Genomic DNA, 54,372 nt, shown 5'->3' on the forward strand with positions numbered 1-54,372 from the left:
ACCCGCTCGACATCCAGCGCACGATCGAGGCGCGCGACCGGGAGCTGGCCAACAGCTTCACCAAGGACATGCAGATCGCCGCCATCCGTAACTTCCGAAACTACCGGGGCGACCGGCTCATGCGGACGGCGGCGCCGCACCGACTCCTCGACCCGAAGGCCGGGCCGCTGATCGCCGTACGTCTGCATGTGCTCACCCGCAAGACCCTGGGCGGCCTGCACACCGACCTCGATGGTCGGGTGCTGGACGGTGCCGGTCAGCCGGTACCCGGGCTCTACGCCGCCGGCGAGGCCAGTGGGTTTGGCGGCGGCGGCATGCACGGCTACCGCGCGCTGGAAGGCACCTTCCTGGGCGGCTGTCTCTTCTCCGGCCGCCAGGCCGGCCGCGCCGTGGCCGCCACCGTCGGATGACCGGCTCGTACCCCCGAAATGAGGAAACCGTGACCGCCGACCGCGTACGCATTCTCGTGCCCTCGGGCATGCTCGGCTCGGGTTTCCCGCCCGAGATCGTTGACCGTGGGCTGGAACTCGGTGCCGACGTCATCGCCGTGGACGGAGGGTCCACCGACTCCGGCCCGTACTATCTGGGCACCGGCACGGCCAAGACCACCGCGGCGGCCGTGGCCCGCGACCTGCGCCTGCTGCTCCGGGCGGCGGCGAAAGCGCGTATCCCGCTGATCGTCGGCTCGTGCGGTACCAGCGGCACCGACTCCGGCGTGGACTGGGTCGCCGGGATCGCCCGCGGCATCCTGGCCGAGGAAGGGCTGGACCTGCGGGTCGCCACCATCTACAGCGAGCAGCGGGCCACCGACCTCAAGGACCATCTCGACCGGGGCCGGATCCACCCGCTCCCGCCGGCCGGCGACCTCGATCCGGCGACGTTGGACAGCTGCCAGCACATCGTGGCGATGATGGGCCATGAGCCGATCGCTGAGGCGCTGGCGGGCGGGGCCGACGTGGTACTGGCCGGGCGCGCCACCGACACCGCCGTGGCCGCCGCCTTCCCGCTGATGGCCGGCATGCCGGCCGGCCCGACCTGGCACGCCGCCAAGATCATCGAGTGTGGCGCGCAGTGCACCACGAACCCGCGCTCCAGCGGGGTCTTCGCCACCATCGACGCCACCGGCTTCATCATCGAGCCGCTGGACCCGGCCGTCGCCTGCACGCCCACCTCGGTCGCCGCGCACATGCTCTACGAGACCGCCGACCCGTTCTCGATGCGGGAACCGGCCGGCACGCTGATGGTCGCCGACGCCACCTACCGGGCCCTGGACGAGCGGCGGGTACGGGTGGAGGGCTCCCGGTTCGAGCCGGCCCCGTACACGAACAAGCTTGAGGGGGCCCGGATCACCGGCTACGAGACGATGTCGTTCACCGCCATCCGCGACCCGCACATCCTCGGCCAGATCACCACCTGGGCGCAGCTGCTGCGGCGGGTCACCACGGATCGGGTCGCCCAGACGCTCGGTCTCAGCGCCGACGACTACGCCTTCGACATCCGCCTGTACGGCTACGACGCCGTGCTGGAGGCGAAGGACCCGGACACCCGGACACCCCGCGAGGTCGGCGTGATGCTCCTGGTCCGCGCCGCGGATCAGCAGACGGCCACCGCCGTCGCGAAGATCGCCAATCCGCTCATGCTGCACCTGCCCACGCCCGACATGGACTACCTGCCCAGCCTCGCGTTCCCCTACTCCCCCGCCGAGACCGAGCGCGGGGTGGCGTACGAGTTCGTCCTCCACCACGTCGTCGACGTGGACTCGCCCACCAGCCTCTTCCGCATCCACCTCCCGGAGGACAGTGTTGTCCGATAACGCCCACCCCCGCACCGTCGCCGACCTCGCGCTGGAGGTCCGGTCGAAGAACGCCGGCCCGTTCTGGGTGACGATGGAACTGTTCATGCGCGACACTGCCGGGTACGCCCTGGTAGCCGACCCGGGCTTCCTGGACGCGCCGCTGGTCGCCCGCCTCTACGGCGTACCGGCCGACACCATCCGCATCTTCCGGATACCGGCGCTGAACGTCGTCAAGATTTCGTTCCCGCGCCCGGTGGCGCAGGGCAGCCTGCGCGACCGGGACATCCACGCCGGGCAGCACCACGTGCCCCTGGCCATGCTCCCGCTGCCCGACTCCCCCGCCACCGACGACACCTCGGCTGACCAGGCTGGGGCTCACCTGTTCGCGACCTGATAGGAGCCGGAGCGTACGTCCTCCGGGAGGGCGGGACCGCTGGTGCTCCAGCCGAACGTGGTGCGCGCTCTGTCGGAGGTGATGCGCGCCGAGGATCGGAGCAACGCGGCCATCGGCCCCATGGCGCTCTCCGCCTGTTCGGCGGTGATCGAGGTCGCGGTGGCTCCGGTCAGATCCGCGATCGCCTCGGCAAGTTCGCGGAAGCTGAACTGTTGCGGTCCGGCCGCGTTGTAGATGCCCGCTACCGGGCGCTCCAGGGCCGTCAGGTACAGGCGGGCGAGATCGTCCACGTGCACCGGGGTCCACTCGTTGTCGCCGGCGTCGATGTAGGTGGCCGCGCCCGAGCGGGTCGCGGCGTCGATCAGACTGGTCAACAGCAGGGAGCCGCCCCGACCGTAGACCAGACCCGCGCGGATGATGAGGCCGGTCAGGCCCGCCGCCTCGCGCACCAGTCGCTCGCCGACGAGCTTGAAGGGCTGCGGGCCCGGCTCCGGCAGTTCCGCGTCCTCGTCGCGGGAATGGTCGGGGTCGAGCCCGTAGACCAGGTTCGTGCTGGTGTAGAGGAACGGCTTGCCGGTGCCTGCCCTGCCCGCCCCACGGGTCAGCGCCGCCACGGCAGCGGCCTCTGCCCTGATCGCGTCCTCGCCACCGAAGTAGTCGACTGCGGTGTGCACCACCGCATCGGCTTCCGCGGAAGCCTGCTCAAGGAGCGCGGTGTCGGTCAGGTTGCCGAGCAGAGGAAACGCACCCGCCGCTGCCGCCTTGGCCGCTGATTCCGGGGACCGGGTCAGCGCTACCACGTCGTGGCCTGCCGCGACGAAGTGTTCGACGAGCACCGAGCCCAGGTAGCCGGTGCCGCCGGTGATGAGGATCCGCATGTTCTCTCCAGAGCCGAGCGATCGGTGAAACGGATGGACCATCCGTTTGCCAACCGTAGCACGAACCGGATGGGCCATCCGTTTCGCCGGCCTGAGCCTCCCATTGGGGGCCACGGCTCCAGGTGGGGGCAAGTGGAGCTGTTATCCGCTTATGCTGGAGGAGTGACCGCCTCGCCGCCCCGTAAGGACGCAGTACGCAACCGCCAGCGGATCATCGAGATTGGCCGGAAACTGGTCGCGGACGGCACCCCGATTCAGCTGAACGAGGTGGCCCGCGCGGCCGGCGTTGGCGTCGCCACGGTATACCGGCACTTCCCGACGCCTCAGGCACTGATCGAGGCGGTGTCGGTGGACGGACTTGAGACGTTGATCCAGGCCGCCGAACGGGCCGCGCAGCAGGACGACCCCTGGACGGCCTTCCGTGATCTCCTGGTCAGGGTCGTGGACGCGCAACTACTCGACGCCGCCCTGTCCTCGGTCCTGTCCACGCCCACGACCACCCTGCCGGGCACCGCGGACCTGCTCGATCAGTTGTCCTCGCTGTTCAACACGCTGTTCGTACGGGTCAGGGCCGCAGGGCTGCTGGCGCCCGGCATCACGCTCGCCGACATGACGCCACTGATGTGTGGAGTCGCCTTCTCGGCCAGGATGCACCCAGCCACCGACACGCAACAGCAAGCCGCCGCCGGCCGCCACTACCTCGATGTTGTGCTGAACGGGATACGGGCCCGCTGAGCGCCGCAGGGACCACAACGCAAACCCGGTCGCGGCTACTCCGGCGGCCCCTGGTCGACGGAGAGACCGAGATGCGTCCCACCGGAGGCGTCGATCACCTGGCCGGTCACCAATCGCGCGGCTGGAGAAGCAAGGAAGGCGACCACGTCCGCGATATCCGCCGGCTCTCCGACCCGACGCAGGGCCGAGAGCCCGGTGACGACCTCGCGTAGCGCCGGTTGGGCGGCGAACCAGGCCACGTTGTTCTCGGTGGCGGTGGTCCCGGGCATCACCGCGTTCACCGTGATACCCCGAGGGCCCAGTTCCTGTGCCAGCGTGACGCTGAGCGTGTTGATCGCGCCCTTCGTCATGGCATACGCGAGAGTGCCGGGTATCGCGACCCGGGTGGCGACGGACGAGACATTGACGATCCGACCACCGTCGCGGAGCAGGTTCAGGCCCCGCTGGATCACGAAGAACGGCGCTTTCACGTTGATCGCGAACAACTCGTCGAAGTCACCCGGCCGTGCGGTGGAAAGCGTCGGCGTGGCCCCGCCGATCGCCGCGTTGTTCACCAGCACATCGATGCCGCGCGGCGCGCCGCGTTCGGCCAACCCGGCCTCCACGCCAGCCCAGAGCCGATCGGCATCACCCGCCACGCCGAGCTGCGCGCCGACCGCGAACGCGGCGCCACCCGCCTCGGTGATCTGCGCGACGGTCTCTTGCGCGGCCGACTCGCTCGTGCCGTAGTGCACCACCACCAGTGACCCAGCCGCGGCGAGCCGCTTGGCAATCGCGCGGCCGATGCCCCGGCTCGCGCCGGTGACGAGGCTTGTCGTGCCCTCCATCGTTTCCATGATCTCCCCTTCGTGTCGCGTATCGAAGCAGCTACCACGGTCCGACCCTCGTCGTAGGCTCGGCAACGGACTGAGGTATCGCGGCGTACGGTTGTTGCACTTCTTCATGCGGAGAAACGTCCACGCGTACGCTCGTTTGATGCGCTGGGACGCCGAGGAGAAGCGACGCCGAATCCTGGCCGCGGCACGGCGCGCCTTCGCCGAGAAGGGCGAGGACGTCACGGTGGCTCGGATCGCTCGCAGCGCCGGTGTGTCCGTCGCCACCGTCTACCGGCGCTTTCCCACCCGGGACCGCCTCATCACCGACGCTTACGGCGATCAGTGGAACGATTGCGCGGCCATGCACGCCGAAGCCCTCAGCGACCCGGACCCGGCGCGTGCGCTGCGGGAACTGATTCGCACGCTTTGCGCGTACCAGTTACAGGACAGAGGCTTCACCAGGGCCTACGTCGAGGCGGTGGTCACCGGACGCGGGCTCGACCACGAGCGGCAGGAGACCGAACGGGTCATCGCCCGGCTGCTGCGGCAGGCACAGGCGATGGGCACCGTCCGCGCCGACCTGACCGTCGCCGATTTCCGGCTGCTGATCGCGGCCCACCACGGCGACGTCCTGGCCGCTGGGCCCGACGCCGTGACGGCTTCCCAGCGCTATCTCGCACTGATGCTGCGCACGCTCCAACCCTGAAATTTCGCCGCCCGAAGCTCGAGGTCGACCAGGTCTTTCGTCGGCTGCGGCGGAAGCGGTCCCGAGGCCGCCGCAGCGCACGAACCGGGCGCAGGCGTCCTTTCCGCCTACGCCCGGGAAGCGCTGATCGTCAAGCCTGTTCGATGTCCGAGAACAGGCCCTTGAACGGGACCTGCGTCCCCGCGAGGGTGCCGAAGACATCAGCGGCAACGGTTGTCGCGACCGCCGCGGAGGCGTCGTCGTAGCTGTCGAAGTAGAGGTCGAGCGTCCGGTACGCGGGGGTAGCGGTGCCATCCTCCTTCGGCCACACCTTCGCAGACTCGAGTCGCCGCAGCTTCGGGAACTTCGCTGCGGCAGCCTTCACGTCCGCGTAGGCCCGCTCGAAGTCGTCGGGGCTCGCCGGGTTGTCGATGATGATTGTGATCTTGGTCGGCACGGGGCTCTCCTCAAAGTGGAAAGAATGATTGTTCTATTTCGGACACAACTAACGCCGCAGACCCGAATTCAGCGGCCGTAGGTCTCCAACAGCCGCAGCCACACCTCACTGACGGTCGGGTAGGCCGGAACCGCGTGCCACAGTCGGTCCAACGGGACCTCGCCGACGATGGCGATGGTCGCGGCGTGGATCAGTTCCGCGACGTCCGGGCCGGCGAGGGTGAGGCCGACGATCACCTTGCGGTCCTCGTCGACGACCATCCGGGCGTGTCCCCGGTAGCCATCGGCGTGCAGGGAAGCTCCGGCGACGGCCCCAAGGTCGTAGTCCACGACCCGGATCCGCAGCCCAGCTGCCTCGGCCGCAGCCGCGGTCAAGCCCACCGACGCGATCTCCGGATCGGTGAAGACCACCTGCGGCACCGCCCGCTCGTCAGCCGTCGCCACGTGCCGGCCCCACCGGCCGTCCTCGACCTTCGCACCCTTCGCCCGGGCCACGATCACGTCGCCCACCGCCCGCGCCTGGTACTTGCCCTGATGGGTCAGCAGCACCCGCCGGTTCACATCGCCCGCCGCATAGAGCCACTCGCCGCCGCCGACGACACGCAGGGTGTCGTCGACCGCCAGCCAGGCGCCCGGCGCCAGCCCGACCCGGTCGAGGCCGATGTCCTGGGTGTTCGGCGTACGACCGACCGCCACCAGCACCTCGTCAGCTTCGATCCGCTCGCCGGACGCGGTCTTGAGGTGGACGACTCCACTGTCGTCGCGGTTGACGGCGACGGCCTCCGCGCCGAGGTGTACGGACACGCCGGCCTCGCGCAACGACTCGGTGACCAGTTCACCGGCGAACGGCTCCGCCGACGGCAACACACCGTCGCGGGCCAGCACCGTCACTGCGGACCCCAGGGCGGCGAACGCGGTCGCCATTTCGGCGGCCACGACGCCACCACCGATGATGGCGAGCCGACGGGGAACCGAACTGGCCGAAGCGGCCTCGCGGCTGGACCACGGCGTCGCCTCGCGCAGCCCCGGGATATCCGGCAACAGGGCGCTGCTGCCCGTCGCGACGACCACGGCGTGCCGCGCGGTCAGCGTCGTCGTGACACCGTCGACGCCGGTCACCTCGACAACGCGGGCGGCACTGATCCGCCCCTGACCGCGGTGCAGCGCGATGCCCGCCGACGCCAGCCAGGACACCTGACCGTCGTCCTGCCAATGCGACGCGAAGGAGTCCCGCCGGCCCAGCACCGCAGCCGCGTCCAGGTCTCCCGTCACCGCCTCCCGCGCCCCCGGCAGTTGGCGAGCCGCGCGCAAGGCGGACGCGCTGCGCAGCAACGCCTTGGTCGGCATGCAGGCCCAGTACGAGCACTCACCCCCGACCAACTCCCGCTCGACGATCGCGGCAGTCAGCCCGCCCCGGACGACCCGATCGGCCACGTTCTCCCCGACCGGACCGGCGCCGATCACAATGACGTCGTACTCGATGGTGGTCATGTCAGTTGCCCTTCGCGGCGCGGCCGAGGCGGATGGCCGCGATGAGGAAGAAGATGGCGCCGGGGATGGCGTAGCCGGCGGCGTTGGTCAGCGCCGGGTTGTCCGCGGCGGCGCCGGCGATGAAGGACCCACCAGCCAGGACCGAGATGCCGCCGCTGATGATCATCGGCCACTGGCCGCCCATCTTGCGACGGGTGACACCGACGATCAACTGGACCAGACCGGCGACGATCGCCCAGGCGCCCCACACCCGCAGAATGGCGGGGATACCGGACGCGCCAGCGACACCCAGACCGACGGCCGTGATCAGGCTTACCGCGATGTTCACGTACAGCAGGGTCGGCGAGCCGGTGGTCCGCGACGAACGGAGGTCGTAGATGGCGGCGCCCACGTCGAACAGCGGGTAGATCACGAAAAGCGTCACCGCGAGCGGACCGATCTCCTTGGCGGTGGCGATCGTCACGAGGGCCCACACGATGGCGAACGCGAAGCGGACGAAGTAGAGCCGCCGCAGCGCGGAGGCCGTCTGGGAAATACCGGGCGAAGCAGCAATGGTGGTCACGGGTGACCCTTTCAGCGGAGGGGCTAGGGAGACCGATCGTTCTGTCTTGTCGAGCATGACACGCTCCACCCACATCGTCAAGACCGAACGTTCTATCCACTCCACCGACCCTGCGCTACCCACCGCTGGCTAGGGCTGTCGAGACCCTTAGACCGAACGTTCTATCCGCTACCATGGCGACATGACGCCCACCGCATCCGGTGCCCGGCCCTCCCAGGCGCGCCAACGGCTCCTTGCCACGGCAACCAGGATCTTCTACTCGGAGGGCATCCATTCCGTCGGCGTAGATCGGATCATCGCCGAGGCGAAGGTGACCCGGGCCACCTTCTACCGGCACTTCCCCAGCAAGGACGATCTCATCCTCGCCTACCTGCGTGAGATCCATGAGATGGATCGCGGCGGGGTCGACACGGTCATCACCGCCGACGCACGACCGGTCGCCCCACTCCTGGCCATCGCCAACTCGATCGCCGAGAGCATCCAGTCCCCGGGGTTCCGTGGATGCGCGTTTCTGAACGCCGCGGCGGAGTATCCAGACACGGAACATCCCGTACGTCAGGAGATCATCGCCCACCGGCAATGGTTCCTGGACACGCTCACCACGCTGATGGCGCAGGTCCAGGAGGAGACGGCAGAGTCCGCCGCGCGTCACTTCGTCATGCTCCGCGACGGTGCCATGGCAGCCGGATGCCTCTTCGACCCCGCGTTGGTGTCCGAGACCTTCCTCCGCGGCATCGAAGGACTCCTCCGGATCACCGCCGAGCGCCAGTCGACCGAATCCGCCGGCTAGGGCCTGTTTCATAAGGGCGATCGAGCCGAGGCGGAGTCCGGGCGGCGATCCGGCAAGGCGCGGTTTCGTCCGGATACCGGTGTTGTATCCGGACGAAACCGCAACGCCGCCGGTCGTCGTCCGGGCCCGCCGCAGGCCGGCCAGTTCTTATGAAACAGGCTCTAGTCCGCCAGCACGGCGGCTGCTCTGGCTCGTAGCGACCGGCGCTGCAGGGCGGGGGGCGGCCAGACCAGCCAGTGTCGTCGCCCAACTCGGCGAATCGCTGCGAGGGCTCATCCTCGTGTGCGCCCACGATCCCGGAACCGCTCCTGGCACTCCCCGTTGCGCTGACGCGCAGACGACCAGGCGGAACGGTGCGTCAGTCGCAACCTCACGACCGATTTGCCTACAGGTATTAGGTAGAAGCATAATAGCTGTAGGCAGACAGGGGAGCGTGATGGATAGACCAGGACTGACGCCGGAGCGTCTGACCCGAGCGGGGGCGGAACTGGCCGACGAGGTCGGCTTCGACCAGGTCACCGTCTCGGCGCTCGCTCGACGGTTCGACGTCAAGGTCCCGAGCCTGTACTCGCACCTGAAGAACTCACAGGACCTCAGGATCCGCATCGCGCTGTTCGCGCTCAAGGAACTCGCTGACCGCGTCGCCGATGCCGTCGCCGGTCGAGCCGGCAGGGACGCGCTAGCCGCGTTCGCTGACGCCTACCGCGACTACGCCAGGGAACACCCGGGCCGCTATGCCGCCACCCGGCTCCGGCTCGATCGGGAAACGGCGGCCGCCAGTGCCGGTGTCCAGCACGCGCAGATGGCTCGGGCGATCTTGCGGGGTTACGGGTTGGACGAGCCGGACGCGACCCACGCGGTCCGCATGTTGGGCAGCGTGTTCCACGGCTACGTCAGCTTGGAGCTGGCCGGCGGTTTCGAACACAGCGCTCCCGACGCGCTGGAATCCTGGGAATGGATCGTGGATTCGCTCGACGCGGTGTTACGCACCCGCAGCACTCGCTGACCCGACGACGGCCGCACCACCGCCAGCGCTTCGCAGCGCGGCGCGCCGATGAACATCGAGATCTCGATCGAGAGGCTTGAGGCAATGCCCACCGAACACCAGTGGATCACCACCCCGGTCACCGCGGGCCTGGTGCGCGGGTTTGTCGATCTGGAGGCGACCGCGCGCGGTCTACTGCCGCACCGACTGACCGCCCGGGCCCGCCAGCAGATCCCCGACGACCAACTGGCCATGGCCGAGGCCCAGCCGTCCGGCGTACGGCTGGCCTTCCGTACCCGGGCCACCACCATCGAACTGGACACCCTGCCCACCAAGCGGGTCTACCAAGGCTTCCCGGCCCCACCGGACGGCGTCTACGACCTGCTGATCAACGGGCGCCTGGCCGCGCAGGCGTCGGTGCCCGAAGGCAACGTCCGGACGGTTACCAACATGTTCACCCAGACTTCCGTGCTGACCGAAGGGCCGTCCGGCACCGCCCGCTTCGCGGGTCTGCCGGAGGGTGAGAAAGACATCGAGATCTGGCTTCCACACACGGAGATCACCGAGTTGATCGCGCTGCGCACCGACGCGCCCGTTGAGCGGACCCCGCCCACCGGAAGCAGGACGTGGCTGCACCACGGCAGTTCCATCAGCCACGGCTCGAACGCCACTCATCCCACCGCCATCTGGCCAGCCCTGGCCGCGGCCGAGGGCGGCGTGGAGTTGGTCAACCTGGGATTCGGCGGGAGCGCGCTGCTCGACCCGTTCACCGCCCGCGCCATGCGGGACATCCCCGCTGACCTGATCAGTGTCAAGATCGGCATCAACATCGTCAACAGCGACGTGATGCGTCTGCGCGCCTTCACCCCTGCGGTCCACGGCTTCCTCGACACGGTCCGCGAGGGGCACCCGACCACACCACTGCTGGTCGTGTCCGCCATCCTGTGCCCGGTGCAGGAGGACACGCCCGGTCCCCTCGTGCCGGACTTCGAGGGCGGGACGCTGCGCTTCAAGGCCACCGGCGATCCGGCCGAACGCAGCGCTGGGCGGCTGACCCTCAACGTCATCCGTGACGAACTCGCCCGGATCGTCGAACAGCGCTCGGCCGAAGACCCGAACCTGCACTACCTCGACGGACGTGACCTCTACGGCGAGGCGGACTACGCCGAACTCCCACTCCCCGACGAGGTGCACCCCGATTCCGCCGGACACCGCCGTATCGCCGAGAACTTCGCGCGGCTCGCGTTCGGCGACGGCGGCCCCTTCGCCACCAAGACCGGCTGACCGCCTGTCGTGCGCCGAGCAGCGGCGGACGAGGTGGCGGCGTACCCGCGGGCGCTCCCCCACGAGGCCAACTCGGGCGACGTCTGTGCCCGTGCCCAGCCCGCCGGACCCTGACCCCGCCAGAACCTCGTCCGCCCCGGTCACCCACTACCAGGCGCGCAAGACCCACTGCTGGGCAGTGGTGCTGTTACAGGGCCACTGCCACACGGCGTTGCCCGCGACGGGGTCGCCCCAGGGAACATCGACGCACTGCCCGGTCTGGAGGTTCCGTAGCGCGTACCCATTCGCTCCCGGTACCTGCGTAACGGACCAGAGCTGCCGCGCGACGCCCAGGCAGTCCCACAGTAGCGTCTGGCCCGCTGCCGGGTTGCCCCAGGGCACGTCGAGACACTTGGGGCCCTCTGCCGACCAGAGCGAGCTGACAAGCTGGTAGTAGACGACGCCGTTCCACCTTCCCTCGTAGACCATCGTCCACTTCTGGGCCGGGCCGTCGTAGCAGGGCCACTGCTTGATCGCCGTGCCGTTGGCAGTACTGGAGTACGACACGTCGATGCACAGGCTGCCGAAGGGGTACTCGCTGGTAGCCGAGCTCTGGGATCTGAATGAGTATTCGGCGGCGGCGCTCGCAGGTGAGACGGCCACCAGGTTGGCGGCTACGAGTCCGACGCACACCGCGAGCACCGTGGACGTCCGGTTGAGGATGTTCATGAGCATTCCTCTCGGCTGGAGGGGGACGACATCGATGAAGGGGCGGCCGGTCGGCATCAGATACGTCCGCTACAGCGCGGGCGAGGACCGGCCTCAGGTGGGGAAGGGGTGCCGATCGGCAGGGTTACAGGCGCCCACTGGTGTAGAGGTAGTCCAGCAACCGTCCGTCGACCCGGTCCTGGAAGGTGTCGGCCACCGCCGCTTCCGGTTGTTCGTACTCGTAACCGCAGCGCACCCAGCGTTCCGGGACGCTGGCCACGTCCAGGTACCCCTCGTCGATGCTGCCCACCTCGAAGCCGGGCTTCCCGGCCGACTGCCAGCAGCTGAAGAGTTGACCGTCGGCGTTGACCACGGCGCCGTGCCGGCCTCCGGGCACCGAGCAGATGTGGCAGGTGGTTCTCATGCTGGGTCGGACCACCCGGAAACCCGCCTCCAACGCGGCGATACTCCAACCCGCGAACGCGTCGCTCACGGTGTCGATGTGCCGCATGGTGTTGTGGTATCCGAAGCCCGCGTCGCCCACCCAGGCGAACGTCACCGTGCACCGGTCGGGGCTCAGGCCGGCGGCCAGTTCCCCGACGAGGTCGGCGATCCGGTCGAAATTGTGGTGCGACACGTTCACCCGCAGGTTCCAGTTCAGCCCGGTGACCTCTGTCGCACGAGCGACGTTGCGAACGATGGTGTCGAAGGTGGGCGCGCCGGACCGCTTGACCCGGATCTGGTCATGATCCGCCCGGCTGCCGTCGAACGTCACCTGCACGCCGTTGAGACCCGCCGCGTACAGCTCACGGGCCAACCTCGGGGTCAGCAGAACGCCGTTCGTGGTCATCGCGCACTGGTCGAGCCCGATCGCGCGCGCTCGGTCCAGCAGGGTGCGGCAGCCCCGGGGATTGAGCAGCGGCTCACCCCCGAACAGCAGCAGGTACAGGCGATCCAGCTCGCACTGACGCATCCGGTCCCGGGCGAAGGTGATGATGCGATCGACGGTGTCAGTGTCCAGCCAGGCCCGCCGGATCCGCGGCGGCCGTGCGCCGCCCGTGTCGTCCACCCCGGTGTTCTGGAAGCAGTAGGCGCAGCCGAGGTTGCAGGTGGTCGTGGTGAGCACGGTCAGCGAAAACGAGACCGGCACGCGCGGCTCGAACGCCCCCGTGCGGCGGAGGAAGCCCGTGGTGGCAGCGTCCACCGTGCCGTCCGACCCCACACACTCGGGGCGCAGCAGGGTCCAGGTCTGGTTGCCGATGAACCACCAGCCGTGTTCGCTGCGGATCAGCCGCGGTGCGTCGATGTCATCCAGGCGGGTACCGATCATGGCTCTTCCTTCCAGCGTTGGTCCTGATCGTCGGGTCAGCGGGGCCTGTCGGTCGTTCACAGTCGCCGACAGGCCCCGCGGTGCTGCCCCCGGCTAGGCGTTCGGGCCGGCGTCGCGCTGCAACGTGACGTTCTCCGGCGCGCCGATCTGGATCCCGCAGGAGGCGTCCGCGATCTGCGCCGCGCTGCGGTTGGCGAGAACCCGGCTCACCTCCGGCGCCCCGATCTGGACGCCGCAGGCGGCGGCCTCCTCAACGGAGACGTCCGGCCCCCGGTTGACGAGAATGCCCTCCAGCTCCTCGGCACCGATCTGAATACCGCACATCTGGCCTGCTCCCTTCTCCGGCCGGAACGGCTTCCCGCCGGTCTTGGTGAATACGTGGCGGCAGGGCCGGTAGCAGATACCGATCCGTCGGACTCTCTCCCGACCGAGTGCCGCCGGTCAGCGACGGTGTCCGCGATGGAGGTCTGCGGATCTGCGGCGCAGGCGTCCCCGCCGGCCCCCGTGGGACCGCGCACGGGGCCGCCTCAGTTGTCCGGGCACAATCCGGTAGCCCGGACCGGCTGAGCGCTGTCCAGATAGGCCGCAGCTATCCAGCCGGTGTCGCCGAGGACGGTCGTCCGGGCCCACGCGCTGTCGCCCTTGACGGCTTCCCCGGTGCGGTAGCAGGTCACCCGGCCCAGCGTGCCGTCGGGCACCTTGCGCAGCACCCGGTCACCCGTGGACGGGCCGGCGCGCAGCGACGCGTCGGGGCGGGCCTTCACCGCGACGAGCCGCCCCTCGCCGGGAACCAGGCCGTCCTGGAGCCCCCGGCAGGTGAGCGCCGACGAGCCGATCCACATGATGGTGTAGTCCTCGCCGGCACGTCGCTGGTGGCTGGTGTCGAAGCAGTACGCAGGGCTGTCCTGATCCGGTCCGATGCCCTGGGTGGCCAGATTCAGGAGCGGAATCTGTTTGATCAGGAAGCAGGCGGCCGTGTCGGCGACCGCGCCGAGGCGGCCACGGACGACCGCCACCACGCCGACCGCCCAGGAGTCGCGCCGGCTCTGGTAGATCCGCACCGCCAGCCGGTCGGTCTGGTAGGCGCATTGGACGGCGTCGTTGACCTGCCCGAGCCGGTCGGCGAAGCGGCCGAGGTTGTCGAGGAACTGGTCGACCCGGGGCCGCTGCCCCGGCACGATCCGTTGGGTCACCTCACTGACCAGGTCGACGTACGGCAGGCAGGGGTTTTCGACCGAGGCGTAGCTTGCCTCGTCCAGCTGCGGAAGCAATCCGCCGCTGCGGGTGCCGGCCGGCGGGCAGCCGCCGCCTCCGGCGATCTTCGCGAGGCCGTCGGCCGTACCCGGGCGGTTCTCGGCACCGCTGCTCGCCGCGCCGCCGTTCGTGCGGCATGCCGTCAGGAGACCGGCCGCCAGGGCGAGCACGGCGAGGCCGGCGGCGAGACCCGCCCGGCGATGGCGCTTCTTCACAGTGTGGTCAGTCATGCCTGGATGGGGGGCCGGACGGCATCCTGGATACCTGCCGTCGGTGCGACTCTGGCGCGGTCGGCTCAGCCGGCACCGAAACAGACGAAGCTCGAGGGCTGATTGCCGCGTACGGCCTCAGCCAGTGCTGCCGCCGGCAATCGGCCCGCGACGACCGCCCGATGATATGCCGCCATGATCTCCATGGCCGCCTCGTCGGCGACCCGGCTGACGCTCGCGACGACCGTGGCGGTGCCTGCGGCGAGCAGGGCGGTCGGCATGCCGAGCGCCTCGTCGCCGTGCCGCACGTCGGTCAGGCCCAGGTCGCAGCAGGACAGGACCACGGTACGCGGCGCGTTCCGCAGTTCCTGCACGTCGTATCCCAGCAACGGGCCGCCGGCCAGCTCCAGCGTGGAGAACAGCGGGTTCTCGGTCTGGTGCTGCCCATGCGCCGCCACATGGGCGAGGCCGGCGCCGGCCATCGCCGCGAGGGTCGCCGCCGGGGTCGCCTCCGCCCCGGCGAGCAGAACGGCGCCCGGGTGCAGCGACGCCACGACCCGCGCCTCCGCCTGCCCCCGGGGGATTCCCGGTCCCGCCACCACCGTCACCGCCGCCGACCCGGCCGTGGGCCCGCCGGCCTTCAGGCGACGCCGGGCGGCCAGCCAGACCCCGACCGACGGCGTCACCGTGACCGGCCGGGACACGCACGCTGGCAGGGCATGCCACGGCGTGGTCAGCAACAGCCCGGTCGGGACCAGCACCAGGTCCCGGTCGCCGACCAGCGCAAGCACCGGGTCGAGCAGCATCGACTCCACGTGGTCGGCGTCCTGCCGCGTAGCGGCGCGGACCACCGCCGCCAGCCGGGCGGGCATGGACCGGCCCGCCTGCGCGTCCAGGTCGGCGCGTAGTCGTCGTACCGCCTCCTCGGCCAGGCCGCGGTCGCCAAGTACCACCACCGAGGTCGCCCGGTCAGTGACCACCAGCGCGCGCAGGATGTCCCCGGCGGCCACGTACACCACGAGCGCCGCGCCAGCCAGCTCCGCCGTCACGGCGCTCAGCGGCGCCGGCGTCGTCGGCGCCGCGTCCCGGGGGCCCGGCGTCGCCCAGGCGCGCTCCCGGATCATCCGCTGGAGCGCCTCCAACCGACTGTGGAAGGCCAAGGTCGGGCGCCCCGCGAGTTCTGCCTGCCGGACGCGGTGCTGTAGCTGGCGCAGCTCTTCCAGCGCCTCGGCGGCGACCGGGTCGTCGGGCGGCCGCACCGGCGGCAGCAGCAGCGCCTGGGCCCGCGCCCGCTCGGACCACCGGTAGACGGCGATGGCGGAGCCCTCTGCCAACGCTGCGGCGAGCCCCGCCCGGGCCAGGTCGCGGCCGTGCACCGCGGCCCCGGTCTGCAGGTCGGCGCAGCCGAACCGGGCGCGGTGCCGGTGCAGAGCAGCCATTCCGGCCAACAGACTCCGCCGCGCCTCGGCCGACCGGCCGGCCGAGGCCGCCACCTCCGCACGGGCCATGTGCCAGAGCAGGCGCGTGTCGAGCCGATCGGTCCGTCGCGGTCCGGACTGTCGCCCGATCAGCTCCGCCGCCCGGCGGGGTCGGCCCGCGGCCACCAGCGCCCGGGCCTTGACCAGACCGGCGACCCGAGCATCCTCAGGCAGCCCGAGCCGGGCCAACCGGCCGGCCAGCACCCCGGCGCGCCGGGCCACCGTCGCCTGGTCGACCTCGCTGACCGCCTGGTCGGCGCGGAGCTCGAACAGGGCAGCCAGGGCCGCACGGCGGACGTTCGTACGGCCGAGGAAAGCGACCCGGGCACGTCGGGCCCACCGCGCGGCAGCGACCGGTTCGCCGGCAAGCAGGGCCGCCTCCGCACGAACCTGAAGGGCATCGGCGTACGTGTGTCCGAGCTGCTGCTGCGCCGCCCGCTCCACCGCGCTGGCGAGTTGCCGTTCGGCCTCGCGGTACAGCCCGGCCGCGACCAGCGCGCGAGCCCGTTCCACGGCCAGGTTGGCGAGCCGGCCCGGCGCGAGCACCTGGTAGTCGGCGTCGGACTGGGCGAAGGCACGCAGCGCGGCGGGCAGGTCACCGGCGATCACGTCCAGACAACCCAGGTTCGTCCGCGCCATGGCCACGTGCAGACCGAGCCCGTACCGGGCGGCGACCTCCGCGCAGCGCCGCAGGTCGGCGCGGGCGAGCCGGACGTTGCCCGCCTCCACGTGCACGAGGCCGCGATTGTTGAGCGCCTTGACCAGATCAAGCGGGTAGGTGAGGTCGCTCAACAGGTCGATGGACTCGTCGTACTGACTAAGCGCCTCCGCGTTACGGCCGCTGCGCTTGAGGAGCAGGGCCCGCTGGCCGAGCAGGATCGGCCGCTGCGGCGCAGCCGCGAGTGCCTCGGCCTCGTCCAGCAGCCGAAAGCCCAGCTCCACCCGGCTTCGCTCGGACTCCGCCCAGGCGAGGCTGATCAGCAGGCGGACGTGGATGTCACGCAGGGCCGGGTGGCGCTTGGCCAGCCGTAGGCCCGCCCGCAGTTCGCGGGCAGCCCGCCCCGGCTGACCGGCGTCGCTCGACGCCAGGCCCGCCGCGTGCCAGCGGATGGCCCGCCGGGCGAGGGTGGCCGGGCGCATGTCACAGGGTGAGGGCCGGCGTGACCACCTGCGGCGCGTGCTCACCCCGCGCCGGGTGCACCACCACCTGCGCCAGACCGTGCGGCACGCCGTCCAGCACAAACCGGCCCGACGCGTCGGACTCCACCGTCCGGGGCGGGTCGGGCGCGGGGTACCGCAGCTCGACCCGTACGGCGGCGCCCGGCGCGAGCCAGCCGTCGATCCGGACCATGCCGTCGGACCGGTCCACGATCGTGATCATCACGGTCCGGCTCTGCGCGTCGAACGTCAGGGTGCGGGTCCGTTCCGTGCCCCGCACCGCGCCGACCAGTTGCTCTTCGCGCAGCCGAGCAACCTCCCGGTCGACGTCGTCGAGGGCCAGCACAAGGCGTACCCGGTCGTCGAGGTCGGACGGCGGCGGGTCGAGCCGGGTGAGCACCGCGGCGAGCTGGTCCAGAATCGCCTGGTCCAGGTCGTCGAACGGCTGGTCGGCGGGGTCCGGGGCGGTCATGTCGGGCTCCACGTCGAGTCGGCGGTCAGCATCTCCCGCAGCTTCGCCAGGCACCGCCCGCGGGTCGGCCCGATGCTGCCGCGCGGCATGCCCAACGCCTCGGCCACCACTGTGTAGTCCGGGCGCTCGACGTGCGCGACGATCCGCAGCAGCGCCCGGCACCGCTGTGGCAGCCGCGCGACGTGCCGCCACAGCGCCCGGTCACGTTCGTCGGACAGCAGCAGGTCGGCCGGGCCGGGATCCGGGTCGGGCGAGGACTCCAGCCTCGCCGCATCGTGCGGCGTCTGCCGCTGGGCGAGCCCACGCACCCGCCAGGACTCCCGGCGGGTGGTGGTCACCAGCCACGCGGTGAGCGCGTTCGAAGACCGTATGGTGTGCAGTCCGCGTACCAACTCCAGCCAGGTCGTCTGGACGACGTCGGCGGCCTCGTCGGCGTCGAGGCCCTGTGCCCTGGCGACGTGCCACAGCAGCGGGTTGAGGTCCCGAACCACCTCGTCGAGGGCGTTCCGGTCGCCCGCCCTGGCTCGGTCGAGGCGCTCGCCGAGGCGTGCCGCGCGGTCGGTCGACGCGCCCGCGCGCTCCACCGGGGTCTTTGGCAGATTGGACATGGCGTCAGTCCGGCAGCCGCACGGGAGCCGGCGCCAGCCTCTGGGCGAGCTGACCCGCGTACCGGGCCGCCGCGAACGACGTACCGCTCCAGTAGGCGTACGCGCCCAGCGCGGTGACCGGCGCCGTGGACAAGGGCATGAGGCTCACCGTGTTGGTGCCCTCGCGCCACTGGCGCACCCACACCCCGTGGTTGCTGTATCGCGCCCGGGTGGTCGGCGAGGCCTGGGCCCCGACGCTGATCACCGTAAGAGTCGGGTCGGCCGCGAAGGCAGCCGGATAGACCGGGCTGTCCGTACCGTCGTTACCGGCCGAGGCGACCACCGGAACGCCCCGGTCCGCCAACCGTTTGAGCGCCTGGCGGACGGGCTCCAACTCTTCGTCCTCACCGGCACCCGGACGGCCGAACGCGGTCAGCACGACGTCGACCCGCTGACCGTCGTCGACCCGGTCCGCCAGCCAGTTCATCGCGTGCGCCGCGTTCAGGTCGCTGACCCGACCGGCGTCGCTCATTACCCGCAACGAGAGGATCCGCGCGTCGGGCGCCTCAAGGCGGACCAGTCCGGCGAGGAAGGTCCCGTGCCCCCAATGACTACCGAAGTCCGGCTGCTCTGTCTCCTCGCTGCGGCTCTCCTGCCCGGCAACCGCCGGAATGGCGCGCGGCGGCGTCCATCCCTGCGCCTCCTCCCAGTACGGCTCGCCGCCGGCCTCGGCCAGCCAGTCGTGCTCGCGTACCCCGGTGTCGAGCAGCGCCACCACGGGTCGCCCGGCCGGAAACTGGCTGGCCGGGCGCCGGGCGGGCTTCGGCGGCATCACGTGCTCGGGCGCCGCGAGCCAGGCGATGGTCCCGTGCCCGCTCTTGCAGCCGCTGGCCCCGAAGTACGGGTAGAGATTCGCCTCCACCCGGGCGTCGTCCTCCACGGTGGCGGCCGTGCACTCGTAGTCGGGCAGACACTCCGGCACGTCGGCGTCGGCGTCGGATCGGCCGGCCAGTCGGCGGCTGGCCCGGGCCACGGCCAACGGGTCACCCTGAACGGGCAGTTCGACCAGGTCGACAGCGGGCGGTGTGGGGGCGGCCGGCGGGGACAACGGCCGGCCCAAACCGGCCTCGGCCAGCAGCCCGTTGAGTCGCTCGACCGTCTCCGGGCGCTCCACCACCCACGCCGGCACGAGCACGACGTCAGGACGGTAAGGGGGGCGCGACACCTGTCCTCCCGGTACTACAGCCGACTCGCTCAGGGCCGCCCCGCGCGCGGCGCGGGTCGGTGGTCACCAGCCCAGTTGAGCACGTTCCGCTGCCGCAGCCAATGGCCCGGCCGGCGCATCGACGATAGCCATCCGACGTGTATCTCGGGGATCAACCCGCTCCCTTATCACGGATGGGCCTGCGCCTGCGGCGTCGGCGCGGGACGCCCCCGCCGGGCTGAAGTCCGACCTTGAGGTGCCCCACACCTGCCAACCGAATACGGCAGAAGCCGGATCCCCGCTAGGTGTTCTGTCCATGGACGTTGGTGACAGGGGTGGGGACCCCGGTCCGAACCGCCTCGATGAAGGCATCAGGTGGCAGGTAGCGATGCTCTTCGACGTAGTGGCCGATCAGGGCCGGTGCGGCGAAGTTCGTCCCGTCCACGGCGGTGAGCCAGATCTCGCCGTTTCCGCGCGCGACATCGGGAGCTTCGGGAAGGCGGATGTCGGCCCGAATCAGGCGCAGAGGCTCGGCCGCTCCCGGGCAGAACTGGCAGTAGTGGTACCCCCGCATGAGCCGCACTGGTTCAGCGCCGAGCCGCGCCAGGCGATCTCGAACGTCTCGCGGGCACGCTCCTTCGGTGAAGGGCATGCTCGAATCCAGCCAACCGACGGCAATGGCGTCCGGGGCGCCCGGGTAGTAGTCATAGGGCGCCAGGTCCGGAATGTACGTCACGCGTCGATCATCGCAGTCGGGCACCGGCCGTGCGAACAACCGAACGACGGTGCGAGCCGCCTGAAGGCGGCCCGCACCATCGACCGAACGCTGGGCGCGTTACGCCCGTGCCGGGATGCTGGTGGGTGGAAGTCCCCGGCCTAGAGGCGGGCCTTCGTCACGCGGGAGGATTCGTACGTCGTGGAGGCCCGGGGTAGGCCCGGCACGGTGGATACGTCCTTGACCAGCATGCCGGTCGTGGCGTCAACGGTCAGCACCTCGCTGCCCTCGCCGCCGAACACCTCGGGGCCGGCGGTGATCGTCAACGTGGCCCTGCCCTGGGTGGTGGAGTTCTCGACGCTGACCGCGGGGATGGTGGACAGCAAACGTAGCACACCGGCCCGGACCTGGGTGTTGCCGTCGCCAGCGGACAGCGCTTGGGTGCTGTACGTCCACAGGGCGTTGTCGAAGTGCCGCTGAACGGCCTGCGGGCTGTACGGCTTCGGCTTGGCGTGGCCGCCCTTCTGCTTGATGATCACCTGGGCGTCCGCCTGCTGCTTGTCCCACGCCGCCTGCTGCGCTGCGGGGTCGAGGCCCACCAGCGGATCCTTGGCTGCCTTGAGCATCTGGGTCCGGCCGTCGGCCGGGCTGCTGTCCGCTGCGGCGACGGCTGCCTTGAGCAGCGGTGCGTAGCCGCCGTCCGTCATCTGGTCCTGGTGACGGGCGATCGCACGCTTGATGTCCTTCACGCTGCTGCCGGTATAGATCTCGTGACGGTCGGTGTACAGCGTGTAGACGACCTGCATGGTCTTGGTGCCGTTGACCTGCGTCGCCTTCACCAGCCACGCGTCGCCGGCCGGCGGGGTGACCGTCTTGATGGAACCGGCCAGGGTCATCAGTGGCGCGCGCTCAGCGGACCCGTCGGCGGTGGTCGAGCCCGAGGTGGCGGCCGACGAAGCCTGGCTGGCCTCGGTGCCTCCGGTCGCCGAGGAGTTGAGCACCACAGCGACGACCGCCGCCGCGGCGGCAACCCCCACCCCGGCGCCGATACCCCATCGGCCCGCGATACCGATCCGGCGGCGGCGCTGAAGCGCCGGGCTGGATGCGTCGTCCCGCGTGGTTGTCGTCGTTCGCATGGTTGAAGGTGCCTCCACAGTCGTGTCCTCCGCTGATATCGCGCCCAGCCGCACGGTTGCGGGGTCGGCCATGGCCGCCCGCAGCACCGCCCGCGCCCGCTGATACGCCTCCGGGCGTAGTGGTTCCGCGCTGCCCAACGCACCGACCAGATCGAGCTCGTCGGTCATCGGTGTCTCTCCTTCGCGCTGTTGCGGTCCTTCAGAAGCGCGGACACCCCGGGCGCGTCGCGCAATGCCGTCCTGGCCTGGCTCAGCAGCCGCCGCGCGGTGCCGGCCGGTATGCCGAGTGCCCGCGCGGCGTCGGCTGCCGTCAGGTCCTCCCAGGCGACGAGCCTCAGGACCTCCCGCTCTTCTGGTTTGAGCCGCGTCAGGGCGGACCGGAGCACCGCCCGGGCGTCCACCCCGAGGTCCACCGCCGACCACGGATCCCACCCGGTAGCCGTGTCCGGCACGTCCGCTACCAGGTCCTCGGCGGGCCGGGACCGCCAGTAGCGCCGCAAGCGGTTCAACGCCACCCCGTACAGCCACGGCCGCGCATCGTTGTACGACCGGTCGTACGATCGCCGCGACTCGAACGCCGCAACCCACACCTCGCCCAGGAGATCCTCAGCCGCATCCCGCCCCGCCCGGCGAACGAGGTACGAACCGACGGCGGCCTCATGACGCTCGACCACCTCGACGAAGGCGTCGACATCGCCATCCAGCGACCGGCCTATCAAATCCGCATCCGAAGCCATGGCCCTCCTCGGCACAGTCCGCGCTTCACACTGATATTGCCGATCCGGCGAAAAAGTGTTCAGGCGCCAAGATCCTCACACCTTCGGGGATGTTGTTGCCTCAGCCGCGGCGGAAGCAGCAGCATCCCCGAAGTTGCGCGGATCTTGATGACGGTGCCCGGGGGCGCGGCTGCCAGCCCACATCGGCAGCCTCCCGGCGGGCGGCCCGGACAGAGGTGGCGGACGGCGAGCCACAGCCACGACCATGACGCAGCCCGAGGGTCGCAGAGCGTTACGGCCTCGGCATGGATCGGAAACAGTGCCGGGCAAGCATCGGACGGGTGAGCGCATCGTCCATGATCGATACGCACTGCCCCTACTGCGCCATGCAGTGCGGGGTATCGCTGACGATCGGCGACGGTCCGCCTCAGCTGGCGCCCACCGAATTCCCGGTCAACAGGGGCGGGCTGTGCGCCAAGGGATGGACGGCCGCCGAGCTTCTCGACCACGGCGACCGGCTGCTGAGCCCGCTCGTCCGCAAGGATCCCGGCGATCGCACCAGCCCGTTGCGACCGGCAGACTGGGACGAGGCCCTCGACCGTATCGTCGACGCCATCCGCGCCGGCCAGCACCGGTACGGCCCGGACAGCGTCGGGGCCTTCGGTGGCGGCGGGCTGACCAACGAGAAGGCGTACGCGCTGGGCAAGTTCGTCCGGGTGGCGCTGCGGTCGGCGTCGATCGACTACAACGGCCGGTTCTGCATGTCGTCCGCGGCGACCGCTTCGAACCGATCCCTCGGGATCGACCGTGGCCTGCCGTTCCCGCTGGCCGACATCGCCCAGGCGCAGGCTGTGCTGTTGGTCGGTGCCAATCCGGCCGACGCGCTGCCGCCGTCGATGCAGTACTTCGACGCCGGACGGGCCGCCGGCGCCCGGCACATCGTCGTCGACCCCCGCCGTACGACCACCGCGGGCGGCGCTCATCTCCACCTGCAGCCACTGCCGGGCACGGACCTCGCACTGGCGAATGGGCTGCTGCACGTCGCGATTCGCGAGGGCCTGGTCGACGAGACGTACGTACGCGACCGCACGAGCGGCTTCGACGCGGTCCGGGCCACCGTCGCGGCGTACTGGCCGGACCGGGTGGAGCGGATGACCGGGGTACCGGAACGGGACCTGCGGGAGACGGTACGGCTGCTGGCGGCCGCCACGTCGGCGATGGTGCTCACCGCCCGTGGCGCCGAGCAGCACAGCAACGGCACCGACACGGCGCAGGCGTACCTCAATCTGGCCCTCGCCCTGGGACTGCCCGGACGGCCTTTTTCCGGCTACGGCACGATCACCGGGCAGGGCAACGGGCAGGGTGGGCGTGAGCATGGCCAGAAGGCCGACCAACTGCCCGGCTACCGGCGCCTGGACGACCCTGCGGCGCGCGCACACGTCGCGGCCGTCTGGGGCATCGACCCGGACGAGCTGCCCCGGCCGGGCCGGTCGGCCTGGGAGATGCTCGACCGGCTCGGGACCGACGACGGAGTACGTGTGCTGCTCGTGTTCGCCAGCAACATCGCCGTGTCGGCGCCGCACGCCAACCGGGTGATGGACCGGCTGCGGGCGCTGGACCTGCTCGTCGTCTCCGACATCTTCCTCTCCGAGACCGCAGCCGTGGCCGACGTGGTGCTGCCCACGACCCAGTGGGCGGAGGAGGACGGCACGATGACGAATCTCGAGGGGCGCGTCATCCGCCGTAAGCGGGTCATGTCACCGCCGCCGCAGGTCCGCACTGATCTGCGGATGCTCGCCGACCTCGCCGGCCGGCTCGGCCGCGGCCGCTACTTCGACGACGATCCGCGCCGCGTCTTCGACGAATTGCGCCGAGCCAGCGCCGGCGGGACAGCCGACTACGCCGGAATCACCTACGAACGCATCGAGGCTGAGCAGGGGGTCTTCTGGCCATGCCCGAGCGAGGACCACCCGGGTACGCCGCGGCTGTTCACCGACCGGTTCCCGACCGCCGATGGGCGGGCGAAGTTCTTCCGGGTGGAGCACCGCGATCCGGCGGAACTGCCCGACGCCGACTACCCGTATGTGCTGACCACCGGCCGCAACATGCAGCAGTACCAGAGCGGCAACCAGACCCGCCGGGTCGGTGCTCTGACCATGGCGCTGCCCGACGCCCGGGCGGAGCTGCACCCGGACCTCGCCCGCCGGCACGGCATCGCCGACAACGACGTGGTGGAACTGCGCAGCCGGCGCGGGCGGGCCTTCTTCCGGGCGCGCCTCACCAACGGCATCCGCCGCGACACCATTTTCGCACCGTTCCACTGGGGCGGCAGCTCCGCCGTGAACGCGCTGACCGACCCGGCGCTGGACCGCCATTCGCGGATGCCGGCCTTCAAGGCCTGCGCGGTGTCGATCGTGCGCGCGGGCGGCCCGGACGACACCGACCTGCTGACCACCCGACCGCCCAACCCAGCGTCTCAATGATCAAGGGAGCATTGCTGTGCACACCACTCCCCGTTTCCTGCAAGGCGTCTACAGCTTTGAGGGCAAGGGTCTCGACCGGCCCGGCCTCGTCGACGGCACGCTCAGCTACGTGGTGCCGGGCGGCGTCGTGGCCCAGCCGGTCTACTTCCGCGGCGGCAATGCCAGTGCTGAGCTGATCTGTGTCCTGCTCATGCGCGACGGCCAGCCGATGCGGTACTTCCCGATCGGCGCCAAGTCCGACGTCCACGTGCCCCTGCGGGTGGTCGAGGACCTCGACTCCGGCACCAGTATCGAGGTACACGTGGCGGCGCCCGCCGGGGTGTCCGGCACCGTGATCGTCGACCTGGGTCTGGTCGAGGTCTGATGGACGTCGTCGACCAGCGCCGACGCCTCGTCGTGGTGGGCAACGGGATGGCCGGCGCCCGCACGGTCGAGGAGATCCTCGAACGCGGCGGGGGCGACCAGTTCGCCATCACGATGTTCGGCGAGGAGCCGTACGGCAACTACAACCGCATCATGCTCTCCAACGTGCTCGCCGGGGCCGACGACGAGGCGGGGATCTTCCTCAACGACTTCTCCTGGTACGCCGAGAACGGCATCACCCTGCACGCCGGCACCCGGGTCACCCGCATCGACCGCTTCGCCCGACGGATCTACGCGGACGACGGCACCGAGACGCCGTACGACAAGCTGATCATCGCCACCGGCAGCCGGGCGTTCGTCCCGCCGATTCCCGGCATCCACCGCCCTGGACGCGGCTACCACCAGGGCGTGTTCGCGTTCCGCACCATCGACGACACCCGCAACATGATCCGGTACGCCCGCGAGCACGAGCGCGCGGTGGTGATCGGCGGCGGTCTGCTCGGTCTGGAGGCCGCGCGCGGCCTGCAGAACCACCTGCCCCACGTGACCCTGGTGCACGCCGGCGACCATCTGATGAACGCCCAGTTGGACGCCCAGGCGGGCGCGATCCTGCGGCGCAGCATCGAGCGACTCGGCATCGAGGTCGTCCTCGGCGCGCACACCACCGAGGTGCTCGGCAAGCACGCCGTGACCGGGGTCAAACTCAAGGATGGCCGGACCATCGCCTGCGACGTCGTCGTCGTGGCCGCCGGCATCCGGGCGAACGCCGAGGTGGCCGCGACCAGCGGGCTGCCGGTGGAGCGGGGCATCGTGGTGGACGACCAGATGCGCGTACAGGACGAGGTCGACATCTACTCGGTCGGCGAGTGCGCCCAGCACCGCGGCGAGACGTACGGCCTGGTGGCTCCGCTGTGGGAGCAGGCTCGGGTGCTCGCCGACCACATCACCGGAGCGAACCCGCACGCGGCGTACCACGGCTCTCGACTGGCCACGAAGCTCAAGGTGGCGGGGGTGGACGTCGCGTCGATGGGCCTGAAGGAGGCGGAACGGGACGACGACGAGACGGTCGTCTTCGCCGAGCCGCGCAAGGGCGTCTACAAGAGCATCATCATCCGCGACGACCGGCTTGTCGGCGCGACTCTCCTCGGCGACGTGCGGAAGGTCGCGTTCCTCGTGCAGGCCTTCGACCGTGGGCTCGCCCTGCCGAAGGAGCGGGTCGAGATGTTGTTCGACCTCGGCGCACCATCGGCGGACGTGAGTGCCGCGGAGCTCGGCGACGACGTGCAGGTGTGCAACTGCAACGGCGTCACCAAGCGGGCGCTGGTCGACACCGTGCAGGGCGGCGTGAAGACGCTCACCGGTGTCATGGACGCCACCCGTGCCGGCAAGGGCTGCGGGTCGTGCAAGGGCCTGGTCGCCCAGATCGTCGAGTGGGCCGCTGACGGCAAGGTCGAGGACGACCCGGCCGCGAGCTGGTATGTCCCCGGTGTGCCGATGCCCAAGGCGGAGCTGATGGCGGTGATCCGCGAACACGGCCTGAAATCCGTCTCCGCGGTGTTCGCCACCCTCGTGCCCGGCGGCGCGGAGGACGCGAAGAGCAAGATGGGCCTGGCCTCGCTGTTGAAGATGATGTGGGGCGACGAGTACGTCGACGAACGCGACGCCCGCTTCATCAACGACCGGGTGCACGCCAACATCCAGCGAGACGGGACCTTCTCGGTCGTCCCCCAGATCAAGGGCGGCGTGACCACCCCGGCGCAGCTCAAGCGGATCGCCGAGGTGGCCGAGAAGTACTCCGTACCCCTGGTCAAGATCACCGGCGGCCAGCGCCTCGACCTGCTCGGCATCCGCAAGGAGGACCTGCCGGGGGTGTGGGCGGACCTCGACATGCCGTCCGGGTACGCCTACGGCAAGAGCTTCCGGACGGTGAAGACCTGCGTCGGCTCGGACTTCTGCCGCTTCGGCGTCGGCGACTCCACCGCTCTCGGCATCGCGATCGAGGACCGGTTCAAGGGCATCGAGGGCCCCGGCAAGATGAAGCTCGCCGTCACCGGCTGCCCCCGTAACTGCGCCGAGGCGTACGTCAAAGATCTTGGTGTTGTCGCCATCGACGGCGGCCGGTGGGAGATCTACGTCGGCGGGGCCGCCGGCGCCCACGTACGCAAGGGTGACCTGCTCGCCGTCGTCGACTCGCCCGCCGAGGTCATCACGCTGACCGGCCGGTTCCTGCAGTACTACCGGGAGAGCGCGAACTGGTTGGAGCGCACGTACGCGTGGGTTCCCCGGCTCGGCATCGACCACATCCGGGCCGTGGTCGTCGACGACAGCGACGGCATCGCGGCGCGGCTCGACGCGACCATGGACGCCTCCGTGGCCGCCTACCGCGACCCGTGGCTGGAGCGGCGCGACCCGGTCACTCCCGGGCAGTTCCGTACCTCCCTGCCATTGGCGGTCCTGCCCCAGGTGCCGGTCAACGGCGCCGGTCCGGCATCCGCGAGGCCGGCGTGATGGCCAAGCTCGTCGCCGTGGAACACCGGCTCGGGCCGGTGGACGAGATCCCCCACGGGGAGGGGCGCGCCTACGCCGTGGGGGCCGACATGATCGCCGTCTTCCGGCTGCGTGACGGCAGCCTCCGCGCGGTGTCGGCGGTCTGCCCGCACGCCGGCGGACCGCTCGCGGACGGCCTGGTGGATACGAAGGTCGTCGTCTGCCCTCTGCATCAGAACAGCTTCGACCTGGCGACCGGCTGTTCAACCACCGGGCAGTCTCCACTCACCGTGTACCCGGTCCGTGCCGACCCCGACGGACGCCTGGTGGTGGGCCTGCCGCCCACCTGAGCGACCGATCGACCAGGGTGTCGAGCCGACCGACGACCTTCACCGGGAGGAACCATGACCACGACCGTTCCCGGCAGCATCGAGCAGGACCGGCGCAGCCTGACCCTTCGCGGACACTGGATCGACGACTGGCGGCCCGAGGATCCCGTCTTCTGGGAGCGCCGGGGATCCCGCATCGCCCGACGCAACCTGATCTTCTCGATCTACTCGGAACACATCGGCTTCTCCATCTGGACCATGTGGTCGGTGCTGGTGCTCTTCCTTGGGCCGCAGTACGGCATCGACCCGGCCGGGAAATTCCTGCTCACCGCCGTGCCCGCGCTGGTCGGGTCGGTGCTGCGGATCCCGTACACCCTTGCCGTGGCCCGGTTCGGCGGCCGCAACTGGACGATCATCAGCGCGTCGCTGCTGCTGATCCCGAGCCTGCTCGGCGCTCTCCTGATCCAGCCCGGCGTCTCGTACTCGACGCTGCTGCTCATCGCCGCGCTGGCCGGCGTCGGCGGCGGGAACTTCGCCAGCTCGATGGCGAACATCAACGCGTTCTACCCGGACCGGCTCAAGGGCTGGGCGCTCGGCGTCAACGCCGGCGGCGGCAACCTCGGCGTCGCCGCGGTCCAACTCGTCGGCCTGTTCGTGCTGGCGGTTCTGGGGGCGGGCAGTCCCGGCATCGTCGCCGGCATCTACCTTCCGGCGATCGTGCTGGCCGCACTCGGATCCGCGATGTTCATGGACAACCTCAGCCATGCCCGCAACGAGAAACGGGCCATGCGCGACGTCACCCGCGAACCGCACACCTGGATCATGTCCCTGCTCTACATCGGCACGTTCGGGTCGTTCATCGGCTTCGGGTTCGCCTTCGGCCAGGTGCTTCAGGTGCAGTTCGCCGACACCTTCGACACCCCGGTGAAGGCCGCGTACCTGACGTTCCTCGGACCGCTGCTCGGCTCGCTCATCCGTCCCGTGGGCGGTGTCCTGGCCGACCGGCTCGGCGGGGCCCGGGTCACCTTCGTGAACTTCGTGGCGATGGCGGTCGGCGCGTCGATCGTCCTGCTCGCCTCCCAGCGACACTCGCTGCCGTTGTACCTGGTCGGCTTCATCGCGCTCTTCGTGTTCAGCGGCGTCGGCAACGGCTCGACGTACAAGATGATCCCGGCGATCTTCCGGGCCAGGTGCGGTGTGCAGTTGACCGCCGCCGGCGCGGCCGACCCGCACGACCGGGCGGCCGAGCACGAGGCGCGGCGCCTCTCCGGCGCGCTCATCGGCGTCGCCGGTGCCATCGGCGCGTTCGGCGGAGTCCTCGTCAATCTTGCCTTCCGGCAGTCGTTCCTGACCTACCAGACCGCGGATGCGGCCTACATCGCCTTCATCGCCTTCTACGCGATCTGCTTCGTCATCACCTGGTTCGTGTACCTGCGCCCGTCGTCCGCTCGGCTCCAGGGCGTCTGACGGCGACGACCCGGGCGGTCGTCGCCCTGACCGGAGCTGTCGGTCGGTTCACCGACCCGCTCGGGTGCGTACCGCCCGGACGGCCAGCACCAGCGTCGCCACGATCGGCGCGTAGACCAGCAGGGCCGTCACCAGACCCCACCACAGCCTCGCGCTGCCCACCCCGGCGGCGAACCCGTCGGCCGCCCAGGTGGCGACGTAGCGCAGCAGCGGCAGGTAGAACAGCACGAAGTAGCCGGCGGCGAGCAGGCACCCGGCGAGCCAGACCCAGCGGAACCAGGTGCCCACCCGCACGTCGTGCGGGTCGGCCCGGTCCAGCTCGGCGCGCTGCCGCTCGTCGAGCCGGCCGAAGGCCCGCCGCAGCAGCAGGGACTTGACCCGCCACAGGTCACGGCAGCCGATCGCGGTGACCAGGACGGCGTACAGGTCGGTGCGCAGGAAGATCATGCACTGCCAGAGCGTGCTGGCCACCAGGACGAAGACCAGCGCCGGGAGCGGGCGTACCGGCCCGAGGACGAGCTGCCCGACCAGTAACGCCGCGAGCAGGACCATGTCGACGGCCAGCCCGGCGAGCTGTGGGCCGTAGCGTTGGCGGCGCGGCACGCTCCACAGTTGCGACAGGTCGGTCTCGAAGACCAGGAAGAACAACCGCCGGTCGATGCCGAAGCGGGTCCGCAGGTCCAGGGCGCGCGCGGCCAGCCAGTGCCACGCCTCGTGCACGGCGACCAGGGCGTACGTGACCGGCAGCATGATCAGCAGGCTGGTGCCGACGTCACCGGTGAGCAGGAGATCGGCCGGTCGGGGCCAGAGGTCCGGGCGTACCAGGAGGCACGCCACCACCCCGATCGCGGCGGCGGCGTAGACCACCCACGCCACCCGGGAGAACAGCGGCCGAACCAGTGCCGCCGGAGGGCCGCCGGTCCAGGAGCGTTGCTGCACGGCGGCGGTCGGCACCGGCACGGGCGCCTGGTCGCTGTCCACGAACCCCAGCTCGGTCAGGACGGCGACGAAGTCGTCCACGTCCACCGGCTCGCCCGCGAACGCCTCGCCCCGTTCGGCGGCCTCGGCGAGCGTGGCCCCCTCCAGCAACGCCCGGATGACGACGCCACCCACCGCGGGCATCGCGACGTAGGTGCCCCGCTCCGGGTCGCCGACGAGGACGTCAGTGCCCTCCTCGACGACCGTCAGCGGGCGCAGCCGTACCGTGCTCGTGGTGTCGGTCATGACGCGGTGGCGGCGGTGCGGGCGCCGGCCGTCGCGCACATCGCGCAGTCCGCGTCGCGTGGCCACGGCTCGCGGCTGGGTCGGCAGCCCGCCGAGAGGTCCACCAGCACCTCGGCGCCCGCCGCGTACGGCGGTTCGTAGCCGGTCAGGTAGCGCAGCGCCTCGAACGCCACGAGGGACCCGACCAGCGCGGCCGACGGCCCGTTGGCCCGGTTGAGGCGGGAGATGCGGGCGCTGAGCCGTTGCGCGGTCATGGCGGCCGGCTCCAGCACCGACGCCGGGACGTCCCGGCCATCGCCGTAGGCGCGGACCCGGCATTCGTAGCAGGCACTGCGGCCCGGGTCGACGGAGAAGTAGATGAGCTGGGAGCCGACCATGCCGCCCCGGATCCAGGGCACCCCGGCGCGCAGGCACGCCTCGTTGACCCAGTTGTCGATCCGTTCGCCCTGGTCGACGCCGGACACCACCAGGTCGACGCCGGGCAGCAGGTCCGCGATGTCGTCGGGGCCGCCGATCCAGCGGCGTACCGCCTCGACGGTGATGCCGGAGTGGAAGGCGCGCACCCAGTCGGCGGCGCGGTCGACCTTGGTGGCGCCGAGGTCCGCCTCCCGGTACAGGAACTGCCGGGCGAGGTTGCGCGGCTCCACCTCGTCGGCGTCGACCAGGGTGAGCCGGCCGACGCCGAGGCCGGCCAGGTTCTGCAGCACGTTGGAGCCGAGCCCGCCGGTGCCCAGTTGCAGGACGTGGGCGTCGCGCACCCGCCGCTGCAGGTCGGCCTCGCTGGTCTCCAGGGTCGCGTACAGCTCGAAGAAGGCGAGGTTGCTGAAGTCCCGGCCGACCCGGGCGCGGTCGACGTGCCGGTCGAGGTCCCGCAGCAACCGAAGGCCGTCGAGCGCCGCCAGGGCGCCACTGAGGTCGTCGGTGCTCACCTCGACCCCGTCGGCGGCGAGGGCGGCACGTAGCTCGGCGACCGTTCCGGGCTGATTGGACAGTACGGTGAGCAGCCGTTCCACCTGGCCGTCCGGGTCGTCGAGCTGCACCGAGCGGCTCGGGTCGCAGACGACGACCAGACCGTCGCCGACACGCTCCCACTCGCAGGGCTTGAGGCCGACGCGCATGACAAACCTCCGGGTCCGAGGATGGTTTCACCGGGGTGGGCGGCCGCCGGCGAGCGACGGCCGACCACCCGGCTTGATCAGGAATCGGGGTACTGCGTGGTCTTCACCGACTCCACGGCGCGAACGACGATCTTCATGGCTGCCTCCCTCCCCTCTCGGCTCGACCGACCACCTCCGGACCCCCGGGGGTGCCGTTGCGGTCGGGCACGAAGAGAATGGCAACCGACGATGGGCCGGTACGTTGTGGAATCGTTGCGATGCCGAAGGTGGCTGATGCTGTGCGGGTCTCGTGGTGAACGTGCGCGCCAAACCGGTCGGATACCGTCTGCTCGGCCCGGTGCAGGTCCTCGCCGGGGCACGACCGGTCGACCCGGGGCCACCGCGACAGCGGGCGGTGTTGGCGGCGTTGCTGGTCGACGCGGGCCGGGTCGTCGAACAGGCCGCGCTGGTCGACCGGGTGTGGGGCGAGCACGCCCCCGCCGACGCACGGGGCAGCCTGCGGGCGCACGTCACCCGGATCCGGCAGGTGTTGCGCGAGGCGGCCGGTGACGCCGACCCGCCGCCGCTCGTACACCGCTCCGGCGGGTACCTGCTGGAGATCGACGAGGAACTGGTCGACCTGCACCGGTTCCGTCGGTTGCTGCTGCGCGCCGGGGACATCGCTGACGACCGGGAACGGCTGGCCACCCTGCGCGCGGCGATCGGGCTGCGGCAGGGCGTACCGCTGGCCGGCATCGCCGGGGACTGGGCCGCCCGGATGCGGGAGAGCTGGACCCGGGAGCACCTGGACGCCGTGGTGGCGTGGGCGGACGCCGAGCTGGGTGCGCACAACCCGGCCGTCACCATCGGGCCGCTGGCCGAGCTGACGGCGGAACACCCGCTCGTGGAGTCGCTCACCGCCGCGCTGATGCGGGCCCAGCACGCGCTCGGGCGCACCGCCGACGCGTTGCGGGAGTACGCCGCACTGCGGACCCGGCTGGCCGAAGCGCTCGGAGTCGACCCGGAACCGAACCTCCAGATGCTCCACCAGGCGCTGTTGCAGGGCGCACCCCCGCAACCCCGGGCCGCGCCGGCCGCCGGTACGCCGGCCCCGGTGCCGGCGGAGCTGCCCACCGACGTCCGCGGCTTCGTGGGGCGCACCGACGCCCTGGCCGGCCTCGACAAGCTGCTGGCCGAGCCCACCGGGGTGGCGACCGGCGGCGTGATCGCGGTGGTCTCCGGCACCGCCGGGGTCGGCAAGACCACCCTGGCCGTGCACTGGGCGCACCAGGTGGCCCACCGGTTTCCCGACGGCCAGCTCTACGCCGACCTGCGCGGCTTCGACCCCGGCGGGGTGCCGGTCCGGCCGGCCACCGCGCTGCGCGGCCTGCTCGAATCCCTCGGCCTACCGCCCGAGCGGATTCCCGCCGACCCGGACGTGCAGGCGGCGCGCTACCGCAGCCTGCTGGCCGGCAAGCGGATCCTCGTCGTGCTCGACAACGCCCGCGACGCCGACCAGGTCCGGCTCCTGCTGCCCGGCGCACCCACGTCGGCCACCGTGGTCACCAGCCGCGACCGGCTCGCTCCCCTGGTGACCGCGCACGGCGCCCACCCGCTCGCCGTCGGCGTCCTCGATCCCGACGAGGCCCGGCTCCTGCTGGCCCGCCGCCTGGGCGTCGACCGGGTGGTCGCCGAGCCAGCCGCCGTGCAACAGATCATCGCCGCCTGCGCGCGGCTGCCGCTCGCCCTCGCCATCGTCTGCGCCCGCGCACAGCAGACCGCGTTCCCGCTGACCGCGATCGCCGCCGAGCTCGCCGACGTGCACGGCCGCCTCGACGCCCTCGACGCCGGCGATCCGACCACCCGGGTACGCGCCGTCTTCTCCTGGTCCGAGGCCGCGCTGAGCGCCGACGCGCGGCGGCTGTTCCACCTGATCAGCCTGCACCCGGGCCCGGACGTCGGCGCGCACGCCGTGGCGAGCCTCGCCGGGCAACCGCTGTCCCCCACCCGCGGTCTGCTGGCCGAACTGGTCCGCGCCAACCTGGTCGCCGAACCGGCGCCCGGCCGGTACGCCCTGCACGACCTCCTGCGCGCGTACGCCGCCGAGGAGGTCGCCCCCGACGACCGGCGGGCCGCGCGGTCGCGCCTGGTCGGCCACTACACGCACGCCGCGCACGCCGCGAACCGGCTCGTACACGCCCAGCGGGACCCCATTGCGCTCCCGCTCGACCCGCCGCCGGCCGCCGACACGCCGGAGCACCTGGCGGATTCGCGCCAGGCGACGGCGTGGTTCCACGCCGAGCGCGCCGCCCTGCTCGCCACGCTGCGCCTCGCCGCCGAGTCCGGCCTCGACCGGGAGGCCTGGCAGCTCGCCTGGGCCCTCGACACGTACCTGGAACGCCGTGGGTACTGGTACGACCGCGCCGTCGCCTGGCGGACCGCGCTCGAGTGCACGGACCGGCTCGGCGTCCCGGCCGCGCGTGCCGGCGCCCACCTCAGCCTCGCCCACACCGACCTGCGGTTGCAGCGGCTCGACGACGCGCAGGAGCACCTGCACCGCGCCCTCGACCTCTATGTGGGCAGCGACGACACGGCCGGGCAGGCGTTCATCCACCGCCTCTTCGCCTACCTGCACGAGCACCGGAAGGACTTGCCCAGCGCCCTGGAGCACGCCCGCCGCGCCGTCCTGCTCTACCGCACGGCCGGGCACGAACGCGGGGAGGCGTTCGCGCTCAACGCTGTCGGCTGGTGCCACACGCTGCTCGGCGACCACGCCACGGCCGTCGAATACTGCGAACACGCGCTCAGCCTCCTGCGGCGGGTGGGCGACCGCGGCGGTACGGCCGCCACCTGGGACAGCCTCGGCCACGCCCGACACCACCTCGGCCAGCACGGTCGGGCCGTCGACTGTTACCGGCAGGCCCTCGGACTGTTCCGAGAACTCGGCTACCGCGCCCACGAGGCGGACACCCTCACTCACCTCGGCGACACCCACCTCGCCGCGGGCGACGCGGGCGCCGCGCGGGCGGTGTGGCAGCAGGCCCTGAGCATCCTCACCGACCTCGACCATCCATGGAGCGAGTCGGTCCGCGCCCGCCTCGACGCCCTGCCTTCCTCGGCGTAGTCCGTGCGCCGGCGGGCCGGTCACCACCACCGGCGACCACGGGTTGAGCGGTCAGATCGCGCCCGACAACGACTCCGCCGTGTGGCGGGCGCTCCCCCACAACGCCACGACGCGGCCCGCTCGATCGGCGGAATGAGCGCGTGTACGGGCCGCGCTGTCGTCAGCGAGCATATTTCTCGATGGCGGCCGGGGTCACCGGGGTGAAGAAGTTGACCAGGTTGCCGTCGGGGTCGCGGAACAGCAACGCCCGGTTGCCCCAGGGCATCGTGGTTGGCTCGTTGACGAAGTCCTCGACGAAGCCGGCCAGGTTCTGATGCACGCCGTCCACGTCGTCCACGAGGAATTCGATGATGACGCTACGGTTGTCGGCCGGACGGGCGGCGCCAGGCGCGAACAGCGGGACGGTGCGGGTACTGCCGATCGCGAGGGTCGCGGAGGTGGTCCTCACCTCGGCGAAGTCCTCGTTGGCCCAGCTCGCCCGCACCCTCGTGACTCGCTCGTAGAAGTCGACGAGGCGCGCGACGTCATCCGTGATGATGCGGGTCGAGACGAAGTTCATGGTGATCTCCCTGTTCCGGTGGAGCCGTTCCACCTCGCATGCTAGGACCAATACCGGACAGAAACGGTCCATATTTACGCTAGGTTCCACGCATGGCTCGACCCACCGCTCGCGTGCTCGCTCTGCTGGAGCTCCTACAGTCGGGCGGCAGCCGGACGGTGGCCGAACTCGCCGACCGGCTCGGCGTCAACGGGCGCACCGTGCGGCGGTACGTGGACCACCTGATCGAGCTCGACGTGCCCGTCGAGTCGGTGCGCGGCCGCTACGGCGGATACCGGCTCGCCTCCGGATACCGCATGCCTCCGCTCATGCTGGGCGACGACGAAGCGCTCGCCGTGCTGCTCGGCCTGGTCGCCGGTCGCCGAGCCGGGTTGATGACGGCGACGGGCATGGCGAGTGAGACGGCGGCGGCGAAGATCCGGCGGGTACTGCCCGAGCGGCTCGCCCACCGGCTCGACATGGTGCTCGAATCCCTCACCTTCACGGCGCCGCCCGGCGAGTTCGCCGTCCCGGAGGCCGGGCTCCTGCTCACTCTCGCCGATGCCGTGCACCACCGCCGGCCGGTCTCGATCAGGTACACCACCGCCGACGGGCGGCACAGCGAACGCACGCTGCACCCATACGGGCTCGTCGCCCATTCGGGCCGGTGGTACGTCACGGGCGTGGATCCCGAGATCGGCGAAGACCGGACGTTCCGGTTGGATCGCATCGCAGACGCGAGGACCCTGCCCGGCGCGTTCGAGCCGCCCGCCGGACTCGATCCGGCGCAGCGCGTCCTCTCCGGGCTCGCCAAGGCTCCGTACCAGCATCAGGTGACACTGTGGATCCAGGGGACGGTCGAGCAGATCCGCGCCCGACTTCCCGCCAGCGTCGCCAGCGTCGCCAGCGTCGCCAGCGTCGCCAGCGTGCAGGAGCCGCCGGCCGGGCAAGACGCAGATCCGGAGACCGAGCGCTGGCTCCGCGTCGAGCTGTGGGCGGAGCGCCTCGACTGGTTGCCTCCGGTGCTCGCGTCACTCGACAGGCCATTTGTCATCGAGCAACCGGATGACCTCCGCGGTCTCGTCATCGCGCTCGCCGACCGGCTTGCGACCTCCGCCCGTGCGGGTCGCCGCGAGGGTGACCGCCAGGTCCGGCGTCGCGGCGCGGCCGACGAGGCGCCCGAGTCCGCCGAACCGCCGGCGTCGAAGGCGGCGCGCCGCAACCCGACAACTTAGCCCAGCGGCGCTGCGCGGTCGCCCGCCGGCACCTCTCGGAGCACGGCCGGGAGGTGCCGGCATTGTTGGTCACCTGGATCGGGGCCGGTCAGCTGTTACCGATCGGGACGATTTGGTGCTGCTCCCTCCGGTGTTGACGGATCGAGTACGTCACGGCGGCCGCCCAGATCGCGCAGACGACCGCGTAGCAGCCATAACGCAGGGTGGCCGAGGCATCGAACCAGTCACTGCGGAGCAGGGTTCGGCTGTTGGTCAGCACGATCATGCCGCCGACCGCCGAGCCGAGCACCCGGGGCGGGACCAGGCGTACGAGCCAGGCCGCCACCGGCGCGGCGACCACCCCGCCGACGAGCAGCGCGATGACCCAGCCGACGTTGATGTTCTCCGCACCGATACCGACGAGGAAGCCGAGGCTCGCCGCGACGGCGACCAGGAACTCACTGGTGTCGATCGACCCAATGACCTTGCGTGGTTCGAGCCTGCCGCTGGCCAGGATCGCCGGGGTGCCGATGGGTCCCCAGCCGCCGCCACCGGTGGCGTCGACGAAGCCGGCGAGCAGGCCCAGTGGACCGAGGAATCGCTTGCGCAGCGGCTTGCCCATGTTGCCCTTCGCCAACCCGAAGGTGGTGAAGCGGACCAGGAGGTAGCTACCGAGGGTGAGCAGGATCAGCGACATGATCGGTGCCGCCGCATCGGTGGAGAGGCTGGACAGGAAGGTCGCGCCGGCGAAGGCGCCGACCGCCCCCGGAATGCCGATCCGCGCGACGACCTTCGCGTCGACGTTGCCGAATCGCCAGTGGGCGGCACCCGAGGCGAGGGTCGTGCCGATCTCGGCGAGGTGCACGGTGGCGGAGGCGGCGGCGGCATGGACGCCGACGGCGAGCAGCAGGGTCGTCGAGGTCACGCCGTAGGCCATGCCGAGACTGCCGTCGACCAGTTGGGCGCCGAGACCGACCAGGGCCAGCAGGAGAATCTTGCGCATGAGGGACCACCAGTTCGTTGGGGGCAGGTGGAAGGGGAAGCGGACCGCTCGGGTTGGACGGGCGGGTGGGCGGCCCGTGGGCGAGGTCCTGCCGGTCCGGGTTGGCCGGCGGGCATCCGGCGGTGCCGCCGGGCACGCGGGCGTGGCGACCCGTCGACCCCGCGGGTGTCGAGGAACGGACGTACGGAGGGGTGGCGTGGAGCCACCGCCGTGGAGGGCTCGCGAAGCACGCCGCGCCCGGCTCGAACCGGCGCGACCCGGTGCGGCTGACCGGGGCCTCCCCGGCGGTGGTCGGTTGAGCGACGAGCGGGTTGCCCCGCTCGATGACATGGCATTTTGCCGGTTGATTCTCCCCCTCTCCGATAGGCATTACGAACATTAAGCGAGGGCCGACCGGGACCAATTCCATACTCAGGAGATAGGAATGGTTCCGGCCCCACCAAACCGACCAGATAAGAGTGCTTTTATAAGCCGGATCTGCAAGACGATAGTGATAGACATCACTTTCTCTGCCGGGCTAGTAACACTTCTGAATTCAAAGTACGTCGATAGTTAACACCGCGCCTCGCAGCCGGAGCGAAGCCGCCGGCCGCCCAACCGAGGTCAGGCCGTCACGGCTTGGCGGACGGAAGATGTCCCGCGTCTCATCGATGCGATCGGAAGAACCGCAGGCCAGCGGGCTATTTTGGGAAAGTTAACTGAGCCGTAACTAAGCTGGCCTAACTTAATCGGAGCCCGAGATCGATAGGCGACAATAAGCTGCGGGCGGCAACCTCGGTTGATCATCTGATTCATTCGGTCGCGCTCGAGACCCGGGCGCCCAATGAAGTGGGAGTCCGATGAGTCCTGCACCGAACACGCGCGATCTCGTAATCGTGATCAGCGTCGGTAGCCCCCTCGAACCCAGTCCCGGGATCGTGACCGCCGCCCGCCACGGCGGCGGTCACGGCGTCCTGGACCTCGCCTCCGGCGACAGCTGGACACTCACCGCCCTGGCCCAGGCCGCCGCCGGGTCGAGCGGACCGATCGGCGTACGCGTACCGGCCGGCTGCACCGCCACGCCGGCCGACGTGGAGCGGGCGGGCCACGGCCGGGTCGATCTCCTGGTCCTACCGCCGGATACGCCCTGGCCACTGGCCGACGTGGTCGACAGGTACCGAGTGCTCGTCGAGGTGACCAGCCTCGACGACGCCCGGTACGCCGCCGCCGCCGGAGCGCACGGGCTCATCGCGCGCGGCATGGAGGGTGGCGGCACAGTCAGCGAGCTCAGCTCGTTCGTCCTGCTCCAGCAACTGGCCGCTGCCGACGACATCGACCTGCCGATCTGGGTCGCCGGCGGCATCGGCCCCCGCACCGCCGTCGCCTGTGTCATCGGCGGCGCGGCCGGCGTCGTCCTGGACAGCCAGCTCACCCTCATGCCGGAATCGGAGCTCCCGGCGGACGCGCGGGGCGCGATCCGTCGGCTGGACGGATCCGAGACGGTCCTGGTCGACGGAGTACGCGGGATCCGCCGGGGCGGTCCGCACGACAGCGCCTCACAACTGCTGCCGATCGGCCAGGACGGTTGGCTCGCCGCCGTCTTCGCCCGGCGCTGGCCCGACACCGCCGCCGCCGTACGCGGAATCCGTGCCCACCTTCTCGAAGCGCTCGCCGAATCGTCTGCCGGGGACGCCCTGGCGCCGGGCGCCGCTCTCGCCGACGCCCTCAACGTCCGGATACCGGTGGTACAGGGCCCGATGACCAGGGTCAGCGACGAGGCCCCGTTCGCGGCCGCGGTCGCCGCCGACGGCGCGCTGCCCTTCGTCGCGCTCGCGTTGGCCGGCGCGGAACAGTCCCGCCGGGTGCTCCGGGAGACCGCCGATCGACTGGGCGAGCGGCCCTGGGGCGTCGGGGTGCTCGGCTTCGCGCCCGACGAGCTGCGTGCGGCACAACTTGAGGCGATCCGGGAGATCAGACCCGCGTGCGCGATCATCGCGGGCGGCCGTCCGTCCCAGGCCACGGCGTTGGAGCAGGACGGGATCAACACCTTCCTGCACGTACCGTCACCGGGGTTGCTGCGGCAGTTCCTGCGGGCGGGCGCGCGCAAGTTCGTCTTCGAGGGCGCGGAGTGCGGCGGGCATGTGGGGCCACGGGCCAGCTTTCCCCTGTGGGAGGCGCAGCTGCTGGTGCTCGAGGAGTTCCTGGCGGAGACGCCGGACGAAGCCGGGCGGCTGCAACTGCTGTTCGCGGGCGGCATCCACGACGCCCGGTCGGCGGCGATGGTCGCCGCGATGGCGGCCCCGCTGACCGGCCGGGGGGCGCAGATCGGGCTGCTGATGGGGACCGCCTACCTCTTCACCAGCGAAGCGGTGCAGGAGGGCGCCATCCAGCCCCTGTTCCACCGTACGGCCATCGCCGCCACCAGCACGTCGCTGCTGGAGACCGCCCCCGGGCACGCGACCCGCTGCCTGCCCAGCCCGTTCGTGGATGACTTCCACAGCGTACGGGAGGAGCTGGAGTCGGCCGGGGTGGAGAACCGCCAGGTCTGGGAGCACCTGGAGCTGTTGAACGTCGGTCGGCTGCGGATCGCCAGCAAGGGCGTACGCCGGGAGAGCGACGGCCTGGTGGAGGTCGACGAGGCGGTGCAGGCCGTCGAGGGGATGTTCATGGCCGGCCAGGTCGCGGTGCTGCGCCACGCACCGACCACGGTCGCGGAGCTGCACGCGCAGGTCACCACCGAGGCACAGGAGTTCCTCGCGGTACGGACCGCCGCGCTGCGCGCCGAACTCGTCCCGCCGACCGCGCCGGTGGACGAGCCGGTCGCGCCGCTGGACATCGCCATCGTCGGCATGTCCTGCGTGCTGCCCGGCTCCCCCGACCTGCACAGTTTCTGGCAGACCGTACTCAGCGGCACCGACGCGGTCACCGAGGTGCCTGCCGACCGGTGGGACGTCGACACGTACTACGCGCCCGAGGTGGAGCCGGGTCAGGCCGGTCGGATCAGCGTCTCCCGGTGGGGTGGGTTCATCGAGCCGGTCCCGTTCGACGCGATCCGGTACGGGATACCCCCGGCGGCGCTGAGCAGCATCGACCCGACCCAGTTGCTCGCGCTCGAGGTGGCGCATCGGGCGCTCGTCGACGCCGGATATCCGTACGACGCGGCCGGCGCGGACCACCGTTCGACCGGGGTGGTGTTCGGGGCCGAGGCCGGCAGCGACATGGGTCACGCCCAGACGCTGCGGACCATGCTCCCGGCCTACCTCGGGGACGTGCCGCCCGAGTTGGAGGACCAACTCCCCACGGTCACCGAGGACAGCTTCCCCGGCGTGTTGGCCAACGTCATCGCCGGCCGGATCGCCAACCGTCTCGACCTCGGCGGTCCCAACTACACCATCGACGCCGCCTGCGCCTCGTCGCTCGCCGCGATGGACGCCGCCTGCAAGGAGCTCAGCGCCGGCAGCAGCGACCTGATGATCTGCGGCGGCGCCGACCTGCACAACGGCATCAACGACTACCTGATGTTCACCTCCGCGCACGCCCTCTCCCCCACCGGCCGGTGCCGCACGTTCGACAGCACCGGCGACGGTATCGCCCTCGGCGAGGGGGTGGCGTGCGTCGTACTGAAGCGGTTGGCCGACGCCGAGCGCGACGGCGACCGGATCTACGCCGTGATCAAGGGCATCGGAAGCTCCAGCGACGGACGTGCGCTCGGGCTCACCGCCCCGAGGGCGAGCGGGCAGCGACGCGCCCTCGACCGGGCCTACCATCGCACCGGGGTCTCGCCCCGACAGGTCGGTCTGGTCGAGGCGCACGGCACCGGCACGGTGGTGGGCGACCGTACCGAATTGGAGACCCTGACCCGGTTCTTCGACGAGGCCGGCGCGGAGCCCGGTAGTTGCACGCTGGGCTCGGTGAAGTCGCAGATCGGGCACACCAAGTGCGCGGCCGGCCTGGCCGGCGTGATCAAGGCGAGCCTCGCGCTCTACACCGGAGTCAAGCCACCCACGATCCACCTGACCCGCCCCAACCCCGCGTGGAATCCGGCCCGCAGTCCCTTCGCGTTCTACACCGGCGTTCGCCCGTGGATCGCGCCGGCGGCCGAGCGGCTGGCCGGGGTGAGCGCGTTCGGGTTCGGCGGGACGAATTTCCACACCGTGCTCGGCGCGTATGCGAACAGCCCCGAGCCACGGCACACCCGGCAGTCCTGGCCGGCGGAGCTGTTCTGCTTCCGCGGCGCCGATCGGCCCGCGGCACAGCTGCGGGTACGCCGGCTGCTGGAGATGCTGTCGAACCGCGACGAGCTGGGCCGACCGTGGTCGTTGCGGGACCTGGCCGCGTCGCTGTCCGACGAGGCCGACCACCGGGCCGGCGCGGTCCAGATTGCCATCGTCGCCCGTAACCGGAACGAACTCGCCGAGCTGTTGGGCCGGGCCGTCGCCGGCGAGCACGACCCGGCACGCGGGCTGGTCCAACCGCCGAACGACCCGGAGCCGGGCAAGGTGGCCTTCCTCTTCCCCGGTCAGGGCAGCCAGCGGCCGGGTGCGCTCGCCGAACTGTTCGTCGCGTTCCCCGAGCTGCGGCACTACCTGCGCCTCGGCGCCGAGTGGGCGGACCTCCTCTTCCCGCCGTCGGCGTTCGACCCGGAGACGGCCCGCGAGCAGGAGGACCGGGTACGCGACACTCGGGTCGCCCAACCCGTCCTGGGCATCGGCGGCCTCGCGGTCGACCACCTGCTACGTCGGCTGGGCGTCCGGCCCGACCTGACCGGCGGACACAGCTACGGGGAGCTCGTCGCGCTCTGCGTAGCCGACGCGTTCGACCCCGAGACCCTGCTCGCGCTGAGCCGGCAACGGGCCGAGGCGATCCTGACCGCCACCGGCGACGACCCGGGCACCATGGCGGCGGTCACCGGCACCGCCGAGCAGGTGAGCCAGGTGCTCACCGCATCGGGGCTGGCTGGCGACATCGTGCTGGCCAACCGGAACACCCCGACGCAGGTCGTGATCTCCGGCCCGACTCCCGCGGTCGGGTCGGCGGTGGCGGCGCTGCGCGAGGGCGGGCTGTCGGCCCGTCAGCTCTCCGTCGCGTGCGCGTTCCACAGCCCGGTGGTGGCCGGCGGCACCACACGTTTCGCCGAGGCGCTGGCGTCCAGCACGGTACGGGAGCCGGCCATCCAGGTCTGGTCGAACCACACGGCAGCCCCGTACGACGGGGACGCCGACCGGGTACGTGAACGGCTCGCCGCGCAGATCGGCGCGCCCGTGCGTTTCGTCGAACAGATCGAGGCGATGTACGCCAGCGGCGCTCGGACCTTCGTGGAGACCGGCCCCGGTCAGGTCCTCACCAAGCTGGTCCGGGCCATCCTCGGCGACCGGCCGCACCTCGCGGTCGCCACCGAGCCCCGTCCCGACGAGGGGCTGCGCGGCTTCCTCGTCACTGTCGCGCAACTGGCCTGTGCCGGCGTCCCGGTTTGGACCGGCTGGTTGTTCCAGGGCCGCGACACGGCGGACGTCGGGGCGGTCAAGACGGGCCAGCGTCCGTTCTGGACCGTGGACGGCCAGCTCGTACGAGATCAGTCCGGGAACAGCCTGCCCGGCGGAATGACGCCCCCACGACGGATCAAGGAGTTGTCGATGACCGCTTCGAACGGAACCGCCTTCAGTGGTCGGGACGGCCGCGACGAGTTGCTGAGCGAGTTCCTCCGCACCAGCCGGGACATGATCGCCTCGCAGCGGGACGTGATGCTCGCGTACTTCGGCGACGGCGCGGGTGGGCGACTCGTGTGGCAGCCCTCGCAGGCGTACCCGCCGGTGGTGCTGCCGGGTCACGGGACCGAGGTCGACGCGGTCGCGACGACGACGGCGGTGGTGGTGGCCGCTCCCCCGGCCGCACCGACGGGCGGGGTCGAGGTGGCCGCTGTGGCGGTCACCTCGTCCGGTCCTGATTTCCAGACCGCGATCCTCGACGTGATCAGCGAACGCACCGGCTACCCGGTGGACCTCATCGAACTCGACCTCGACCTCGAAGCCGACCTCAGCATCGACTCCATCAAACGCGCCGAAGTCGCCGGCGAGGTCGCCGCACGACTCGGCCTCGCCGTCGACGGCGACGAAGCCGAACTCGAAGACCTCGTCAAGGCCCGCACCGTACGCACCATGGTCGACTGGCTCAACCAGAAGATCCGGTCGACGACGGGTACGACCGTGATCCACGCGACCTCCGTACTCGGCCCGGCGAACGGGGTGGCGCACTCCACCACTGTCGTCACGACCGGCACTGCCGTGATGACCCGTCCCGACTTCCAGAGCGCGATCCTCGACGTGATCAGCGAACGCACCGGCTACCCGGTGGACCTGATCGAACTCGACCTGGACCTCGAAGCCGACCTCAGCATCGACTCCATCAAACGCGCCGAAGTCGCCGGCGAGGTCGCCGCACGACTCGGCCTCGCCGTCGACGGCGACGAAGCCGAACTCGAAGACCTCGTCAAGGCCCGCACCGTACGCACCATGGTCGACTGGCTCAACCAGAAGACGCAGGAGGTGACCGCCCCGGCGCCGTCGCCGAGTAACGGCGCGCTGGCCCTCACCGCACCCACACCGATGGTGGCACCACCCGCCGGAGCGCCCTCGGCCCTGGCCACCATGAGCCCGGCCATCGCACCCGCGCCGGTCCCCACCGTGTCGGCCACCGCCAGCGGTCCGGCCGGGATCACACCGAAGCGGCTGCTGCCCCTGGCGACGGTGGTCGCGGGACCTTCCGGCGCGGACACCGGCGCCCCACCGGCCGGGCAGCCGGCCGACGTGCTCGCCGGAACGCGTTTCCTCATCACCGGCGCCAGCCCGGCGCTGCCGTACCTCGCCGAACTGCTCCAGAAGCAGGGCGCGGCCGGGCAGACGGGTGTGCTGGACGAGAGGCAGGCCGACCAGCTCGCCGGCTTCGACGGGCTGATCCTGCTGGACGGTCTGGACGGCGCCGGAGCACCCCTGCTGCCCGACGTCTTCCCGTTCCTCAAGCAGGCGCTCGCCGCCGGTCCCCGCTGGCTGCTCGCGGCAGGACCGGTCGGCGGCACCGAACGGAGCGACGGCCTGGCCGGCCTGTTCCGTACCATTTCCAGGGAGTACCCACAGGTGGCGGCCAGGTACGTCCAGGTGGACGGTGCCGCCGAACCGCAGCAGATCGCCCGACACCTGATCGACGAGCTGCTGGTCCCCGGGGAGACCCCGGCCGTCGTGCGGCGCGAGACCGAGCGGACAACTGTCTCCCTCACCCCGGTGGCGCTGGGCGCGGTGGCGACCAGCGGTGCCGGGCCGGCCGGTGACGGCGCCTCCGAGGCCGCCGCGATCGGCCTCGACCGGGATTCGGTGGTGGTGCTGGTCGGCGGGGCTCGCGGGATCACGCCCTGGTTCGCCCGCGCGGTGGCCATGGCGAGCCGCTGCCGGATCGAGCTGGTCGGCCGCACACCGCTGCCGACCGGGCCGGAGGATCCGGACCTGGTGTCGGCCCGGGACAAGGCGTCGTTGCGTGCCGCGCTCGCCGGCCGGGGTCTGCGGTCACCGGCGCAGATCGAACACACCGCGCAGGCGATCCTGGCCGCCCGCGAGGTCGGGACGACCCTCGCCGAACTGCGGGAACTGGGCAGCGAGGTGCGCTACCACGCCCTCGACGTACGGGACGCGTCGGCGATCCGCCGCCTGCTGCTGGACGTCGAGCGTACGCACGGTCGGGTCGACGGCGTGGTCTACGCGGCCGGCGTGATCGAGGACAAGCTGATCGCGCAGAAGGACCCACAGTCGTTCGCCCGGGTGTTCGGCACCAAGGTCGACGGTGCCCGTTCGGTACTGGGCGGCCTGGACGAGCTGAACTCGCCCCCTCGGTTCGTGGTGCTGTTCGGCAGCATCGCCGCGGCATACGGCAATCGAGGTCAGAGCGACTACGCCGCGGCGAACGACGCGGTCGACGCGATCGGCGCCCGCTGGGCGGCCAGCACCGGCAACCGCTGTCTGACCGTGCACTGGGGGCCGTGGGCACCTGGCGCCGGGCACGGCGGGATGGTCAGCGACGAGCTGAGTCGGGAGTACGCACGCCGCGGCATCGATCTGATCGACCCCGAAGCGGGTGCCTTCAGCCTGCTGAGCGAGTTGGCGTGGGGCGACCCGAAGATCAATTCCGTGGTCTACACCGCCTCCGGCTGGTGATCGTCCAGCGGATTCGGCGGCACCCGAGCCGCACACCCGGTACGCCCGTCGACGGTGGAGCGAGAGGCCGAAAATGAACACGAGTACCGATCGGAGCGACCCGATCGCGATCGTCGGGATGGCGGCGGTGATGCCCGGCGCCGGCAACCTGGAGAGCTACTGGCGCAATCTCGTCGACGGGGTGGACGCGATCACCGACGTGCCGGCGAACCGGTGGGACGAGGAGTTCTACGACCCGGAGCAGGCCCACCGGCCGGACCGGATGTACTGCCGGCGCGGCGGGTTCGTCGACGAGTTCGCGACCTTCGAGCCGCTGCGGTTCGGCATCATGCCCGCCTCGGTCGCGGAGATCGAACCGGACCAGCTCATCGCCCTGAACGTGGCCGCCGCCGCGATCGATGACGCCGGCGGCGCGGACCGACTGCCCGGCGGCGACCGGGTCGGTGTGATCCTCGGTCGGGGCGGCATCCTCAGTCCGGCTCAGGCCCGCTACGCCCAACGGGTGCGGATGTCGAGCCAGGTCATCCAGGTGCTGCGGGAGCTGATTCCGGAGCTGGACCAGAGCCGGCTCGACCTGGTACGCGAGAAGTTCGACGAGCGGCTCGGCCCGTACCAGCCGGAGGGGACGATCGGACTGGTGCCGAACCTGGCCGCGTCCCGGGTGGCCAACCGGCTCAACCTGCGCGGTCCGGCGTACACCCTGGACGCGGCCTGCGCCTCGTCGCTGATCGCGGTCGACCAGGCGATCACCGAGCTGCGCAGCGGACGGTTGGACGCCGTCCTGGCCGGTGGAGTGCACCACGTGCACGACATCAGCTTCTGGTCGGTGTTCAACCAGTTGCGGGCGCTGTCCAGGCGCGGTGAGAGCCGGCCCTTCCACCGGGAGTCCGACGGCCTGCTGATCGGCGAGGGCACGGGTGTGGTCGTACTCAAGCGGTGGTCCGACGCTGTCCGGGACGGCGACCGGGTGTACTCCGTCATCCGGGGTAGCGGGATGTCCAGCGACGGCCGCTCGGCGAGCATGTTCAACCCGGCCTCCTCCGGACAGGTGCTGGCCATCCGGCGGGCCTGGGAGGCGGCGGGGCTGGACCCGACCGCGCCGGACGCGCTGGGGTTGCTGGAGGCGCACGGCACCGGCACACCCACCGGCGACGCGGCCGAACTGGTCTCGGTCGCCGAGGTCTTCGGACCGCATTCGGGCGACGGGCCACGCCCGGTGATCGGATCGGTCAAGTCGATGATCGGGCACACCATGCCGGCCGCCGGCATCGCCGGCCTGATCAAGGCGACGCTCGCGGTGTACCGGGGAGTCCTGCCGCCCACGCTGCACTGCGACGATCCACGCTCGGAGATGGCCGCGACCCGGTTCGCCCCGATCCCCACCGCCCGCCCGTGGGAGAGCGACGGGCCGCGTCGGGCCGGGGTGAACGCCTTCGGCTTCGGCGGCATCAACGCACACGTCATCATCGAGCAGGCGCCCGAACCCGCCGGTGTACGGCAGCGGCCGACCGCCGGGCAGCCGTTGGCGGTGGGTGGAGCGAGTGTCGGACGAGACACCGCGCCGACCACGGGCAGCTCGACGGTTGCGGTGACCGAGCCGGACCAGGTGCTCTGGCTCGCCGCGCCGGACCCCGCCCAATTGGCCGGCCTGCTGGCCCGCAGCGACCACGAGGTGCGGGCCCTCGGCGTCGAACGGGCCCGGAGCAACCGGCCCGCCAACGGGGCCGAAGCGTGCCGACTCGGCATCGTCAGCCCGACCGACAAGCTGCTGGCCGTCGCCCGCAAGACGGTCGCCCGCGGTCAGGCCTGGCGGGGCGGACGGGACATCTGGTTCAGCCCGTCACCGCTGCTGGCCGCCGGCACCGGACGCCTCGCCTTCGTCTTCCCCGGCCTGGAGGCGGAGTTCGCGCCCCGTACCGCGGACATCGCCGCGCACCTCGGACTGCCGGACCGGCAGTGGTCCGCCTCGGACCTGGGCCGGCACGGCGCCGGGCTGATCGAGGTCGGCAAACTCCTCGACAGGGCGCTGCGCCACCTCGGCGTGCTACCGGACGCGGTCGCCGGACACAGCATCGGCGAGTGGACCGCCGCGGCGACCAGCGGGCAGATCAGCACGGCGGCGATGGACGACTTTCTGGAACTGTTCCACGCCGACTCGGTCGAGGTCTCCGGATACGTGTTCGCCGCCGTGGGAGCTGGCGCGGACCGGGTCACCCCGATGCTGGGTGACTTTCCGGGGGTGGTGCTCTCGCACGACAACGCCCCGGGGCAGTCGGTGGTGAACGGCCCCGAACCCCAGGTGGACCGGCTGGTCGAGGCCCTGCGTACGGAGAACGTGCTGTGTCAGAAGTTGCCGTTCCGGTCGGCCTTCCACACCCCCGTGTTCGTCGACGGCCTGCAGTCGATCGGCGCGGCGCTGCGGCGGTGGGAGGTACACCCGACTCGGATACCGGTCTGGTCGGCGACCCTGGCGGCACCGTTCCCCGCTGACGAGGCGCAGGTCAACGCCCTGTTCGTCAGGCACATGATGGAGCCGGTCTGGTTCCGTCAGACCGTCGCGGCGATGTACGACGCCGGGGTACGGGTCTTCCTCCAGGTCGGTGCGGGACAGCTCGCCTCGCTGATCAGCGACAACCTGCGCGGGCGTGAGCATCTCGCGATGCCGGTGAACGTGAAGCACCGCAGCGGGCTGGACCAGCTCCGCCGGGTCGCCACCGCGATCTGGGTGGAGGGCGGCAGCCCGAACCTGACCGCGCTCGATCCGCCGTTGGCGAAGGCAGCCGCGAAACCGGTACGCCGTGGCCCGTCGATTCCGCTGGATCTCGGTGGCCCACTGGTCCGGCTCGGGGCGGGCGCCGCCGGTCTGCTCGGCGTGTCAGCGGGCGGCACCCCGCCGAACCACCTGGCCGCGGGTCCGCCAAAGCACGGTTCGGCCGTCCCGGTCGGCGCCTCGCCGGCAGTCGGAGCGGAGCGGCAGCCGGAGCCGGCGGGTAACGGCACCAACCCGGCGGCGGCGCTTGCCGCCCTGCACAGGTTGACCGGACGGTCCAGCGCGGCCGCGGAACTCGCCGCGCTGTTGCAGGACACGGCTCGGGACGCGGCAAGCGTTCTGGACGCGGCCGCCCGGCCGGCTCCGCCGGTACCGCCGCGCCCGGGTGTCGGACAACCCCCGGTCGCCCCGCCAGCCGGACCCTCCCGAACCGCCGCGCCCGGAGGCCGTGGCAACGGCGTCGCGGGCAACGGCGTCGGTTCGGCCAACGGGGTCGACACCGGCAAGGCGGTCAGCGGCAGCACGAGCAACGGCGACCCGGGTCCGGTTCGGCGGATCACGTTGCGGGTCTCCGTCGAGAACATGCCGTACCTGAAAGACCACTGCTTCTTCGTCCAGCCACCGGACTGGCCGAAGATGGAGGACCGGTGGCCGGTGGTGCCGGCCACCACCCTGGTGCAGCACATGGTCGACGCGGCGGAGCAGGCCATGCCGGGCCTGCGGGCGGTGGCCGTACGCGACGCCCGGTTCAACCGTTGGCTGATAGCCGAGCCGGGTCAGGACGTCGAGATCGCGGTGCGGCCGACCGGTGACGGCCTGGTCTCGGTCACCTTCGGCCCGTACGCCCGGTCGATGGTGGAACTCGCCGCGGACTATCCGGCGGACCCGCCCGAGGTGTGGCGGCACGATCCCGCGACCGAACGGCCGCCACGGATCAGCGCCGAGGAGATGTACGCCGAGCGGCTGATGTTCCACGGCCCCCAGTTCCAGGGCATCACCGCCGTGCACGCCCTCGGTGACATGCACGTACGGGGGGTGGTCCGCGCACCCGTGCCGCCGGGCGCCCTGCTGGACAACGCGCTGCAGCTGATCGGCAACTGGCTCATCACCACACAGCCGTTCCGTACCGTCGCGTTGCCCGTGGGCCTTCGCCACATCCGCTACTTCGGCCCCCCGCCGGCACCCGGTACGGACTTCGAGTGTGTCGCCCGGGTGCGCTCGATCGACGACGCACAACTCGTCGCGGACACCCAACTGGTGGTCGACGGCCGGGTGTGGGCACAGATCGAGGGCGCGGTGGACCGGCGCTTCGACAGCCATCCGCAGGCCCGGCCGGCGGAGCGGTTCCCCGAGCGGCATCCGATGTCGCTGATCCAACCCGAGGGCTGGACGATGGCCTTCGACTGCTGGACCGACCTGGTCACCCAGGGCATGGCCGCCCGCGGCATCCTGGGCTCGGCCGCGTACCAGGACTACGAGCGGCAGCCCGCCAGATCCCGCAAACAGTGGCTGTTGGGCCGGATCGCGGTGAAGGACGCCGTCCGGTTCCGGTTGTGGGAGGACGGACACCGCGACATCTACCCCATCGAACTGACGGTCGGCAACGATCCGGACGGGCGACCCCGGGTACACGGACGTCCGGGCCGTGACCTGCGCGACTGCGATGTCTCGCTGGCGCACTGCGCGGAGATCGGCGTCGCGATCGCGAAACCCCGCGGGCCGGCGTCGCCATCCGACGCGCCCGGCGTCGGCATCGACGTCGCCGAGATCACCGACCATCCGGAGAGCACCCTGCGCTTCGCCCTGACCGACGGGGAGACCGCCCTGTTGGACTCGCTCGGCGGCGACGCCGAGGACCGGCGGCAGTGGTTCACCCGGTTCTGGGCCGCCAAGGAGGCCGTCGGCAAGGCGGAGGGGACCGGACTCGACGGCCGCCCGCGCCGGTTCGTGGTGACCGGCGCCACGGACACGGTGCTGACGGTCCACGTCGACGACCGGAGCTACCCGGTCCAGCACCGCGAGGTCGGAAATCCCGAAGACCTACCACCTCGACGGTACGTGGTCGCCTGGACCTGGGGCCCGCGGACCGGGACCGATCAGCCGTGACCGGCATCCACTCCCGACCATCCGAAGGAGCACCTCCCATGGCCGCCTCGCACGCCGACATCCTCGCCGAGCTCACCGGGATCATCCACGCGGTCCTCGGCGACTTCGCCGCCGACGAACCCATCACCGTGGACACCACCTTCCGCGACGACCTCGGCATGGAGAGCATCGACGTCGTCTCCCTCGCCGGCCGGCTGCAGGCCCGGTACGGCAACACCGTCAACTTCGCGCACTTCGTCGCCAAACTCGATCTGGAGACCGTGGGCGAGCTGCGGGTCGGGCAGCTGGTTGAGCACATCGCACGCTCCCTCGACGCGAGCCCCACCGTCGTCGAGGCGGTCCACTCGTGACGATGATCCGGGCCAACGGGATCGACGTGCACGTCGAACACCTCGAACCACCGGCCGGTGAGCCGGACGAGGTCGGCGCTGACCGGGGTGCGGGGCCGACCCTCGTGATGATCCACGGAATGGCCTCCGACAGCCTCGCGAGCTGGTACTTCACCCTGGCCAAGCCCTTCGCCGACGCCGGGCTGCGGGTGGTGATGTACGACTTGCGGGGGCACGGCCACAGCGAGCGCCCGCCCACCGGCTACACCCTCGACGATTTCGTCGACGACCTGTCGGCGATGCTGACCGCACTTGACGTCACCGCTCCGGTGCACCTGCTCGGCAACTCGTTCGGCGGCACCATCGCGTTCGCCTACGCGGCCCGGCACCCCGACCGGGTCGCCTCCGTCGCGGCGGTCGAATCCTCGCCGCCGACCCCGGCGTGGATGGCCCGGGTCGCGCGCCGGCTGGACCGGGCCGCCGACCTTCTGCCCCGACCGGAGGCGCTGGCGCAGATCGTCGCCGGCCGGGGGGCCCAGGTGGCCCGCCGGGCCCGGGATACCGGCGAGCTGCTCATGGCGACCACGCTGGCCCGGGACCTACCGGCGAGTGCCCTGCCCAGTGCCGCGCAGATCAGCGCGATCGACGTACCGGTGCTCTGCCTCTACGGCGCGAACTCCGCGGTCGTCGAGCTGGCACCGGCGGTGGTCCGGCTGCTGCCGCAGACGCGGACCGTGGTCCTACCCGGCGAGAAACACACAGTCCTGGTCGACCGGCCGGAGGCGGTCCGCCGGCTCGTCCTGGCGTGGCTCCGCGAGGAGTGCTCCGTCGAGGTGGCCGAGGTGGCCACCGCCCCGTGACAACCCAACGTGCAGGAGGTCCTCGGATGGACACCCCGGTCACCGGCAGGTCGATCATCATCAGTAACGGCCGGTGCGGCTCGACGCTGCTCTCGGACCTGATCGCGGAGCAGCCCGAGACTCTCTCGGCGCAGGAGTTCTTCATGTCCGTCGCACCCTGGGCACGCAGTTCCGAGGTGCTGACCGGGGCCGCGTACTGGGCGGTGCTGAGCAGCCCCAAGGCGGAACTCGCCACTCTCTTCCGAATCGGGTTGCCGCCGAAGGAGGTGCGGTATCCCGCGACCGGGAGGTGGGCCGACCGGATGACCGAGTTGCCGCGGATCCTCGCCATCACCCTGTCGAAGCTGACCCCCGACCCGGACCGCCTCTTCGACCAGCTCGCCGAGCGGGTGCCGGACTTCCCGACGCAGTCGGTCGGCGACCACCACCGGATGTTCCTCGACCTGCTGGCCGTGATGACCGGCAAGCGGCGCTGGGTCGAGCGTTCCGGCGGGTCCAGCCACGTCGCTCCGTACCTTCTGCGGGCATTTCCCGAGGCGAAGGTGGTGTATCTGACCCGCGACCGGGAGGCGACCGCCCGCTCGATGAGCCAGCACTCGTCGTTCCAGCTGATTCAGCTGCGGGTGGAGTTCCTCGGCCGGTGCGGGCTGGATCCGTTCCGGATCGAACCCGGCCAGTCGGTGCCCGAGGACCTGGAGCGTTACCTGCCGGACCGGCTCAGCGCCGACCTGCTCCGGGATCGGGGCCAGGACCTGCGCCGCTACCTCGGTCTGAGCGCGTTCCTGACCAGCCAGGCCGAGCAGGCGCTCACCGACCTGCCGCCGCGCCACCTGCACCGGATGAGCTACGAGGACCTGGTCGCCGACCCGATCGGGCAGCTCGGCCTGCTGGCCCGGTTCCTGGAGTTCGAGGACTGGGAGGACTGGGCACGGCGGGTCGCCCCACGGGTGGTCAGCCCCGCCCGGTCCCGCGAGGTCGCCGCGGCCTGACCCGCGATCGTGCCCCACCGACCCTCAGGACTCCGTCGAACGAGAGGAACCATTCGTGAAACCACTCCGGATGTCGGGCCGGCGACCGCTCGCCGCGGCCGCCGTACTGGGACTGTTGTACGTCCTCGCGGCGCCGGCGTCAGCCGCCGCCACCCCGATCGGGACGGATGCGCCGGGTACGGCCGGACATCAGCCAAAATACGAGCGGAAGCTGATCGGGAAGGGCACCCCGGACGAGTGCTTCGCCGGTATCGGCGTGGCCTATCCACCCGGTCCGCCATGCGCCACCGGCCAGCCGAAGGTGAACCAGTCCTACCTGTGGGGCATGACCCAGACCGCGCAGAGCCTGTGGTTCGGCACCGGAGCGAACGTCAACTGCATGACCAGCGGGCGCAACCTGCGCAACACGACACCGAACCTGAACGACGACTGGGTGTGCGAGTACGGCGAGAGCCAGATCGCGAAACGTAACCCGACTCTGCCCCCCACCCTGGGCGACCATCGCCCGCCCCGCCTGTACACGTACGACAAACGTTCGGGGCGATTGACGGAGAAGACCGAGGCGGTGAAGGCCGCCTCCACCACCGACGCCAACCGGCTGAGCACGACCGCCGGAATCCGGGCCGCCGGCACCCATCAGGGGGTGGCGTTCCTGGGCGGGCCCGCCCTGGGCGAGAGCATCAACCTGTTCGCCTTCGACACCGACACCGGCGCCTTCCTCGGCTCGATCAACCTGCCGGCGTACGGCAACATCCGCCACTTCGTGGTGGCCGACGGCGCGCTCTACGCGGGTGTCGGGGTGGGCGCGAACGGCGGCAACCGGGGGCACGTGCTGCGCTGGACCGGCTCCAAGAGCAATCCGTTCAGCTTCGTCGAGGTCGCGAACCTACCGGCCCAGGCGGCGGATCTCACCGTGCACGAGGGGCGGATCTTCGTGACGACCTGGACGGGTTCCGGTGACGACGCCCTGGCAGCGGCCGTGCCCGGCACGACCGACGAGCCGCTGTCCGGGGTCGCCGGGGTGTGGATGAGCCCGAAGCTGTCGCAGGGGGAACGCGGCCTCACGCCGGCCGACGCCGACAACTGGACCCAGGTCTGGTCGGTCGACGGGTACGAGCCCGACCCGGTCGTGGCCCGCACCTACGCCCTGGGTGGGCTCGCCTCCTTCAACGGCTACCTGTACTGGGGCACGATGCACGTGCCGATGAAGGCGACCACGGTGCACATCGCGACCTACCCACCGGCGGACGAGGCCGCGCTGCGGTCCACGGTCCGCAGCACGCAGCGGGCGATCAGCATCTTCCGAGGTAAGAGCTTCGGCGACCGTCACCAGCGGGTGGACCTGCTGTACGGCGCATCCCAGTTGCCCGCCTACGACCCGGCGGGCAACGGCGGAGCGGGCCTCTGGGCCGCCGCCTCGACCGGATACACCCCGTTGTACGGCCCGTCGGGCATGGGCAACCCCTACAACAACTACACCTGGAAGATGGCGGTGGCGGGCGGGAAACTGTACGTGGGCACCATGGACTGGAGCTACATCTCCAAGGACCTGGGCCAGGACACCGCCCGGCTGTTGGGTGTCACCGGCCCCGCCGCGGCCGAGTTCGGCAAGGCCTCGGTACTGGCCGACGACCCCCCGCCGGCCCCGGTCTACGGCGGCGACCTGTTCGTCTTCGACTCGACCAGCAGGCCGGCCACGGTGGTGGACAACAGTGGGCTCGGCAACTACCTGAACTACGGGATCCGCAACATGATCGCCGACGGGTCGACCCTCTACCTGGGCATGGCCAATCCGATGAACCTGCGTACGGACCCGGACGACGATGTTCCCGAGGGCGGCTGGGAACTGATCCGACTCAGCGTGCAGCACTGTTAGGGCCTGTTTCATGAGGGCGGTCGAGCCGAGGCGGAGTCCGGGCGGCGATCCGGCAGGGCGCGGTGGGGGGCGGGTACCCGGGTTGTTTACGGGCGCCACCCCCACCCCCCCCCGCGGCCG

General features: G+C 71.2%; 41 protein-coding genes (1 of these 41 cut by a window edge). 21 read left to right on the forward strand and 20 right to left on the reverse strand.

Features of this window, described 5'->3' with window-relative positions; translation table 11 throughout:
- The 3 genes in view from AB0B55_RS24310 to AB0B55_RS24320 are tightly spaced (at most 29 nt apart) and all read left to right on the forward strand, a layout consistent with a single transcriptional unit that may run on beyond the window.
- On the forward strand, positions 1 to 410 hold the end of the coding sequence (locus tag AB0B55_RS24310; protein WP_357173997.1) for an FAD-binding dehydrogenase. Its footprint begins 1,255 nt before the window's first position; 410 of the gene's 1,665 nt are visible here — the last part of the coding sequence; the start codon falls outside the window, past its left edge; the stop codon is at positions 408 to 410.
- A 29-nt stretch (positions 411 to 439) separates the two neighbouring features.
- On the forward strand, positions 440 to 1,813 hold the full coding sequence (locus AB0B55_RS24315) for an acyclic terpene utilization AtuA family protein (RefSeq protein WP_357174000.1): 1,374 nt from the start codon (positions 440 to 442) through the stop codon (positions 1,811 to 1,813).
- Positions 1,803 to 2,189 (forward strand): DUF4387 domain-containing protein, encoded by a 387-nt coding sequence (locus AB0B55_RS24320; protein WP_357124754.1) that lies wholly within the window; start codon positions 1,803 to 1,805, stop codon positions 2,187 to 2,189. The genes AB0B55_RS24315 and AB0B55_RS24320 overlap by 11 nt, the downstream gene beginning before the upstream one ends.
- Here AB0B55_RS24320 and AB0B55_RS24325 read toward each other — a convergent pair.
- Positions 2,171 to 3,067: an NAD-dependent epimerase/dehydratase family protein gene (locus tag AB0B55_RS24325; RefSeq protein ID WP_357174002.1), complete on the reverse strand. Its 897-nt coding sequence runs from the start codon at positions 3,065 to 3,067 to the stop codon at positions 2,171 to 2,173. The genes AB0B55_RS24320 and AB0B55_RS24325 overlap by 19 nt on opposite strands.
- A 162-nt stretch (positions 3,068 to 3,229) precedes the next feature.
- Between AB0B55_RS24325 and AB0B55_RS24330 the strand changes: the two genes are divergently transcribed.
- A complete protein-coding gene (locus tag AB0B55_RS24330) occupies positions 3,230 to 3,802 on the forward strand; it encodes a TetR/AcrR family transcriptional regulator (protein WP_357124748.1) in 573 nt (190 codons plus the stop codon).
- A 35-nt stretch (positions 3,803 to 3,837) separates the two neighbouring features.
- Here AB0B55_RS24330 and AB0B55_RS24335 read toward each other — a convergent pair whose 3' ends face one another.
- Positions 3,838 to 4,746: an SDR family oxidoreductase gene (locus AB0B55_RS24335; protein ID WP_357174004.1), complete on the reverse strand. Its 909-nt coding sequence runs from the start codon at positions 4,744 to 4,746 to the stop codon at positions 3,838 to 3,840.
- 31 nt (positions 4,747 to 4,777) lie between these two features.
- Here AB0B55_RS24335 and AB0B55_RS24340 point away from each other — a divergent pair, with 31 nt between their 5' ends.
- Positions 4,778 to 5,323 carry a TetR/AcrR family transcriptional regulator gene (locus AB0B55_RS24340; RefSeq protein ID WP_357174007.1) on the forward strand — a complete coding sequence of 182 codons (546 nt, stop codon included), beginning with the start codon at positions 4,778 to 4,780 and terminating at the stop codon, positions 5,321 to 5,323.
- A 130-nt stretch (positions 5,324 to 5,453) separates the two neighbouring features.
- Here the strand turns inward: AB0B55_RS24340 and AB0B55_RS24345 are convergent, their stop codons facing one another.
- From AB0B55_RS24345 to AB0B55_RS24355, 3 genes are all read right to left on the reverse strand, one after another.
- Positions 5,454 to 5,759, reverse strand: coding sequence for a hypothetical protein (locus tag AB0B55_RS24345; RefSeq protein WP_357124738.1), 306 nt, complete (start codon positions 5,757 to 5,759; stop codon positions 5,454 to 5,456).
- A gap of 68 nt (positions 5,760 to 5,827) precedes the next feature.
- Entirely contained in the window at positions 5,828 to 7,249 is a 1,422-nt protein-coding gene (locus tag AB0B55_RS24350) for an NAD(P)/FAD-dependent oxidoreductase (RefSeq protein ID WP_357174010.1), read from the reverse strand.
- A 1-nt stretch (position 7,250) separates the two neighbouring features.
- Positions 7,251 to 7,886, reverse strand: coding sequence for a hypothetical protein (locus tag AB0B55_RS24355; protein ID WP_357174257.1), 636 nt, complete (start codon positions 7,884 to 7,886; stop codon positions 7,251 to 7,253).
- A 106-nt stretch (positions 7,887 to 7,992) separates the two neighbouring features.
- On the opposite strand from AB0B55_RS24355, the gene AB0B55_RS24360 reads away from it, so the two are divergent.
- The 3 genes from AB0B55_RS24360 (at position 7,993) to AB0B55_RS24370 (ending at position 10,870) form a co-directional block, all read left to right on the forward strand.
- Positions 7,993 to 8,601: a TetR/AcrR family transcriptional regulator gene (locus AB0B55_RS24360; RefSeq protein WP_357174012.1), complete on the forward strand. Its 609-nt coding sequence runs from the start codon at positions 7,993 to 7,995 to the stop codon at positions 8,599 to 8,601.
- 436 nt (positions 8,602 to 9,037) lie between these two features.
- Positions 9,038 to 9,607, forward strand: coding sequence for a WHG domain-containing protein (locus tag AB0B55_RS24365; protein WP_357134539.1), 570 nt, complete (start codon positions 9,038 to 9,040; stop codon positions 9,605 to 9,607).
- An 84-nt stretch (positions 9,608 to 9,691) separates the two neighbouring features.
- On the forward strand, positions 9,692 to 10,870 hold the full coding sequence (locus tag AB0B55_RS24370; RefSeq protein WP_357134541.1) for a GDSL-type esterase/lipase family protein: 1,179 nt from the start codon (positions 9,692 to 9,694) through the stop codon (positions 10,868 to 10,870).
- 147 nt (positions 10,871 to 11,017) lie between these two features.
- Here the strand turns inward: AB0B55_RS24370 and AB0B55_RS24375 are convergent, their stop codons facing one another.
- The 11 genes from AB0B55_RS24375 to AB0B55_RS24425 all read right to left on the reverse strand — a co-directional run bounded on the left by AB0B55_RS24375 (position 11,018) and on the right by AB0B55_RS24425 (position 21,837).
- Positions 11,018 to 11,578, reverse strand: coding sequence for an RICIN domain-containing protein (locus AB0B55_RS24375; protein ID WP_357174015.1), 561 nt, complete (start codon positions 11,576 to 11,578; stop codon positions 11,018 to 11,020).
- A 124-nt stretch (positions 11,579 to 11,702) separates the two neighbouring features.
- Positions 11,703 to 12,887 carry a radical SAM protein gene (locus AB0B55_RS24380; protein ID WP_357174018.1) on the reverse strand — a complete coding sequence of 395 codons (1,185 nt, stop codon included), beginning with the start codon at positions 12,885 to 12,887 and terminating at the stop codon, positions 11,703 to 11,705.
- Positions 12,888 to 12,980: 93 nt separating this feature from the next.
- Positions 12,981 to 13,211 carry a hypothetical protein gene (locus tag AB0B55_RS24385; protein ID WP_355047752.1) on the reverse strand — a complete coding sequence of 77 codons (231 nt, stop codon included), beginning with the start codon at positions 13,209 to 13,211 and terminating at the stop codon, positions 12,981 to 12,983.
- Between the two features lie 203 nt (positions 13,212 to 13,414).
- Positions 13,415 to 14,371 (reverse strand): hypothetical protein, encoded by a 957-nt coding sequence (locus AB0B55_RS24390; protein ID WP_357174022.1) that lies wholly within the window; start codon positions 14,369 to 14,371, stop codon positions 13,415 to 13,417.
- 65 nt (positions 14,372 to 14,436) lie between these two features.
- Positions 14,437 to 16,968: a CHAT domain-containing protein gene (locus AB0B55_RS24395; protein ID WP_357174025.1), complete on the reverse strand. Its 2,532-nt coding sequence runs from the start codon at positions 16,966 to 16,968 to the stop codon at positions 14,437 to 14,439.
- A 1-nt stretch (position 16,969) separates the two neighbouring features.
- Positions 16,970 to 17,458, reverse strand: coding sequence for a hypothetical protein (locus tag AB0B55_RS24400; RefSeq protein ID WP_357134549.1), 489 nt, complete (start codon positions 17,456 to 17,458; stop codon positions 16,970 to 16,972).
- Positions 17,455 to 18,066, reverse strand: coding sequence for a sigma-70 family RNA polymerase sigma factor (locus tag AB0B55_RS24405; protein WP_357134551.1), 612 nt, complete (start codon positions 18,064 to 18,066; stop codon positions 17,455 to 17,457). Before AB0B55_RS24405 ends, AB0B55_RS24400 begins: the two co-directional genes overlap by 4 nt.
- A 4-nt stretch (positions 18,067 to 18,070) precedes the next feature.
- Positions 18,071 to 19,240: a S8 family serine peptidase gene (locus tag AB0B55_RS24410; protein ID WP_357174028.1), complete on the reverse strand. Its 1,170-nt coding sequence runs from the start codon at positions 19,238 to 19,240 to the stop codon at positions 18,071 to 18,073.
- Positions 19,241 to 19,550: 310 nt separating this feature from the next.
- Positions 19,551 to 19,985 (reverse strand): hypothetical protein, encoded by a 435-nt coding sequence (locus tag AB0B55_RS24415; protein WP_357174031.1) that lies wholly within the window; start codon positions 19,983 to 19,985, stop codon positions 19,551 to 19,553.
- A gap of 140 nt (positions 19,986 to 20,125) precedes the next feature.
- The gene (locus AB0B55_RS24420; protein ID WP_357174034.1) at positions 20,126 to 21,268 is read right to left on the reverse strand and encodes a hypothetical protein; all 1,143 of its coding nucleotides are present in this window, start codon (positions 21,266 to 21,268) and stop codon (positions 20,126 to 20,128) included.
- Complete coding sequence (locus tag AB0B55_RS24425) at positions 21,265 to 21,837, reverse strand: sigma-70 family RNA polymerase sigma factor (protein ID WP_357134557.1); 573 nt, start codon at positions 21,835 to 21,837, stop codon at positions 21,265 to 21,267. Before AB0B55_RS24425 ends, AB0B55_RS24420 begins: the two co-directional genes overlap by 4 nt.
- Before the next feature lie 335 nt (positions 21,838 to 22,172).
- On the opposite strand from AB0B55_RS24425, the gene AB0B55_RS24430 reads away from it, so the two are divergent.
- The 5 genes from AB0B55_RS24430 to AB0B55_RS24450 are packed head-to-tail and all read left to right on the forward strand — an operon-like array spanning position 22,173 to position 28,945.
- Complete coding sequence (locus AB0B55_RS24430) at positions 22,173 to 24,299, forward strand: molybdopterin oxidoreductase family protein (protein ID WP_357174259.1); 2,127 nt, start codon at positions 22,173 to 22,175, stop codon at positions 24,297 to 24,299.
- A 16-nt stretch (positions 24,300 to 24,315) separates the two neighbouring features.
- On the forward strand, positions 24,316 to 24,663 hold the full coding sequence (locus AB0B55_RS24435; RefSeq protein WP_357134558.1) for a molybdopterin oxidoreductase: 348 nt from the start codon (positions 24,316 to 24,318) through the stop codon (positions 24,661 to 24,663).
- A complete protein-coding gene (nirB, locus tag AB0B55_RS24440; protein ID WP_357174037.1) occupies positions 24,663 to 27,170 on the forward strand; it encodes a nitrite reductase large subunit NirB in 2,508 nt (835 codons plus the stop codon). The genes AB0B55_RS24435 and nirB overlap by 1 nt, the downstream gene beginning before the upstream one ends.
- Positions 27,170 to 27,499: a Rieske (2Fe-2S) protein gene (locus AB0B55_RS24445; protein ID WP_357134562.1), complete on the forward strand. Its 330-nt coding sequence runs from the start codon at positions 27,170 to 27,172 to the stop codon at positions 27,497 to 27,499. Before nirB ends, AB0B55_RS24445 begins: the two co-directional genes overlap by 1 nt.
- Positions 27,500 to 27,553: 54 nt before the next feature.
- Positions 27,554 to 28,945 (forward strand): nitrate/nitrite transporter, encoded by a 1,392-nt coding sequence (locus AB0B55_RS24450; RefSeq protein WP_357174039.1) that lies wholly within the window; start codon positions 27,554 to 27,556, stop codon positions 28,943 to 28,945.
- Positions 28,946 to 28,993: 48 nt separating this feature from the next.
- On the opposite strand, the gene AB0B55_RS24455 is transcribed toward AB0B55_RS24450, so the two are convergent.
- Positions 28,994 to 30,169: a hypothetical protein gene (locus tag AB0B55_RS24455; protein WP_357134565.1), complete on the reverse strand. Its 1,176-nt coding sequence runs from the start codon at positions 30,167 to 30,169 to the stop codon at positions 28,994 to 28,996.
- A complete protein-coding gene (locus AB0B55_RS24460) occupies positions 30,166 to 31,287 on the reverse strand; it encodes a ThiF family adenylyltransferase (RefSeq protein WP_357174041.1) in 1,122 nt (373 codons plus the stop codon). The genes AB0B55_RS24455 and AB0B55_RS24460 overlap by 4 nt, the downstream gene beginning before the upstream one ends.
- Positions 31,288 to 31,585: 298 nt before the next feature.
- Here AB0B55_RS24460 and AB0B55_RS24465 point away from each other — a divergent pair, with 298 nt between their 5' ends.
- Positions 31,586 to 34,390: a tetratricopeptide repeat protein gene (locus tag AB0B55_RS24465; protein ID WP_357174044.1), complete on the forward strand. Its 2,805-nt coding sequence runs from the start codon at positions 31,586 to 31,588 to the stop codon at positions 34,388 to 34,390.
- 160 nt (positions 34,391 to 34,550) lie between these two features.
- Here AB0B55_RS24465 and AB0B55_RS24470 read toward each other — a convergent pair whose 3' ends face one another.
- Positions 34,551 to 34,949 carry a VOC family protein gene (locus AB0B55_RS24470; protein WP_357174047.1) on the reverse strand — a complete coding sequence of 133 codons (399 nt, stop codon included), beginning with the start codon at positions 34,947 to 34,949 and terminating at the stop codon, positions 34,551 to 34,553.
- Positions 34,950 to 35,041: 92 nt separating this feature from the next.
- Between AB0B55_RS24470 and AB0B55_RS24475 the strand changes: the two genes are divergently transcribed.
- Positions 35,042 to 36,163, forward strand: a complete 1,122-nt coding sequence (locus tag AB0B55_RS24475; protein WP_357174050.1) for a YafY family protein — start codon at positions 35,042 to 35,044, stop codon at positions 36,161 to 36,163.
- 88 nt (positions 36,164 to 36,251) lie between these two features.
- On the opposite strand, the gene AB0B55_RS24480 is transcribed toward AB0B55_RS24475, so the two are convergent.
- Complete coding sequence (locus AB0B55_RS24480) at positions 36,252 to 37,145, reverse strand: sulfite exporter TauE/SafE family protein (protein WP_357174053.1); 894 nt, start codon at positions 37,143 to 37,145, stop codon at positions 36,252 to 36,254.
- A 917-nt stretch (positions 37,146 to 38,062) separates the two neighbouring features.
- On the opposite strand from AB0B55_RS24480, the gene AB0B55_RS24485 reads away from it, so the two are divergent.
- The 6 genes from AB0B55_RS24485 (at position 38,063) to AB0B55_RS24510 (ending at position 54,252) form a co-directional block, all read left to right on the forward strand.
- Positions 38,063 to 45,322: an SDR family NAD(P)-dependent oxidoreductase gene (locus tag AB0B55_RS24485; RefSeq protein ID WP_357174056.1), complete on the forward strand. Its 7,260-nt coding sequence runs from the start codon at positions 38,063 to 38,065 to the stop codon at positions 45,320 to 45,322.
- Positions 45,323 to 45,395: 73 nt separating this feature from the next.
- Complete coding sequence (locus AB0B55_RS24490) at positions 45,396 to 50,198, forward strand: beta-ketoacyl synthase N-terminal-like domain-containing protein (protein WP_357174058.1); 4,803 nt, start codon at positions 45,396 to 45,398, stop codon at positions 50,196 to 50,198.
- A gap of 38 nt (positions 50,199 to 50,236) precedes the next feature.
- Positions 50,237 to 50,548, forward strand: a complete 312-nt coding sequence (locus AB0B55_RS24495) for an acyl carrier protein (protein ID WP_357174061.1) — start codon at positions 50,237 to 50,239, stop codon at positions 50,546 to 50,548.
- Between the two features lie 2 nt (positions 50,549 to 50,550).
- Positions 50,551 to 51,387, forward strand: coding sequence for an alpha/beta hydrolase (locus AB0B55_RS24500; RefSeq protein WP_357174262.1), 837 nt, complete (start codon positions 50,551 to 50,553; stop codon positions 51,385 to 51,387).
- A 26-nt stretch (positions 51,388 to 51,413) separates the two neighbouring features.
- Entirely contained in the window at positions 51,414 to 52,376 is a 963-nt protein-coding gene (locus AB0B55_RS24505) for a sulfotransferase domain-containing protein (RefSeq protein ID WP_357134580.1), read from the forward strand.
- Positions 52,377 to 52,431: 55 nt separating this feature from the next.
- Positions 52,432 to 54,252, forward strand: a complete 1,821-nt coding sequence (locus AB0B55_RS24510) for a hypothetical protein (protein WP_357174064.1) — start codon at positions 52,432 to 52,434, stop codon at positions 54,250 to 54,252.
- Positions 54,253 to 54,372 lie beyond the last annotated feature (120 nt).

The organism is Micromonospora sp. NPDC049107 (genome assembly GCF_040648595.1).
GTDB lineage: Bacteria > Actinomycetota > Actinomycetes > Mycobacteriales > Micromonosporaceae > Micromonospora.

Bases quoted from the DNA above. Each gene is read 5' to 3' on its own strand.
- AB0B55_RS24325 (WP_357174002.1), bottom strand. From the start codon at position 3,067: ATGCGGATCCTCATCACCGGCGGCACCGGCTACCTGGGCTCGGTGCTC.
- AB0B55_RS24335 (WP_357174004.1), bottom strand. From the start codon at position 4,746: ATGAAGAAGTGCAACAACCGTACGCCGCGATACCTCAGTCCGTTGCCG.
- AB0B55_RS24340 (WP_357174007.1), top strand. From the start codon at position 4,778: ATGCGCTGGGACGCCGAGGAGAAGCGACGCCGAATCCTGGCCGCGGCA.
- AB0B55_RS24350 (WP_357174010.1), bottom strand. From the start codon at position 7,249: ATGACCACCATCGAGTACGACGTCATTGTGATCGGCGCCGGTCCGGTC.
- AB0B55_RS24355 (WP_357174257.1), bottom strand. From the start codon at position 7,886: ATGTGGGTGGAGCGTGTCATGCTCGACAAGACAGAACGATCGGTCTCC.
- AB0B55_RS24360 (WP_357174012.1), top strand. From the start codon at position 7,993: ATGACGCCCACCGCATCCGGTGCCCGGCCCTCCCAGGCGCGCCAACGG.
- AB0B55_RS24365 (WP_357134539.1), top strand. From the start codon at position 9,038: ATGGATAGACCAGGACTGACGCCGGAGCGTCTGACCCGAGCGGGGGCG.
- AB0B55_RS24370 (WP_357134541.1), top strand. From the start codon at position 9,692: ATGCCCACCGAACACCAGTGGATCACCACCCCGGTCACCGCGGGCCTG.
- AB0B55_RS24375 (WP_357174015.1), bottom strand. From the start codon at position 11,578: ATGAACATCCTCAACCGGACGTCCACGGTGCTCGCGGTGTGCGTCGGA.
- AB0B55_RS24380 (WP_357174018.1), bottom strand. From the start codon at position 12,887: ATGATCGGTACCCGCCTGGATGACATCGACGCACCGCGGCTGATCCGC.
- AB0B55_RS24385 (WP_355047752.1), bottom strand. From the start codon at position 13,211: ATGTGCGGTATTCAGATCGGTGCCGAGGAGCTGGAGGGCATTCTCGTC.
- AB0B55_RS24390 (WP_357174022.1), bottom strand. From the start codon at position 14,371: ATGACTGACCACACTGTGAAGAAGCGCCATCGCCGGGCGGGTCTCGCC.
- AB0B55_RS24395 (WP_357174025.1), bottom strand. From the start codon at position 16,968: ATGCGCCCGGCCACCCTCGCCCGGCGGGCCATCCGCTGGCACGCGGCG.
- AB0B55_RS24400 (WP_357134549.1), bottom strand. From the start codon at position 17,458: ATGACCGCCCCGGACCCCGCCGACCAGCCGTTCGACGACCTGGACCAG.
- AB0B55_RS24405 (WP_357134551.1), bottom strand. From the start codon at position 18,066: ATGTCCAATCTGCCAAAGACCCCGGTGGAGCGCGCGGGCGCGTCGACC.
- AB0B55_RS24420 (WP_357174034.1), bottom strand. From the start codon at position 21,268: ATGACCGACGAGCTCGATCTGGTCGGTGCGTTGGGCAGCGCGGAACCA.
- AB0B55_RS24425 (WP_357134557.1), bottom strand. From the start codon at position 21,837: ATGGCTTCGGATGCGGATTTGATAGGCCGGTCGCTGGATGGCGATGTC.
- AB0B55_RS24430 (WP_357174259.1), top strand. From the start codon at position 22,173: ATGATCGATACGCACTGCCCCTACTGCGCCATGCAGTGCGGGGTATCG.
- nirB (WP_357174037.1), top strand. From the start codon at position 24,663: ATGGACGTCGTCGACCAGCGCCGACGCCTCGTCGTGGTGGGCAACGGG.
- AB0B55_RS24445 (WP_357134562.1), top strand. From the start codon at position 27,170: ATGGCCAAGCTCGTCGCCGTGGAACACCGGCTCGGGCCGGTGGACGAG.
- AB0B55_RS24450 (WP_357174039.1), top strand. From the start codon at position 27,554: ATGACCACGACCGTTCCCGGCAGCATCGAGCAGGACCGGCGCAGCCTG.
- AB0B55_RS24455 (WP_357134565.1), bottom strand. From the start codon at position 30,169: ATGACCGACACCACGAGCACGGTACGGCTGCGCCCGCTGACGGTCGTC.
- AB0B55_RS24460 (WP_357174041.1), bottom strand. From the start codon at position 31,287: ATGCGCGTCGGCCTCAAGCCCTGCGAGTGGGAGCGTGTCGGCGACGGT.
- AB0B55_RS24470 (WP_357174047.1), bottom strand. From the start codon at position 34,949: ATGAACTTCGTCTCGACCCGCATCATCACGGATGACGTCGCGCGCCTC.
- AB0B55_RS24475 (WP_357174050.1), top strand. From the start codon at position 35,042: ATGGCTCGACCCACCGCTCGCGTGCTCGCTCTGCTGGAGCTCCTACAG.
- AB0B55_RS24480 (WP_357174053.1), bottom strand. From the start codon at position 37,145: ATGCGCAAGATTCTCCTGCTGGCCCTGGTCGGTCTCGGCGCCCAACTG.
- AB0B55_RS24490 (WP_357174058.1), top strand. From the start codon at position 45,396: ATGAACACGAGTACCGATCGGAGCGACCCGATCGCGATCGTCGGGATG.
- AB0B55_RS24495 (WP_357174061.1), top strand. From the start codon at position 50,237: ATGGCCGCCTCGCACGCCGACATCCTCGCCGAGCTCACCGGGATCATC.
- AB0B55_RS24500 (WP_357174262.1), top strand. From the start codon at position 50,551: ATGATCCGGGCCAACGGGATCGACGTGCACGTCGAACACCTCGAACCA.
- AB0B55_RS24505 (WP_357134580.1), top strand. From the start codon at position 51,414: ATGGACACCCCGGTCACCGGCAGGTCGATCATCATCAGTAACGGCCGG.